General features: G+C 42.2%; 53 protein-coding genes, 4 riboswitches and 1 other annotated feature (1 of these 58 cut by a window edge). Of the genes, 40 read left to right on the top strand and 13 right to left on the bottom strand.

The window, feature by feature from the left end; all coding sequences use genetic code 11:
• The first annotated feature begins 672 nt into the window (after window positions 1-672).
• The 5 genes from atpE to mnmA all read left to right on the top strand — a co-directional run bounded on the left by atpE (window position 673) and on the right by mnmA (window position 6,226).
• Window positions 673-945 carry an ATP synthase F0 subunit C gene (gene atpE, locus GT589_RS04985; protein ID WP_293396912.1) on the top strand — a complete coding sequence of 91 codons (273 nt, stop codon included), beginning with the start codon at window positions 673-675 and terminating at the stop codon, window positions 943-945.
• 104 nt (window positions 946-1,049) lie between these two features.
• Window positions 1,050-1,147, top strand: a riboswitch (NiCo riboswitch).
• A gap of 41 nt (window positions 1,148-1,188) precedes the next feature.
• Entirely contained in the window at window positions 1,189-3,681 is a 2,493-nt protein-coding gene (locus GT589_RS04980; RefSeq protein ID WP_293396900.1) for a cation-translocating P-type ATPase, read from the top strand.
• Window positions 3,682-4,020: 339 nt separating this feature from the next.
• The gene (locus GT589_RS04975) at window positions 4,021-4,572 is read left to right on the top strand and encodes a rhodanese-like domain-containing protein (RefSeq protein WP_293396897.1); all 552 of its coding nucleotides are present in this window, start codon (window positions 4,021-4,023) and stop codon (window positions 4,570-4,572) included.
• Entirely contained in the window at window positions 4,556-5,056 is a 501-nt protein-coding gene (locus GT589_RS04970) for a hypothetical protein (RefSeq protein WP_293396894.1), read from the top strand. Before GT589_RS04975 ends, GT589_RS04970 begins: the two co-directional genes overlap by 17 nt.
• A 102-nt stretch (window positions 5,057-5,158) precedes the next feature.
• A complete protein-coding gene (gene mnmA, locus GT589_RS04965) occupies window positions 5,159-6,226 on the top strand; it encodes a tRNA 2-thiouridine(34) synthase MnmA (RefSeq protein WP_293396891.1) in 1,068 nt (355 codons plus the stop codon).
• Between the two features lie 60 nt (window positions 6,227-6,286).
• Here mnmA and GT589_RS04960 read toward each other — a convergent pair whose 3' ends face one another.
• On the bottom strand, window positions 6,287-6,919 hold the full coding sequence (locus tag GT589_RS04960) for a TetR/AcrR family transcriptional regulator (RefSeq protein ID WP_293396888.1): 633 nt from the start codon (window positions 6,917-6,919) through the stop codon (window positions 6,287-6,289).
• A 262-nt stretch (window positions 6,920-7,181) separates the two neighbouring features.
• On the opposite strand from GT589_RS04960, the gene GT589_RS04955 reads away from it, so the two are divergent.
• Together GT589_RS04955 and GT589_RS04950 are read left to right on the top strand one after the other, a co-directional pair.
• Window positions 7,182-11,468 carry a 2-hydroxyacyl-CoA dehydratase gene (locus GT589_RS04955; protein WP_293396886.1) on the top strand — a complete coding sequence of 1,429 codons (4,287 nt, stop codon included), beginning with the start codon at window positions 7,182-7,184 and terminating at the stop codon, window positions 11,466-11,468.
• Between the two features lie 130 nt (window positions 11,469-11,598).
• Window positions 11,599-12,981, top strand: coding sequence for an MATE family efflux transporter (locus tag GT589_RS04950; protein WP_293396883.1), 1,383 nt, complete (start codon window positions 11,599-11,601; stop codon window positions 12,979-12,981).
• A gap of 16 nt (window positions 12,982-12,997) precedes the next feature.
• On the opposite strand, the gene GT589_RS04945 is transcribed toward GT589_RS04950, so the two are convergent.
• The 5 genes from GT589_RS04945 to GT589_RS04925 form a co-directional block, all read right to left on the bottom strand.
• Window positions 12,998-13,135: a hypothetical protein gene (locus tag GT589_RS04945; protein WP_293396880.1), complete on the bottom strand. Its 138-nt coding sequence runs from the start codon at window positions 13,133-13,135 to the stop codon at window positions 12,998-13,000.
• Between the two features lie 24 nt (window positions 13,136-13,159).
• Entirely contained in the window at window positions 13,160-13,291 is a 132-nt protein-coding gene (locus GT589_RS04940; protein ID WP_293396877.1) for a hypothetical protein, read from the bottom strand.
• 265 nt (window positions 13,292-13,556) lie between these two features.
• Window positions 13,557-13,694, bottom strand: coding sequence for a hypothetical protein (locus GT589_RS04935; protein WP_293396874.1), 138 nt, complete (start codon window positions 13,692-13,694; stop codon window positions 13,557-13,559).
• A 115-nt stretch (window positions 13,695-13,809) separates the two neighbouring features.
• Window positions 13,810-13,897: riboswitch (glycine riboswitch) on the bottom strand.
• Between the two features lie 283 nt (window positions 13,898-14,180).
• Window positions 14,181-14,738, bottom strand: a complete 558-nt coding sequence (locus GT589_RS04930) for a CD3073 family putative ECF transporter S component (protein WP_293396871.1) — start codon at window positions 14,736-14,738, stop codon at window positions 14,181-14,183.
• 117 nt (window positions 14,739-14,855) lie between these two features.
• Window positions 14,856-15,779, bottom strand: a complete 924-nt coding sequence (locus tag GT589_RS04925) for a TIGR01212 family radical SAM protein (protein ID WP_293396868.1) — start codon at window positions 15,777-15,779, stop codon at window positions 14,856-14,858.
• A 277-nt stretch (window positions 15,780-16,056) separates the two neighbouring features.
• Between GT589_RS04925 and GT589_RS04920 the strand changes: the two genes are divergently transcribed.
• Genes GT589_RS04920 through GT589_RS04910 form a run of 3 tightly spaced genes read left to right on the top strand, consistent with a single transcriptional unit; the run spans window position 16,057 to window position 20,171 of the window.
• Window positions 16,057-16,566 (top strand): NADH-quinone oxidoreductase subunit NuoE family protein, encoded by a 510-nt coding sequence (locus GT589_RS04920; protein ID WP_293396865.1) that lies wholly within the window; start codon window positions 16,057-16,059, stop codon window positions 16,564-16,566.
• Window positions 16,567-16,614: 48 nt separating this feature from the next.
• Window positions 16,615-18,411, top strand: coding sequence for an NADH-quinone oxidoreductase subunit NuoF (gene nuoF, locus GT589_RS04915; RefSeq protein WP_293396862.1), 1,797 nt, complete (start codon window positions 16,615-16,617; stop codon window positions 18,409-18,411).
• A gap of 11 nt (window positions 18,412-18,422) precedes the next feature.
• On the top strand, window positions 18,423-20,171 hold the full coding sequence (locus GT589_RS04910; protein WP_293396859.1) for an NADH-dependent [FeFe] hydrogenase, group A6: 1,749 nt from the start codon (window positions 18,423-18,425) through the stop codon (window positions 20,169-20,171).
• A gap of 98 nt (window positions 20,172-20,269) precedes the next feature.
• On the opposite strand, the gene GT589_RS04905 is transcribed toward GT589_RS04910, so the two are convergent.
• Window positions 20,270-20,962: an LrgB family protein gene (locus tag GT589_RS04905; RefSeq protein WP_293396856.1), complete on the bottom strand. Its 693-nt coding sequence runs from the start codon at window positions 20,960-20,962 to the stop codon at window positions 20,270-20,272.
• Entirely contained in the window at window positions 20,950-21,309 is a 360-nt protein-coding gene (locus GT589_RS04900; protein WP_293396853.1) for a CidA/LrgA family protein, read from the bottom strand. The genes GT589_RS04905 and GT589_RS04900 overlap by 13 nt, the downstream gene beginning before the upstream one ends.
• A gap of 181 nt (window positions 21,310-21,490) precedes the next feature.
• On the opposite strand from GT589_RS04900, the gene GT589_RS04895 reads away from it, so the two are divergent.
• On the top strand, window positions 21,491-22,240 hold the full coding sequence (locus tag GT589_RS04895) for a PrsW family intramembrane metalloprotease (protein WP_293396851.1): 750 nt from the start codon (window positions 21,491-21,493) through the stop codon (window positions 22,238-22,240).
• A 522-nt stretch (window positions 22,241-22,762) separates the two neighbouring features.
• Here GT589_RS04895 and GT589_RS04890 read toward each other — a convergent pair.
• The 3 genes from GT589_RS04890 to GT589_RS04880 are packed head-to-tail and all read right to left on the bottom strand — an operon-like array spanning window position 22,763 to window position 25,457.
• Window positions 22,763-23,578: a lipoate--protein ligase family protein gene (locus GT589_RS04890; RefSeq protein ID WP_293396848.1), complete on the bottom strand. Its 816-nt coding sequence runs from the start codon at window positions 23,576-23,578 to the stop codon at window positions 22,763-22,765.
• Window positions 23,579-23,628: 50 nt separating this feature from the next.
• A complete protein-coding gene (locus GT589_RS04885) occupies window positions 23,629-24,582 on the bottom strand; it encodes a radical SAM protein (RefSeq protein WP_293396845.1) in 954 nt (317 codons plus the stop codon).
• Window positions 24,579-25,457, bottom strand: coding sequence for a radical SAM protein (locus GT589_RS04880; RefSeq protein WP_293396842.1), 879 nt, complete (start codon window positions 25,455-25,457; stop codon window positions 24,579-24,581). The genes GT589_RS04885 and GT589_RS04880 overlap by 4 nt, the downstream gene beginning before the upstream one ends.
• A 125-nt stretch (window positions 25,458-25,582) precedes the next feature.
• Window positions 25,583-25,685, bottom strand: a riboswitch (glycine riboswitch).
• Between the two features lie 275 nt (window positions 25,686-25,960).
• Here GT589_RS04880 and bcp point away from each other — a divergent pair.
• The gene (gene bcp, locus GT589_RS04875) at window positions 25,961-26,440 is read left to right on the top strand and encodes a thioredoxin-dependent thiol peroxidase (protein WP_293396839.1); all 480 of its coding nucleotides are present in this window, start codon (window positions 25,961-25,963) and stop codon (window positions 26,438-26,440) included.
• An 8-nt stretch (window positions 26,441-26,448) separates the two neighbouring features.
• Complete coding sequence (locus GT589_RS04870; protein ID WP_293396836.1) at window positions 26,449-27,660, top strand: 6-phosphofructokinase; 1,212 nt, start codon at window positions 26,449-26,451, stop codon at window positions 27,658-27,660.
• Between the two features lie 70 nt (window positions 27,661-27,730).
• On the opposite strand, the gene GT589_RS04865 is transcribed toward GT589_RS04870, so the two are convergent.
• Window positions 27,731-28,195 (bottom strand): hypothetical protein, encoded by a 465-nt coding sequence (locus tag GT589_RS04865; RefSeq protein WP_293396833.1) that lies wholly within the window; start codon window positions 28,193-28,195, stop codon window positions 27,731-27,733.
• 174 nt (window positions 28,196-28,369) lie between these two features.
• Here GT589_RS04865 and GT589_RS04860 point away from each other — a divergent pair, with 174 nt between their 5' ends.
• The 26 genes from GT589_RS04860 to GT589_RS04735 all read left to right on the top strand — a co-directional run bounded on the left by GT589_RS04860 (window position 28,370) and on the right by GT589_RS04735 (window position 54,454).
• Window positions 28,370-29,200, top strand: coding sequence for a hypothetical protein (locus GT589_RS04860; RefSeq protein WP_293396830.1), 831 nt, complete (start codon window positions 28,370-28,372; stop codon window positions 29,198-29,200).
• Window positions 29,193-29,720 (top strand): signal peptidase I, encoded by a 528-nt coding sequence (gene lepB / locus GT589_RS04855; protein ID WP_293396827.1) that lies wholly within the window; start codon window positions 29,193-29,195, stop codon window positions 29,718-29,720. The genes GT589_RS04860 and lepB overlap by 8 nt, the downstream gene beginning before the upstream one ends.
• Window positions 29,721-29,728: 8 nt before the next feature.
• On the top strand, window positions 29,729-30,508 hold the full coding sequence (locus GT589_RS04850) for a sugar phosphate isomerase/epimerase family protein (protein WP_293396824.1): 780 nt from the start codon (window positions 29,729-29,731) through the stop codon (window positions 30,506-30,508).
• Between the two features lie 48 nt (window positions 30,509-30,556).
• On the top strand, window positions 30,557-32,218 hold the full coding sequence (locus tag GT589_RS04845) for a nucleoside kinase (protein ID WP_293396821.1): 1,662 nt from the start codon (window positions 30,557-30,559) through the stop codon (window positions 32,216-32,218).
• Between the two features lie 191 nt (window positions 32,219-32,409).
• Window positions 32,410-33,003 carry an ArsR/SmtB family transcription factor gene (locus GT589_RS04840; protein WP_293396816.1) on the top strand — a complete coding sequence of 198 codons (594 nt, stop codon included), beginning with the start codon at window positions 32,410-32,412 and terminating at the stop codon, window positions 33,001-33,003.
• 65 nt (window positions 33,004-33,068) lie between these two features.
• Window positions 33,069-33,902 carry a deoxyribonuclease IV gene (locus GT589_RS04835; RefSeq protein ID WP_293396814.1) on the top strand — a complete coding sequence of 278 codons (834 nt, stop codon included), beginning with the start codon at window positions 33,069-33,071 and terminating at the stop codon, window positions 33,900-33,902.
• Between the two features lie 82 nt (window positions 33,903-33,984).
• A riboswitch (TPP riboswitch) is annotated at window positions 33,985-34,091 on the top strand.
• 56 nt (window positions 34,092-34,147) lie between these two features.
• Window positions 34,148-34,438: a thiamine-binding protein gene (locus GT589_RS04830; RefSeq protein ID WP_293396812.1), complete on the top strand. Its 291-nt coding sequence runs from the start codon at window positions 34,148-34,150 to the stop codon at window positions 34,436-34,438.
• Window positions 34,410-35,165 carry an ABC transporter permease gene (locus GT589_RS04825; protein WP_293396809.1) on the top strand — a complete coding sequence of 252 codons (756 nt, stop codon included), beginning with the start codon at window positions 34,410-34,412 and terminating at the stop codon, window positions 35,163-35,165. The genes GT589_RS04830 and GT589_RS04825 overlap by 29 nt, the downstream gene beginning before the upstream one ends.
• A gap of 41 nt (window positions 35,166-35,206) precedes the next feature.
• The gene (locus tag GT589_RS04820) at window positions 35,207-36,202 is read left to right on the top strand and encodes an ABC transporter substrate-binding protein (RefSeq protein WP_293396806.1); all 996 of its coding nucleotides are present in this window, start codon (window positions 35,207-35,209) and stop codon (window positions 36,200-36,202) included.
• Entirely contained in the window at window positions 36,202-36,954 is a 753-nt protein-coding gene (locus GT589_RS04815) for an ABC transporter ATP-binding protein (RefSeq protein ID WP_293396803.1), read from the top strand. Before GT589_RS04820 ends, GT589_RS04815 begins: the two co-directional genes overlap by 1 nt.
• Before the next feature lie 69 nt (window positions 36,955-37,023).
• Window positions 37,024-37,776, top strand: coding sequence for a TatD family hydrolase (locus tag GT589_RS04810; RefSeq protein WP_293396800.1), 753 nt, complete (start codon window positions 37,024-37,026; stop codon window positions 37,774-37,776).
• Between the two features lie 72 nt (window positions 37,777-37,848).
• The gene (locus GT589_RS04805; protein ID WP_293396797.1) at window positions 37,849-38,442 is read left to right on the top strand and encodes a TetR/AcrR family transcriptional regulator; all 594 of its coding nucleotides are present in this window, start codon (window positions 37,849-37,851) and stop codon (window positions 38,440-38,442) included.
• Window positions 38,443-38,444: 2 nt separating this feature from the next.
• The gene (locus GT589_RS04800; protein ID WP_293396909.1) at window positions 38,445-38,714 is read left to right on the top strand and encodes a DUF503 domain-containing protein; all 270 of its coding nucleotides are present in this window, start codon (window positions 38,445-38,447) and stop codon (window positions 38,712-38,714) included.
• Window positions 38,711-39,355, top strand: a complete 645-nt coding sequence (nth, locus tag GT589_RS04795) for an endonuclease III (RefSeq protein WP_293396794.1) — start codon at window positions 38,711-38,713, stop codon at window positions 39,353-39,355. Before GT589_RS04800 ends, nth begins: the two co-directional genes overlap by 4 nt.
• Window positions 39,348-40,712 carry a VanW family protein gene (locus tag GT589_RS04790; RefSeq protein ID WP_293396791.1) on the top strand — a complete coding sequence of 455 codons (1,365 nt, stop codon included), beginning with the start codon at window positions 39,348-39,350 and terminating at the stop codon, window positions 40,710-40,712. Before nth ends, GT589_RS04790 begins: the two co-directional genes overlap by 8 nt.
• Before the next feature lie 32 nt (window positions 40,713-40,744).
• Window positions 40,745-41,431, top strand: a complete 687-nt coding sequence (locus GT589_RS04785) for a DUF2225 domain-containing protein (RefSeq protein ID WP_293396788.1) — start codon at window positions 40,745-40,747, stop codon at window positions 41,429-41,431.
• A gap of 25 nt (window positions 41,432-41,456) precedes the next feature.
• Window positions 41,457-41,927: a tRNA (uridine(34)/cytosine(34)/5-carboxymethylaminomethyluridine(34)-2'-O)-methyltransferase TrmL gene (gene trmL, locus GT589_RS04780; RefSeq protein WP_293396785.1), complete on the top strand. Its 471-nt coding sequence runs from the start codon at window positions 41,457-41,459 to the stop codon at window positions 41,925-41,927.
• Window positions 41,928-41,955: 28 nt separating this feature from the next.
• Window positions 41,956-42,798 carry a DegV family protein gene (locus GT589_RS04775; RefSeq protein WP_293396782.1) on the top strand — a complete coding sequence of 281 codons (843 nt, stop codon included), beginning with the start codon at window positions 41,956-41,958 and terminating at the stop codon, window positions 42,796-42,798.
• Between the two features lie 480 nt (window positions 42,799-43,278).
• Entirely contained in the window at window positions 43,279-44,565 is a 1,287-nt protein-coding gene (locus GT589_RS04770; RefSeq protein WP_293396779.1) for a glycine/sarcosine/betaine reductase component B subunit, read from the top strand.
• Between the two features lie 49 nt (window positions 44,566-44,614).
• The gene (gene grdA / locus GT589_RS04765; protein ID WP_293396776.1) at window positions 44,615-45,091 is read left to right on the top strand and encodes a glycine/sarcosine/betaine reductase complex selenoprotein A; all 477 of its coding nucleotides are present in this window, start codon (window positions 44,615-44,617) and stop codon (window positions 45,089-45,091) included.
• 22 nt (window positions 45,092-45,113) lie between these two features.
• Window positions 45,114-46,430: a glycine reductase complex selenoprotein B gene (gene grdB, locus GT589_RS04760; RefSeq protein ID WP_293396773.1), complete on the top strand. Its 1,317-nt coding sequence runs from the start codon at window positions 45,114-45,116 to the stop codon at window positions 46,428-46,430.
• 82 nt (window positions 46,431-46,512) lie between these two features.
• Window positions 46,513-47,277, top strand: coding sequence for a DUF6873 family GME fold protein (locus tag GT589_RS04755; protein ID WP_293396770.1), 765 nt, complete (start codon window positions 46,513-46,515; stop codon window positions 47,275-47,277).
• Between the two features lie 192 nt (window positions 47,278-47,469).
• Complete coding sequence (locus GT589_RS04750; RefSeq protein WP_293396767.1) at window positions 47,470-49,191, top strand: [Fe-Fe] hydrogenase large subunit C-terminal domain-containing protein; 1,722 nt, start codon at window positions 47,470-47,472, stop codon at window positions 49,189-49,191.
• A 17-nt stretch (window positions 49,192-49,208) separates the two neighbouring features.
• Window positions 49,209-50,405 carry a SpoIIE family protein phosphatase gene (locus GT589_RS04745; RefSeq protein WP_293396764.1) on the top strand — a complete coding sequence of 399 codons (1,197 nt, stop codon included), beginning with the start codon at window positions 49,209-49,211 and terminating at the stop codon, window positions 50,403-50,405.
• Between the two features lie 51 nt (window positions 50,406-50,456).
• Window positions 50,457-53,303, top strand: a complete 2,847-nt coding sequence (locus GT589_RS04740; RefSeq protein ID WP_293396761.1) for a type I restriction endonuclease — start codon at window positions 50,457-50,459, stop codon at window positions 53,301-53,303.
• Between the two features lie 551 nt (window positions 53,304-53,854).
• Window positions 53,855-54,454 (top strand): DUF445 domain-containing protein, encoded by a 600-nt coding sequence (locus GT589_RS04735; RefSeq protein ID WP_293396758.1) that lies wholly within the window; start codon window positions 53,855-53,857, stop codon window positions 54,452-54,454.
• Window positions 54,455-54,501: 47 nt separating this feature from the next.
• Here the strand turns inward: GT589_RS04735 and GT589_RS04730 are convergent, their stop codons facing one another.
• On the bottom strand, window positions 54,502-55,233 hold the full coding sequence (locus tag GT589_RS04730; RefSeq protein ID WP_293396755.1) for a RelA/SpoT domain-containing protein: 732 nt from the start codon (window positions 55,231-55,233) through the stop codon (window positions 54,502-54,504).
• A gap of 126 nt (window positions 55,234-55,359) precedes the next feature.
• Window positions 55,360-55,581 (top strand) — a binding site (T-box leader).
• A 67-nt stretch (window positions 55,582-55,648) separates the two neighbouring features.
• On the opposite strand from GT589_RS04730, the gene thrS reads away from it, so the two are divergent.
• Window positions 55,649-56,067: the start of a threonine--tRNA ligase gene (gene thrS / locus GT589_RS04725; protein ID WP_293396752.1), read on the top strand. Its footprint extends 1,498 nt past the window's final position; only the first 419 of its 1,917 coding nucleotides appear in the window; the start codon lies at window positions 55,649-55,651; its stop codon lies beyond the right edge, outside the window.

Genomic DNA, 56,067 nt, shown 5'->3' with positions numbered 1-56,067 from the left:
GGGTAGGAACTATCCGAATTAACGCCTGTGGAGAATGCGATGCAGTAAGGTCGGTCTGAGAAGCAGGAAAATGATGTCGAGAGACAGAAGCCCGTGACTTTAGTCATGGGAGGTTCACAATAAGATGGGAAGGCACTTTGAATGTTAAAAGCATGTTAATTTCTAATAAGAGGACATTTCATGAGATAATACGTCTAAAATGGACTTTAGATAAGATAAAATACTATAAATCTATTTAAATATGAAATACTGCTTAATACATTGAAATACAGGTAAAATTAAAGCTTACATTTTATTAGGAAAAGAGTTATACTATCTTTCATGATAAAGATTATTAACTAAATGAGTTGACACACTTTGCAAACATACATCTATAAACAAGGCCCCTTTCTGCTTTTTTTGAAAAAATTCCTGTCGTTAAAGAAGCCCTTCAATATCAGTATCTTTTCAGTTTGTCAAAGTTCGGGGTTAACGAGTTTAATATTAATTTTATCGGGTATATTTCAAATCACGGGGTTAGAATACGAACTGCATGTGATAAGTCACCTGGGATGGGCAGGTCGATGCTTGTTTAAACAGCGTTAAATTATTTCCCCTATTAAAAATATTATAAAATGGATTACTACATATTGCAGCATGCAGTAAGCAGTAACAAGGAGGAAACATAAGATGATGTTCGATATAACAGATAGAGATTTAGTAATAGCCCTTTCAGCTATAGGAGCAGGTTTTGCAATGATCGCTGGTATTGGACCTGGTATTGGACAAGGTTACGCGGCTGGAAAAGGTGCTGAAGCTGTTGGAAAGAGACCTGAAAATCAGGGTCAGATAGTCAGTACAATGCTTCTTGGCGCTGCGGTAGCAGAATCCACTGGTATATTTGGTCTCGTTGTTGCGCTTATAATGCTTTTTGCAAATCCTCTTATAGGAGCTATAACAAAATAATATTTTGAATCAATGAGATTGAGCTGATAAAGTCAGCGATTGATAAAAAGCTGTTTTTGTTTTTTTAATATATAATATAAATGGGTATTATTATCTCAAATAACAAATATGTTTTGGAGCAGGCTATGTGCTTGGATTCCAAGTGCGTATAGCTCGGCTGGCAATTTGCTGGCAGCAGGTAAATATTACCTGTGGGACCGTTTTTTCATGGTTCCACAGGTTTTTTTGTTAGGGGGGATATTTATGCCAAAGTTCAATGGATTCAAGGGGGATTACTTCGGGCTCACATCCGAAGAGGTTGCCAAGCTGCAAGAAAAGCATGGTTACAACGAAATAGTGCCAGAGAAGAAAGAAAACATACTGCACAAGATTTTGCATGTATTCGAAGAACCCATGTTTATTCTTCTATTTGTAGCTGCGGCAGTATATTTTTTTCTGGGTGAACCAAGAGACGGTACCACGATGCTGGTTTTTGTAGTTGTCATAGCCGCTATTGAAATGTTCCAGGAATGGCGGACTGACAAGACGCTAAAGGCTCTCAAGGATTTGTCGGCACAAAGAGTGAGGGTTATAAGAAACGGCGAGCTGGAAGATGTAGACAGCCGGCTGCTTTGTGTGGGAGATATTTTCATTGTGGAGGAAGGCGAAAAGATACCTGCTGACGGTGAAATTGTTGAGATGTTTGACCTTGGAATTGATGAGTCAATTCTCACGGGTGAGTCAGAGGTTGTATGGAAAAAGCTTGAAGTTGTGCAAGAGGAACAGGAAGCTCACTGGAGAAGGGACAGATGCTATGCCAGCACAATGGTTACTCAGGGCACGGCTATAATAAAAGTAACAAGCATAGGGCTTGAAACTGAGTACGGCAAGATTGGACTTGATGTGGCGTCGGTGGAGAGCGAGCCCACGCCGCTTGAAAAGCAGACAAGGTGGCTTGTGAAGGTCTGTGCAGTTATAGGATTTGTACTTTTTGTGATGGTTTTCCTGGTGACATATTTGCACAGCGGCAGCGTGGTATCCGGAATTCTTTCGGGAGTAACCCTGGCTATGGCCATGATTCCCGAAGAGTTTCCGGTGGTGCTTACAATATTTCTTTCAATGGGGGCCTGGAGGCTTGCAAACAAGAACTCCCTGATAAGGCGCATGCCTTCGGTTGAAACGTTGGGTTCAGTTACAGTACTATGCGTGGACAAAACAGGTACTCTTACAATGAACCAGATGGCAGTAAGGGATACATGGACAAAACCAGACACAGGTCACGGAGTATTGCTTGAGGTTGCAGGGCTTGCATGTGAAACGGAGCCGTTTGATCCTATGGAAAAGGCGATACTGGAATATGTTCAGGTACATCATATAAACAAGGAGGAGCTTTTTGACAAGGAGCTGCTGTTTGAGTACCCGTTCAGTTCTGAAACCAAGATGATGGGTCATGTTTGGGAGGTGGGAGGAAAGCCGTATCTGACAGCGAAAGGTTCTCCTGAAAGCATACTGCCCCTTTGCATGCTGGATGACACTCAAAAGAATATTATAGATGATTTCCAAAACAGTATGTCTGAAAAAGGCCTAAGAGTAATAGCCGTTGCACACAGAAACGGTTTTGATACTATACCTGAAGAACTTTCAGAAAATAGACTTGATTTTGTAGGGCTCATAGGTCTTGCGGATCCACCACGGGAATCAGTCCCTGATTCAATAAGGCTCTGCAAGGGGGCTGGAATAAGAGTTGTAATGATAACCGGAGACAATGGGGTTACGGCACGTTCCATAGCATGCCAGATAGGGCTTGATAATTGCGATGATGTGGTAACAGGCAAACAAATAGACAATATGGGCGATGAACAGCTTAGAGATGCTGTAAGGCATGCGAACATTTTTGCCAGGGTGATTCCAAGACACAAGCTGAGAATTGTCAAGGCGCTCAAGCAAAATGGCGAGATAGCAGCAATGACGGGAGACGGAGTAAATGATGCTCCAGCGCTCAAATACTCTGATATAGGCGTGGCAATGGGCATGAGGGGTACTGGCGTTGCTCGCGAAGCCTCCGACATGATTTTGCTGGATGATAACTTCACAACCATTGTCGATACGGTAAGAGACGGCAGGCGGATATATGACAACATAAGAAAAGCCATAGGGTACATTTTTGTTATCCACATTCCAATAGCCCTCATGGCGCTGGTAGTTCCGCTTATGCACATGCCGCTGATGCTACTGCCTATACACATAGTGCTTTTGGAGCTGGTGATTGACTCCACGTGCTCGATAGTGTTCGAAAGACAGCCAGCAGAGAAAAATATTATGGAAAGGCCTCCGAGGAATCCTAAGGAGCCGCTAGTGACAAAAAATCTCATGGCAAAATCCATACTCCAGGGACTTGCCATATTCGCGGCTGCATTCGGATCATACTACTATCTGCTGCAGGGCGGAAGTTCTGAAAATGAAGCTAGAACCTTTGCCCTTGCTGTTATGATAATATCCAATATAATTTTGGTCTATGTGAATCAGTCAAGTACGGAATATGCAGTAGCAGGTATTGTTAATTTCATAAAGGACAAGGTCATATGGACAATAAATATAGCAGTTGCAGCAATGCTTCTTACAATAATATACTTCCCACCGGCAAATGAAATAGCCAGAACGGTGCCGCTTGAGCCACTAAAGCTAATGTATGCAGTTGCCGTGGCAGGCGTTGCAACACTTTGGTGGGAAATTGCAAAGGCACTGACCCGAGAATAAAGAAATGGAGTATAACCTAAATATAAAAAGCCGTCTGAAAAAGGACGGCTTTTCATATGCTGATAATAGCATGGATTTTAGTGCAGAGAGATTATAAAAAAAATGTGGGACTTTTGAATAGGCATACCGTGTACGGGTTGGAGCTCCTGTGAGCTTGGAAGTGGCATGAAAGGCCAAACCTAAAGGCGAACAATCAAATGCGAATCATTATAAAAATTATCTATAAATACATAGTTTGGCATTAAATTAAATAATTGGATTTTATCGATTCCCTATCATAGAATTAATTAAAATGGGTAGAAAATACCTGATAACTATAATTTAAAGGGAGGATGTAAAATGAAAAAAAGAATTATTGCATTAGTGGCAGTACTTGCGCTTTCAGTTTCTGTTCTAGCAGGCTGCGCACCAAAAACTGAGGCTCCAGCAGCTCCGGCAACACCAGCAGCAACAGGGGTGGGAACAGCTCCAGATGGCAGCGAGGTGGCTATAGAAAAGGCTACAATGAAGTTCATAAATGACTATCAGGCGGGCGGCTACAAGCTTGTTTCAACTGAAGAGCTTAACAAATGGATTGGCGAAAAGAAAGATATGATAATAATAGACACAATGCCTGCGGATTTCTATTCAAAGAACCGCATACCAGGAGCGCTGAATGCAGAGCTTCCAAAGACAGGAATGGCTGATGCAACTGAAGAGCAAAAGGCAGCTTTCATAAAACTGCTTGGCGAAGACAAGAGCAAGACTGTAGTTGTTTACTGCGGATTCGTTGGATGTGCAAGAAGTGACGTTGGTGCGGTTATAGCTAAAGAGCAAGGCTTTACTGACGTATACAGAGTGCCAGGCGGATTCATAGCATGGCAGGAAGCTGGATATGAAGTTGAAAAATAAGACGTCAAGGCTGTCGCTACTGGCGGCGCTTGTGCTAATGCTTACAGCAGTCTTTGCAGGATGTGCAGGCTCATCTGATTCCCTCATAGAAAATGAAGTCAATCCCCAGATAGATGTATACGGGGTTAAGATCTATATGGATGAGCAGAAGGTCCATGAGAGCGTAGGCTCGCAGGGCGAGAGGGCTATGTGCGTATACGGCTATGAGTACGAATATGCTGACAAGGACATAAACATAGGGTTCAATGCTGAAACAAAGCAGGTAAGAAGGGTGGGGACCAAGAATCCCGAGACTTCGATATATGGCATAAAGCCGGGTGCAGACCTTGAAACGGCCTACAAAGCGCTAGAAACAAACGGCTTTGCAAAGGACGAGGACTCCAAGTACGTTTTCCGCAAGGAGAATGTTATATTTACAATAACATCAATGAAAGGCACAAATGCTGACGGTCTTACGATAGAACTAGATCCGAACCAGAAATAATGGCAGTCTCCCGATTTTCGGGAGGCTGTTTTTTCGTTTCACAAGGAGCCTGTTTCGTGCTAAAATCAATGTGCAGTACATTAATAAAGAAGGTGATTTGACATGGATGGCTTTGGCAAAACTGTTGCCGTGGGTATGAGTGGCGGAGTTGACAGCTCTGTGGCGGCTTATATACTCAAAAGCAGGGGATATAATGTAATAGGATTGACAATGCTTCTTGGAAAGGGAAGCGAGTCCGAGCGCTCTATAAAAGACGCCAGACGTGTTGCTGAAAAGCTTTCGATTCCGCATAATGTTGTGGATTTCAGTCATATATTCGAGGAGAAAATAAAAGGTGAATTTATAAGCGAATACCTCAGGGGAAGGACTCCCAATCCGTGCGTTACATGCAACAGGATAATAAAGTATGGCAAATTCATGGAAGCGGCGATGGAATTCGGTGCGGACTACCTGGCGACTGGACACTATGCTCGGATTAAATATGATTCGGAGAAGTCAATATACAAAATACTCAGAGGCAAGGCAAATAGGAAGGATCAGTCCTATGTGCTATACTCACTGGGTCAGGAGCAACTGAGCAGGATTATTCTTCCTCTTGGAGAATATGAATCCAAGGATGAAATAAGAAGTATAGCCAACATGTTTGATCTTGATATATCTGAGAAAAAAGACAGTAATGGCATATGCTTTATACCAGATGGAAATCATAAAAGGTATATTGCTGAAATCCTTAGAGGGACGGCTGAAAGAGGAGCAATAAGAGACACAGATGGAAAGCTTCTCGGCAGCCACAGCGGCATATTCAAATATACAATAGGCCAAAAGCGTGGACTTGAGGTGGAGCTGGAGAGGCCTTTGACTGTAATTTCTATAGATTCCGAAAAAAACGAGATAATACTTGGCGACGATTCTCAGGTTTACTCAAAGGGTTTGATTGCAAGCAATTGGAGCCTTACATCAGGCCAAATGAACTTCGATGAGCTGGATGTACATGCAAAAATATGCCAATGGGGTTATTTTATAGAATCCAAGGTGACCCAAACAGATGACGGTAAGCTGTGCGTAACATTTGAAAAGAGCGAAAGGGCTGTCACTCCGGGACAATCAGTAGTTTTCTACAAAGAAGACGAGGTAATAGGCGGAGGCATAATAGAGCATGATATAAGATAAATAACAAAAAAGAGTGTACACCTTTTGATGGTATACACTCTTTTTTGTTATTTATGCTCCTTATGCGCCTTTTATATAAACCATAAGACTATCGAATAGCAGTTCTAGATAATCAGCCCTTTGGAAAGGGTCGAAGTAGTCTACATCTATCATGGAATGCATTTTACCGGCAATCAGAACCGGAGCAGAAATAGCTGCCATGGCCTGGAATAAAAGTTTTTTAGCACGTGGTTTGTCTATCGATGGATTAATTTCTGAAAGCGAGTCCATGAGAAGCCTAAGGCCTGAATGCTTGAAATATTCTTCATAGTGTATGAAAATGGATGATTTCTTGACTGTCTGGAATACGAAATTTTTAATTATGGAAGGGTGCTCTATTATTATCGAAGTGTATTCATCGAAAAATCTCTTAAGTCTTTCTTCGGCAGCTGAGTCTTTGCACTCCAGATGATTGAATGCTGTTTCAAGCTTGAGTGTGATCTGTTTCATTGCCTCGTTCAACAAATTGTCCTTAGAACCATAATGATAGTTTACAAGAGCTATATTGACGTTGGCATATTGGGCTACCTTTCGTACTGTTACATTTTCATAGCCGTATTGGGATATTATATGAAGGGTGGCTTTGAGTATCCGCTCCTTTGTTTCAAGATTCTGAAAATCATGGTATTTGATATCAGGATATTTTATATTCATAAATTAGACAACTCCCGGATTTTTTTAAACAAAAAATCTTGTTCTAAATTAATTTTAAAATATTACTGTTTGTCGTGTCAATAAAAATTAACAATTCAAAACGCTTGAATACATTGACAAAAAAATGGTTTGGGCATATCATATATAGTATTAAACATTAGTTTAAACACAGTTTAAATGGAAAAATATGAAAAATAATACACAATGCAAATAAATTATTCGTAGCCTGGAGGTGAAATTCAGCCGCAAGGCTGAAGTCTCTATGAGAAGAATACTTAATGTCGGAGTAGATATAGGATCAACAACAGTCAAGATGGTTATGCTGGACCAGATGGGAACAGTTGTCTTTAGCAGTTACAAAAGGCACTTGGCTGACATAAGGAATACGTTGACAGGAATGTTAAATGAAGCATATCAATTGTTGGGCAATAAAACAATAACAATAGCAATGACAGGCTCGGGAGGGATGCGCGCTGCGCAAGCCGTGAATGTCGCATTTGTACAAGAGGTGATAGCTTCGACAAAATCGGTTGAGGCTATCATTCCTTATGCAGATGTTTCCATAGAGCTTGGTGGGGAAGATGCGAAGATTACATATTTTGAAAATCAGGTAGAGCAGCGAATGAATGGGGTATGCGCAGGAGGAACAGGAGCGTTTATAGATCAGATGGCAGCCCTGCTGAAAACAGACGCGCTTGGTCTTAATGAATTATCATCCAGAAGCTCAAATTCATACAGCATAGCAGCAAGATGCGGCGTATTTGCAAAAACAGACATACAGGCTCTTATGAATGACGGAGCAAGGAAGGAAGATGTAGCGGCATCAGTTTTCAATGCTGTAGCTGAACAAACTATAACGAGTCTTTCTTGTGGAAAACGAATAAAAGGCAATATAGTCCTCCTAGGGGGGCCTTTTCATTTTCTGCCGGAACTTTCAAGAGCTTTTGAAAAGACACTGGGAGATTGTGTGAGCAGTATTACTGTACCTGATAATTCTAACCTGTTTGTGGCTATGGGAGCCGCACTGCTTTCAAAGAATGAAAAACCAGTTAGTTTTATAGAAATAAAGCATGCGCTGCAAAAGGCATGGAGCTTTGAATCTGAAGAACTTAGGTCTTTGCCGGCTCTTTTTGCGGGGGAGAAGGAGCGTAGGGATTTCAAAAGCAGACATTATACACAAGCAGCATCTGAGACGATTTCCAAGGATATTAGGGGAGACTGCTATCTGGGAATTGACTCCGGATCAACGACAACAAAGGTAGTTCTAATTGACAGGAATTCAAGGATTGTATATTCATATTACGGGAACAATCAGGGAACGCCTCTGGATACGGTGAAAAAAGTGATGTCCAGAATATATGAATGTTTCGGAACAGAAATAAATATAATAGGCTCAGCAGTCACAGGCTACGGCGAAAAACTAATACAAAGCGCCTTCAAACTGGATATTGGAGAGGTTGAAACTGTTGCCCACTTCAAAGCTGCATCACATTTTGAGCCTGATGTCGACACAATAATAGACATCGGTGGCCAAGACATGAAATGTATTAGAATAAAAAACAAGGCTGTAGACAGCATAATGCTAAATGAGGCCTGTTCCTCAGGTTGTGGATCTTTCTTGGAGACATTTGCGAAATCGCTTGATATGACCATGGAAGAGTTTGTGAATGCGGCCCTTATGTCCAAGTCTCCGGTAGATCTTGGTTCAAGGTGCACTGTATTCATGAATTCGAGGGTGAAACAGGCACAAAAGGAAGGCGCAAGCGTTGGCGATATTTGTGCGGGGCTTTGTTATGCTGTCGTCAAAAATGCGCTCTACAAGGTTATAAAACTTAAAGATGCTGACTGTTTGGGCAAAAATGTAGTGGTACAGGGAGGCACATTCTACAATGACGCTGTGGTAAGGTGTTTTGAGATACTGACAGGGAAAAAAGTGATCCGGCCTTCAATTTCAGGAATGATGGGAGCGTTCGGTGCAGCACTGATTGCAAGGGAGAAATGCTTTGCTAAATCGGAATCCAAAATGATAAAGCTTGAAAAAATTCAGGATTTTACTGTAGACATAAAGGCAAAAAAATGTCGCGGATGCACAAATAGCTGCATGTTGACGATAAACAGATTTTCTGATAGCAAGATATACATATCTGGCAACAGATGCGAAAAGGGATTGGGCGAAGAAGCAAATTCGGAAACATGCCTAAATGTGTTCAGGTCAAAGTATGAACGAATTTTTGCATATGCCCCAAAGCGGGAAGAAGACGCCAAATACGGTGTAATAGGCATTCCCCGGGTTTTGAACATGTATGAAAATTATCCGTTCTGGTTCACATTCTTCAGCGAACTTGGTTTCAGCGTCAGGCTTTCGAAGGACTCTTCAAGGGAAACCTACAAGCTTGGAATGGATACAATAGCGTCAGAAACGGCATGCTATCCCGCAAAACTGGTTCATGGACACATCGAGCAGCTGCTAAATGACGGTGTGAAGCGCATTTTCTATCCCTGTATAATGCACGAGGTGAGAGAACGCTCCTCTGCTGAAAACACTTACAACTGTCCGATGGTGACGTCCTATCCTGAGCTTGTAAAAATCAACATAGACGGACTCTCGGACGAAGGAGTGGTTTTCATGAATCCTTTCGTTCCGTATGATGATAAGAAAAGGCTGGCAAATGTCATGCACGAAGAGCTTCGCCATATGGGAATCAAGTATCGAGAGGTTAAAAGGGCAATATTGAAAGCGGAAGCTGAGGACAATCTGGTGAAAGACGACATAAGGGAAATGGGCAAAAGGGTCCTTGCATATATGGAAAGGACAGGAAAGAAAGGGCTTGTCCTTGCCGGCAGGCCATATCACATTGATCCTGAAATAAACCGCGGAATAGACAAGATAATAACGTCGCTCGGCATGGCAGTGCTTACTGAGGACTCGGTTGCACATCTTGCAGATGACAATATACAACTGACTGTAGTTGACCAGTGGATGTATCACTCAAGACTCTACAGGGCTGCATCATATGTCGCATCAAGAGATGATCTTGAACTAGTGCAGCTAAACTCCTTTGGCTGCGGAATTGATGCTATAACCTCCGACCAGGTGGAGCAAATACTGAAAAGTTCGGGGAAGCTATTCACTCTCCTTAAAATCGACGAAGTTATAAATACTGGAGCTGTCAGGATAAGACTCAGGTCACTTAGTGCGGCTATGAGTGAGCGAGACGGCCTGTCCAGATGCATAAAAGGGGAAGATGCCCGCATTATCAAAACTCCTGAATTTACTAAAGAAATGAAATTGTCGCATACTATACTTTGCCCTCAAATGTCACCTGTGCATTTTAGTTTCGTAGAGGCCGCATTCAAAAGTGAAGGCTACAGGCTCGAGGTCCTCAAGAATATGGAATACAAAATTGTTGAGAAGGGCTTAAAGTATGTCAATAACGACGCATGTTATCCGTCTTTGATAGTTATAGGGCAGCTTATTGATGCCCTGGATTCGGGGAAATACGATATTGATACGACCGCGGTCGTTATATCTCAAACAGGCGGAGGCTGCAGGGCAACCAACTATATTGCACTTTTGAAAAAAGCCCTCTCAGATGCTGGCTATCCTGATACGCCGGTAATATCCTTGAATGCAATTGGCATGGAAAAACAGTCTGGATTCAAGATAACTCCGTCGCTTGTAGAGAGGCTTGCATATGGATTAATGTATGCCGATTTGCTTTCAAGTCTTGTTCTCAGAACAAGGCCCTATGAAAAAATCGCAGGGACTTCAAATTCACTATATGAAAAATGGCTATGTGCATGTACTAAGGCTGGAGCCATGTCGAAGTTCAAGGAATTTAAAAACAACATAAGGTCGATGGTGCGAGATTTTGAAACCGTTGAAATATATGACAAGAAAATTCCTCGTGTTGGCGTAGTAGGCGAGATACTAGTGAATTATCATCCGTTGGCAAACAATAATCTGGTGGAGCTGCTGGAAAAGGAGGGAGCCGAGGCTGTTCTCCCGAATCTGACGGACTTTGTGCTCTACAGTCTGTATAATGGCATTTACAGGAGCCGCAGACTGTCGGGGAACATAATGACTGGAATCAAGGCAAGTGCCGCCATAAGCGTTATAGAAGCTGCTAGAGACCACATTAGAATATGCCTTAAAGGCAGCAAAAGATTTGACATGCCATTGGACATACACAGCATAGCCAGAAAGGCATCTGGAATTATATCGCTGGGCAACCAGACAGGTGAAGGCTGGCTGCTTACAGGTGAAATAGTGAAGTTTGTCGAGTCGGGCGTGAAAAACATACTGTGCCTCCAGCCATTCGGCTGCCTGCCTAACCATATTGTGGGAAAAGGTGTCATGAAAGAACTTAAAAAACGATATTCGACCCTTAACATATGCGCAGTTGATTATGATCCTGGAGCAAGTGAGGTGAATCAGCTCAACCGAATAAAGCTAATGCTTTCTAATGCAATTAGCACAAACGCCGTTAAAGAGTGCAGCGTAATGCCAAGGAGAAAAGGTCCTCGCTGCATGCGAATAAGTCTGTAGCAAAAATGCCGCCTGCCAAAAATTATATTTGGTAGGCGGCATTTTTGTATTTGGCATGCCAGATAATTTCCAATGGTGTATAATAGCATAGTACACTAGCTTATACATGCCAGAGAAGGGAGAATTTGATTTGATAGCCAGTTTTGCCGAAAAAATGCAAATACTTATGATAGACAAAGAATTCTATAAAACTATGCTTAAAATATCAATACCAATAATAATACAAAGCTTTGTAGCTTCTTCGCTCAATATGATAGATACGATAATGATAGGACGTCTTGGTGAGACTCCTCTGGCTGCTGTAGGGATTGCCAATCAGTATTTTTTTCTGTTTAACCTTACCGTGATAGGCATATGCAGCGGCTGCGGAGTGTTCATATCACAGTTTTGGGGCAAAAAAGACATTAGAAACATAAGAAGGACTCACGGACTGAGCCTTTTATTTGTAACCATGGCGGCTGTATTATTTACGCTGCCGGCACTCATAATTCCTGACAAGATTATCACGGTGTTCAACATAGACAGCTCAGTAATCGAACTTGGTGCGAAATATCTGTTGATTGTGGTAGTCAGCTACATTTTTACCGGGATAACATTTGCATACAGTTTCTCGCTAAGAAGCACAGAAAACGCTATTCCGCCGATGATTGTAAGCACTGTGGCTCTTTTGCTTAATACAGTGCTTAACTATGGACTTATTTTCGGAAATCTGGGATTGCCGCAATTGGGAGTTGCAGGAGCTGCCATAGCAACGGTTATAGCCAGGCTTGCAGAGAGCATTTTCATTGTGGCATATGTATACGCCAAAAATGGTCCGCTCGCCGGCAGATTAGGAGAGCTTGTGGATATAGATTCCAAATTCATGGGCAAGGTAATACACATTATAATGAATGTAGTTCTCAATGAAGCGTGCTGGGGGTTTGGATTCGTAGCCTATTCGGTTGTGTATGGCAGGATTGGCACACAGGCTATTGCTGCGGTTCAAATATGCAACACCATCCAGAACATATTCATGGTGGTGATATTTGGCATGGCGAGCGCTTCTGCTGTGATGATAGGAAACTGCATAGGCGCAGGTGAGGAAGAAAAGGCCAGGAACAATGCTTACAGATTCACTGCACTCGGAACGGCTGTAGGACTCATAATAGCTGTCCTGCTTGCGCTGGCTGCCCCTTTTATAGTTTCTTTTTTCAATGTTTCCGGCAGCGTTGCAAGGGATTCTTTATGGATGCTCTATATAACAGCGGGTTCCCTGATTGTAAGAGTATTCAACATAATAATGATAGTGGGGGTTCTAAGAGGAGGAGGAGACACGAAGTTCTCTCTTCTGACCGAGGCGTTTACTATGTGGTTTATAGGGGTGACAACTGCAGTTATAGGGGCTTTTCTCCTGCGACTTCCTGTTTATTGGGTGTATGCACTTGTAATATTAGAAGAAATAGTTAAATTTGCCATAGTGCTCTACAGGTTGATTTCAAACAGATGGGTAAAAAACATTGTGCATAACATATAAGCAAAAAAGCGGCATATTATGCCGCTTTTTTGCTAGCTGATTTAATGCTGCTTGTTTCCATACTAAGGTGTGGCAACATTGCAGGAGATATTACCGATGAAAAAAGTCCTACGAGAATTGTTGCAAGAGCCATTGTGAGTGTTATTTCAATCATTTTATTTCCTCCTTAAATTTAATATTACGCTGATTTTTTGTCGCTTACAGCGCTTGTTTTTTGGGGTTTGCTGGAGATTGCAAGAGCGATTAAAACAGATGAAAAACCTCCGACGAGAAAAAATGATAAAAGCATTGCAGTGCTTGTTTCTCCCATGTTTTAGCCTCCTTTTTGATTTGATGAAAATTTTAAATTTAGGCTGAATTTATGAATGTGAATTAGATTGGATTATAGTGCCAATAATTGAGTGTTTTGTAGTATGATAAGTATTCTGTAAATTCAGTATATTAATGGGTTTCAAAAAGAATCAAAAAGGAGTAGTTTCTACAATAAAAAAATTAAAAATATTTATGATTTCAATGACATGAGTGATGATAATAAGTGTTTTTAATATTTGCTGTGGTTAATAATTAGAATATGTTTAAGCAGCCTTATTGATGCTTGATAGAACTGCACCTTGCTCCATTCTTACATTAGGTACTACCATAGGTGCGATTATGTCCGAGAAAACTCCTACAAGAAATGTTGAAAAAACTAATGAAAATACTATACTAATCATTGACAATTCCTCCTTTGGAAATTTAGGTTTTTTATATTTGTTTGGTTAGTCAAGTTTGGTTTTGAACAACATAAAAAGACAGAGGGTAAACAAGCATATAATAAGTCTCAGTGCTTGCTTTCCCCCTGTCTTTTTATCTGAAAGATTCCCGATAACGGTTGCTTCTTCGATGCCTTATAAAAGGTCTCTCCAGGGATGTGTCTGGTTATTGTACTGTACCTGAAAGATTCACATCAAATAGCAGCATATTTGATGTTTGCTCCTGCGGTTATCCTCGAGGGATATCTTCAATAACCTTCATTCACCTATATTTAATTGTAAACACCAATTTGTTGCTCACAAAATCTAAACTTGATTTAATTAAATATTAATATATTGAAAAGATAAAATCAATGAAAATTCATTCATAAATCAACCGATTTCATAAAAAATATTTTAAAAAATTCCTATAATCATGAGATTATAGGAATTTGGTCACTTCTTATATTATCTTATGCCAAGCTTTTTTTTCATATCATACGGAATCCTTGTAATTAGGAAAGCCACAAGTATGCAACTGCCTATCTTGTCTATGAAGTTGCTCGAAATCCTAGGTATGAATGCGGCAGTGAATATGCTTTGGCCAGATTTCAGAAGCCATGCGAAGATTATATCCTGGCCGCCTCCAGTTAGTCCGCCATATATCCATACTGCTATAGGTGTGCCAATTAGAGGGGCTACTACAGATAAAATAATTCCGACAAATATTGATTTTTTGAAGCCAAACTCCCCTTTTTTTGCGGCTATACCTACTATTAAACCTATTGCTATGTTTACAAGCGCAAACGGAATATCCTTCGGATTTGTAAGGAGTCCTTGTATGACGTTTGTAAGACCGCCAGTGAACATTCCGTATACAGGACCCAGCGTAGCGGCAACAAAGATAGTGCCTATGGTGTCAAGAAACAGAAATGGTATTTTTGCCATAGACACCATTGTTCCAAGCACAAGGTTGAGAACTATACCCATTGCTGCAAAAATCATTGAGAAGCTTTTGTTGTGCATAAATATATACCTCCTGATAATATTATTGGGCAAATAAATTCTATTACATATCAGGAGTAAAAGCCAATTGCATTTATTTATCAATATTTGGGCATGAATAGAAGCTTCTTATGCAAATTATCCGGTGTAACATTTTCCCTGCCAGGAATCCCTTCTTTTAAGCTCGATGTCTATCCCGTTGAGCACACTGCGCTTATTGAGGCTCCACAGTGGGGAGAACAGGGTATCCTTGCTGCCATCACCTGTGACTCTGTGAACTACTATATTGGGATTTAAAATCTCAAGCGAGTCTGTGACAAGGCTGATGTATTCCTCTTTTGAAAGCACATTAAAAGGATGTGCATTGTAGTAATCAAAAAGATCGCTATTTTTCAGTATGTGCAGCAGATGCAGTTTTATGCCGTAGGGGTTGAGCCCGGATACGTATCGTACTGATTCTAGCATTTTTGAGCGGTCTTCGCCCGGGAGGCCGAGTATGATATGTACAACGATCTTTATACCGGATGCCTTGAGCTTTGCAAAGACTTTTTCGAACTGTTCAAGTGCGTAGCCTCTTCTTATGAGTCCGGCCGTATCTTCATGTACAGTCTGAAGACCCAGCTCAAGCCAGAGGAATGTTTTTTTGTTTATCCTTGAGAGAAGCTCAAGGACATCTTCGCCTAGGCAATCAGGTCTTGTTGCGATGGCTAGGCCGACAACTTCCGGGAATGAAAGTGCCGTTTCATATTTTTCTTCCAGGTCGTCTATGCTTGAGTAGGTGTTTGTGAAATTTTGAAAGTATGCAATGTACTTGCCGCTAGGCCATTTTGGATGCAGCAACTCAATCTGTTGAGCAAGCTGATTTTTTATCGGCATTGCCCGGTCGCCTGCGAATTCCCCCGAACCTGAATCGCTGCAAAAAAGGCAGCCGTTGTTTCCAAGAGTTCCGTCCCTGTTGGGGCATGTGAAGCCGCCGTCTACAGACAGCTTCATTATCTTGCAGCCAAAATGGCTTCTAAGGTCGAAGTTCAGGGTATGATATCGCTTGTCATTCCAGAGCATAAAGTCCTCCTGCTTAATTGAATACCATCATTATAACATAAGCGGCAAAGGATGATGTATCCAAGTGTCGGCCCTCCAGTGTGAGAGTGAAACAGATAATAAAAACCTAACAAAAAAATAAACTTTGCGCATATTTATTTAAATTAAAATTGATTTATTATTCACAGCACAGGGTATATCATCAAAAGAGTAACAATAAGCGGGTTGAATTAATAACAATTTGCTCGACTTGTTGAGAAACAAAAATAACCTGTGAGGATTTAGAAGGGAGATGTCTATGGAAAAGTCTAATATCCATGAACAAACTACTAGTGTTAAGGATTTGCCTCAGGATCTGTTTCTAGAATTACGCAAATATATAGACGGGCTTGAGGACAAGAAAGGTTCTCTTATCAACATACTTCACAAGGCTCAGGAGATTTTTGGATTCCTTCCAAGGGAAGTTCAACTTTTCATAGCTAAAGAGCTTGGAATACCAGGAGCTCAGGTTTTTGGGGTGGTAAGTTTCTACTCGTATTTTACAACAAAACCGACAGGAAAAAATACTATAAGCCTTTGCATGGGTACGGCATGCTTTGTCAAAGGAGCAGACAAGGTAAAATTCAAAATAGAAGAGAAGCTAGGTGTTAAATTCGGAGAGACTACACCAGACGGGCTTTTTACGCTTAGGGATGTAAGGTGCGTAGGTGCATGCGGACTTGCGCCTGTAGTGCTTGTGAATGAAAAGGTGTATGGCAATGTAACTGAAGCCGACGTTGAAAGAATACTAAGCGATTATCAGGAATAGCTTTTACCTTCAATATGTGAATCAACTTATATTTTGGGGAGGGATCCAATGAGTACTAATGCGAGAAAGATATTGGTTTGTGCAGGAACAGGCTGTATCTCATCAGACAGTGAAAAAATAATAAAAAACCTTGAGGTTTTAATTAAACATCATGGACAGGATGAGAATGTAAAGGTTGTAAAGACAGGCTGCTTTGGATTTTGCGGACAGGGCCCGGTAGTAAAGGTTGAGCCTGACAATGTATTCTATGTAAAGGTAAGTCCCAAGGACGCCAAGGATATAGTCGAGCAGCATATAATAGGTGGGGAGCTTGTTGAAAGAATTCTTTTCGTGGATCCACTAACCAACGAAAAGATACACGAGTATGAGAACATGGCGTTCTATGCAAAGCAGCACCGTGTAGCCCTTAGAAACTGCGGTGAGATAGGGCCGGAGCACATCGAAGACTATCTTGAGAAAAGAGGCTATGAAGCTCTCAGGAAATGTCTCACAGAGTATTCAAGGGATGAAGTCATAAATATTATAAAAGAGAGCGGACTCAGAGGCAGAGGAGGCGGAGGATTCCCGACAGGCATAAAATGGGAGCTTACCAAGAAGTCAAGAGACGGCGAAACGAAGTATATAATATGTAATGCTGACGAAGGCGACCCGGGAGCATTCATGGACAGGTCGATACTTGAGGGCGATGCCCACAGCGTTATAGAGGCTATGGCAATAGGTGCCTACGCAATAGGTGCACAGCACGGAGTCGTCTATATAAGGGCTGAATATCCGCTTGCTATAAACAGGCTCAAGATTGCCATGAAGCAGGCTGAGGAGAAAGGCTTCCTGGGCAAGAATATTTTTGGAACAGGCTTTAATTTTGACATTGAGATAAGATACGGTGCTGGAGCTTTCGTATGCGGCGAGGAGACTGCTCTTATTCACTCTGTTGAAGGACACAGAGGAGAGCCGACAGTTAAGCCTCCGTTCCCGTCAGAGTCGGGGCTAAAAGGTCAGCCTACCTGCGTTAATAACGTTGAAACCCTTGCAAACGTGCCGGCAATAATACTAAATGGTGCAAAGTGGTTTGCAGCTATGGGAACTGAAAAGAGCAAGGGTACAAAGGTATTTGCACTTGCTGGAAAGATTAACAACATAGGCCTTGTTGAGGTTCCAATGGGCACCACCCTAAGAGAGATAGTGTATGACATAGGGGGAGGAATACTGGGCGGCCATAAGTTCAAGGCGGTGCAGACAGGAGGACCATCAGGAGGAGTAATAACCGAAGCAGACCTGGATACACCTATAGACTATGAAAGCTTAAAGAGCATAGGATCAATGATGGGCTCCGGCGGTATGATAGTCATGGACGAGACCGACTGCATGGTCAATATAGCAAAGTTCTATCTTGAATTCACGCAGGACGAGTCATGCGGAAAATGTACACCATGCAGAGTTGGCACGAAGAGAATGTATGAAATTCTAGACAGAATAACTAAGGGTCAGGGCAAGCCTGAAGATATAGACAATCTTCTGGAGCTGGGCGAGATGATAAAGAGCTCTGCACTTTGCGGACTAGGCCAGACTGCTCCTAATCCAGTGCTTAGCACAATCAAATATTTCAGAGATGAATATGAAGACCATATAAATAAACAGTACTGCAAGACAGGCAAGTGCAAGGATCTTGTGAAATATGCCATAGATCCCGAGAAATGCATAGGCTGTACAGCCTGTGCCAGAGTTTGTCCTGTGGGATGTATTGCAGGCGAGGTTAAAAAGGTGCATGTAATTGACCAGGAAAAATGCATTAAGTGTGGAGCATGTTTTGATGCCTGCAAGTTCGATGCTGTAGTGAAACCATAGGGAGGGATTATATGTCAGCAAATAAGGTCAGCTTAACTATAAATGGACAGGATGTGGTTGTGGACAAGGGAACTACAATACTGGATGCCGCTAAACAGGTGAATGTCCACATACCGACTCTTTGCTTTATGGATCTTGGAGAACTAAAATTCATAAATAAATCTGCTTCCTGCCGTGTATGCGTTGTAGAGGTGCAGGGAAGACCAAACCTGGTTCCCTCATGTTCTGCAGCGGTAGAGGAAGGAATGGTTGTGAGGACGGACACTATAAGAGCTATAAAGGCGAGAAGAACGGCCGTAGAGCTGCTTTTGTCAAACCACCCTAACGAATGCTTTACGTGTCCTAAAAATATGGAGTGCGATCTTCAGGCACTTGCCCATGAGCTAGGAGTAAGGGAAATCAAGTGGGAAGGCGAGAAGATGAACTACGAAAAGGATACGTCTTCAGGAGCAATAGTCAAGGATCCAAACAAGTGCATAATGTGCAGAAGATGCGAGACAATGTGCAACGATATACAAACATGCGGTATATTGTCGGGAATAAGCAGGGGATTCGATTCATTCGTTGGTCCAGCCTTCAACATACCGATGAACGAATCTTCATGCACATACTGCGGACAGTGCGTGGCTGTATGTCCTACGGCTTCGCTTACTGAAGTCAACCATACGCCAAAGGTTTGGGATGCTCTTAATGACCCGAACAAACACGTAATAGTACAGGTTGCGCCTGCTATACGTGTTGCCATAGGCGAAATGTTCGGAATGGATCCGGGAACTATAGCGACAGGCAAGCTTGCTGCAGCGCTTAGGAGAATGGGCTTTGATGCAGTATATGATACTGACTTTGCAGCAGACCTTACTATAATGGAAGAGGCTTCAGAGTTCGTGCACAGGATAAAGCACGGCGGAACGCTTCCGCTGCTTACAAGCTGCTGTCCTGCATGGGTTCAGTTCATAGAGCATCAATTCCCTGACATGCTCGATATACCTTCTTCATGCAAGTCTCCTCACATAATGTTTGGCGCTATAGCAAAGACATACTATGCTGAAAAGATGGGAATAGATCCGGAAAAGATAGTAGTAGTATCTGTAATGCCTTGTATAGCCAAGAAGGCCGAGTCCAAGAGGCCGGAGCTTTCTCATGATGAGTATGCAAACGTAGATATAGTTGTTACAACTCGTGAGATAGCAGCTATGATGAAAGAATGCGGTATCGACTTCCCAAGTCTTGAGGATGAAGATTTTGACAGGGTCATGGGAGAAAGCACCGGAGCTTCTGTAATATTCGGAACGACCGGAGGCGTTATAGAAGCTGCGGTAAGAACAGCTTACGAATGGCTCACAGGCGAAGAGCTCAAGGAGGTCGAATTCACGCAGCTTAGAGGTCTTGAAGGAATAAGACAGGGAACTGTTAAGATAGGCGATATGGATGTAAACATTGGAATAGCCCATGGACTTGGAAATGCAAGAAAGCTGCTAGAATGCATAAGAGACGGCCATTGCAACTTCCAGGCAATAGAAATAATGGCCTGCCCTGGCGGATGTGTCGGCGGAGGCGGACAGCCGTACCACCACGGTCACATGGAGATAATTAAAAAGCGTCAGGATGCAATATACCAGGAAGACAGAAACAAGACAAAGAGAAAGTCGCATGAGAATGAAGAAATTTTAAAGCTCTATGAAGAATATCTTGGCGAGCCTTACAGCGAAAAAGCTCATCACCTGCTCCACACTCACTATTCACCAAAGGAAAGAATATAATAGCGTTAAAGCAAGACACAAAATCAAAAAGATGCCAATTGGCATCTTTTTGATTTTGTTCGCAACACACATGATAATTCTTGCTGAAAGCTTATTGCCTATAGCAAAAATTTGAGAAGCAAGGGGGTTATTAGCACAGTCACTATCCCCGCTATTCCTATTGCAAGTCCACCCATGGCTCCCTCAACTTCGCCCATTTCTATGGCTTTAGTAGTCCCAAGAGCGTGTGCGGAAGTGCCTATGGCTATTCCCTTAGCAACAGGATTTTTTATTCGAAACAGACTACATATGTAGGGGGCTGCTATATAGCCTGTGTTGCCGGCTATCACTATTGAAATCACTGTAAGAGAAGGCAATCCGCCGATTTGTTTCGACAACTCTATGCCTATTGGAGTTGTAATTGATTTTGGAATTAGCGAAAGCAGCAGCAGCTCGTCTATACCAAGCAGCCTGGAGAATAATACAACGCTTATTATCGATGCCACACTCCCAACTAATATTCCAGTAATTATGGCAACAGAATTTGATTTAAGCAGCTTCATCTGATTGTATAGAGGAACTGCCAGGACTACTGTGGCAGGCCCGAGAAAGAAGGAAATAAAGCCAGCTCCCTTGTTGTAGTTTTCTATATCAATATTGAAATAGAGGAGAATGAAAATTACAAGTGAAGTTCCAACAAGCAAAGGGTTGAAAAAAGGCGATTTTGTTTTTTTAAAAACGATACTTCCGGCTTCAAATGCAAGCAGAGACAATGTAATCCCGAAAAGAGGACTTGCTATTAGCGATTCCATATTTTGTCCCTCCTTTGAACAAGCTGAACTGTAATTCCCGTAAGAATCATAACCAGCAATGTTGAAACTATTGTGATGCCTATAACCTGAATCCATGTTTCACTTAATATCTCAAAGCAGGAAATTATGCCCACGCTGGCAGGTATGAAGAAAAATGAAAGATGCGACAAAAGAAAGTTGGACACATCCCTTATCATAGAAACTTCAATTATTTTGAAGTAAAGTGCGCCAAAAAGCAAGAGCATCCCCAGAACGTTGCCTGGAATTGGTATTGGGGTTAGCCTGTTAATGAGTTCTCCTGCAAACAAAAATGAAAGTATTATTCCAGACTGTCTTAAAAGCTTCAAATTATTCACTTCCTTTCAATGAATTAAAAATCGGCGCAACACCATAATATTATACTATCAATGCAAATAAATTTCAAAGAAGTGGTAGGTTGCATCTTGCTGGAATTGTTTGTAAATATATTAGATGAGCTGAAAAATGGGTAAAGATTCTATGAATATCAAATTTTGAAGGGGGGTGCCCATGGATATCAGGATTTGGATTATAGCTGTAATTCCAGGTGTTGTACTTGCGGTGGCTGTATATATGTTGGACAAGTATGAGCGCGAGCCGGTTTCCATGCTTTTGAAGATTTTTATGTTGGGCGCTCTGTCGGTGATTCCAGTAATTGCAGTGGAAAATTTTCTTCTCGGTATGAATATATTTTCCGGTGCCATGGCTGCATTCTATACATCATTCATAGTGGCAGGATTCACGGAGGAGTTTTTCAAAAGAGAGGTTGTGCTCAGATGGGCATTCGATGATGTACATTTTCATGAAAAACTCGACGGAATAGTCTTTTGTGTATTTGCAGCTCTTGGATTTGCAACTGTCGAGAACATAAGCTATGTGGTGTTCAGATTCGATGCCAATGTATATGTTGGGATTATGAGGGGCATACTGTCTGTGCCGGCACACATGCTTTTTGCAATAACCATGGGATATTATCTTTCGCTTGCAAAATGCTGTAAAAGTTGCAGCTATGAGGAGCGACTGGGCTACCTTAGAAAATCGCTTTTTGTTCCCATGATACTGCACGGAACATTTAATTTCATACTCATGCTGGGAGTGGAAAAGTATCTGCTTGTATTCATGCTTTATGTGGGATACCTGTGGAAGGTCAACATCAAGAGAATCAGGGAGTATACACTTGATTCGAAGCTCAACCATACGCACCCTGTGGCATCAGAATCACATGAATCTGTTAGAATGGGGGATGAAGACGACGAATAAGCTGATAAAAACAGTTCGAGTGCTGAAATGCTGTTAAAGAAAAAATCAAAAATAATTTTAAAATAATTATAAAAAAATGTTTGAAAGATTGAGATGAAGGTATATATAAAATAAGAAGAATTAAAATATTCTTCTTGATTAAAGGAATGGTGAGACAGTAGTTGCAAGAAAGACTCTTTACAATTAAATGCAAAGAGCAAAGGTTCAAAATCAGAAGCATTGCAACAACCATCATCCAAACATCTCAAGCTTAAAGAACTTGAGATGAAGCAACAAGATTCAAGATTCAAAAAGATATACAGCTTCAAAGTAATACCGAGATATCTTAAAAAAGAAATATGAGTTTTAAGATATTCTCAGAATATCTAAAGGCAAGGTGTTAAATGAACAAAAGAGATTCAATAAGCTGTCAGATCCATTCCTAAGAGCCGGATAATCAATTAAAGAATTGGTTGTTCGGCTCTAATACTTTTTGAATATTTATAGCATGACAAAAAAAGACACCTTTACGGTGTCTAATGTCTATCTTCTGAATGTCCACTCATCTCTTGAATATTTTGTTTCAGCCAGAATTTTTGCAAGCTCAAGCTCTTCTGATGTGAGTTCCACGGTTTCGATGTCTAAACCGAGTGCATCTGAGAAGCCTTCGTAAAAAGCCTTAAAAAGAGTTTCATCTGGAAGAGTCGAGCCGGTAATATGCCTGATGCTTGTGGCTTTATCTGTGAATGATGACTTTATTCTATCCTTGAGCCTTTCATTGTCCATCTTTATAGTGCAGAATAGTTTTTCGGTATCCAAGTCGTTGAGTATGGAGCCATGCTGAAGAAGCACGCCTTGCTGTCGCACCTGAGAGCTTCCGACAATTTTTTTGCCGTCAACTGTAAGCTCGTATGTCGAAGGGGCATCAAAGCATGCTGATGAAGTGTAGTCTCCGCTTCGCATTTTTACGACTGGCGAAAGCTGCGCATCTATGCCCAGGTTAGAAAACCCTAGAAGCAGCCCCTGCGAAAGAAGCTTGTAGGATTCAGTTACAGTTTTTGGTATCATAGATAAGCTTTCATCAACTATTATGCTGTATGTCAGCTCGTCGTCATGAAGCACAGCTCTGCCGCCACTTAGTCTTCTGACTACTCCAATGCCTGCTTTCTGGCATTGCTCGAAGTCCACTTCCTTGCTGGATTTTTGAAAATATCCAAGCGATACTGTTGCAGGATCCCATTTGTAGAACCTGAGTGTTGGAGGGACCATGCCCTTTGAATGGTATGTCAGTATGGCTTCATCTATTGCCATGTTCATAGCACCGCAGCTGTAGCCGGTATTTATGAATCTCCACTTCATAAAATTACATCTCCTTTGTCGAGTCTGTATCAGAAATGTCAATGTTTATATTATATGTCCAGCCCTGATTCTGCAATGGCTCTTGCGAGCTCGTCAGAATTAAGAGCCCGAGGGTAGTTGTATATGGTTCCGCCTGGCCTTTCATTATAATATGGCCTGTTGCAGCCGTCACATCCGGCTGTTTCGAAAGCCTTTCCGCTTGACAGTGCGCTGGCGATTTCGCTCTTTGGCAGATTTATGCCAGTTAGCCGTCCATCTTCGAAATTGAGGTTGTCGACTGCTATTATTGAATGCTTGAGCAGATAGTTTGCAATCTGGACTCTCCTGTAGCAGCCGATGTCTGGGGGGGATTGCTTTTCAAGCTTTGTGCCTCTTACTGGGGTGAATGCGAAAAGACCTACAGAAACATCCAAGTTGTACATCTCGCTGATAAGCTTAAGAGCCTGCTCCTCTGTCTCACCCAGGCCTATTATTATGTGAGTAGAAATCTGTCCTGGGAACAAAGTTATACATTGTCTTATCAGCTTTAACTTTTCATCAAAGCTGGAGCCTTTTATTTGAGTGTGCAAGTCGGCATTTGCCGCATCAAGAGCGATGCTGACTCTAGAAGCACCGGCTTCAATCAGTTCTCTCGCATTATCCACGCTTGGCACATTAAGCGAAACGCTAAGCGGCATGCCGACTTCATTTTTTATCCTGGCGGCAAGTGATTTTGCCCTGTCGAATGAGCCGTTGCAGAGAGTGAATTGAATGCACGCCCGTTTCATGGCTCCAGAAGCCTTGGCACTTTTGAGCCTGTTTACCACGTCGTCTTCGTCATATTCAGGCCATACAATTCTTGAAAGGTGAGACCCGTCATCCTTGCTGTCCCTTGCCTGTGGGCAGAAGCCGCAGTTGTTTGAACATTTTTCTCCGTTTAGCAAATATGCCGTCGTCGGATCGGCATCAGCCTTTATTTCTCGTAGCCCAAGTACATGAGCTGTTCCTGCAGATACTCTTATCATAGCACACAGCACTCCCTTCCATATTTAACTTCAAGTCCGCATTTTTGAGCTTCTTCAACTGCCGGTCTTGTAGGATTTACAAGCTTGTTTACTCCACAAAGCACAGCAAGCTGGTCTATTTGAGCTCTTATCTTGCCTTTGGGTCTCATGCAGCCCAAGTGTATCGGTATGTCTGGAAACTCAATTCTTGCAGTGGCAAGTACCTTTGCAACATCCTCAGGAGAGGGTGCCGGTTTGTCGGCGTATCTTGTGCCTGGAGTCGGTATGAAGACAATAAAGACTAGGGAGTCTGCACCAAGCTCCTTGAGCTTTTTGATAGCATCTATCTCGCCCTGCAGTTTGCCGCCGTATAGGCCTATGCAGATATGAGGAACGACCCTGACATGCTTTTTGAGGTTCAAATAGGTGTCTATATAGTCCTCAGGCTTTAATCCGAGCCCATAAACCTGCTGTATGGTTTCTTTGTCTGTTAGGAAGTCAAAAGAAACACAGTCGGCAAAGCTTGCCACCTTTCGTATTTGCTCTTCGCTGATAAGTCCAACGTGGGCATTTATTTTGATGGAATTCTCTTTAAGTTCATCTATTAGGGGCTTGTGAGCGGCTATGTCCACCTTGCCCATTTCGTCGCATCCGCCACTGATTAACAGGCTTGAATAGTCGGAAATTCTGTTTACATCCGATATAGGAGTCATGTTTTTGAGATAGTGGCCTCCGCAATGCGCACAGTTGAGTATGCACTTGTTGCCTGTAACACTTACAGTCCTGGTCTGGTCGGGTACGTCAAACTCGATTGTGTCCGGAAAATTGCTCTTTCTTATGTTCCAGGCGGTTTGAACTAGTGAGGCTACGGTTTTGTCGTTTATATTTACGCTCATATTAAAACCTCATTTCAAAAGAATATTTTTAAGAATAAAAAAAGAAACATAGTGGCATGATAATAGTAAGAAGCCATTATATTTCTCTGTAGATTCAAAGGATTGTCTTTGAATTTTCAGAGCTCCATCAAAAAACGGTTCTTATGCCTGAAAGTTTCTATAAAAGGCTGGCACCATTTATATTGCATCTTCGGCTATTCCGTATGGAATATCTCCCGCTTTTGTCATATGGAACTGTGCATGTTGAATTTGTCTGCCATATAGCAATATGGCTTTAATAAAATAATATAATGATATTTTTTCATAATCAAGCATAAATAAAAGTTTAACTAAATCGCAGAGATTAACACCCGCAAAGGCAATACTCCTCAGTATTGTTAAGAGTAGGACTTGCATACAATTTTTTAATGATTAGTGATACGCAAGTGTTGGTAAAAATTAAAATAAGGCTCCGCTTATGTTATAAATATCGGTGACCGATTAAAAAGCGAAAGGGGGACAATATGAAAAAAAAGACATTTGAAATAAAGAAAGCTCCGGAATTTGAATTGCCCGATTCGGCTGGGAACATAATCAGGCTCGAAGACTTCAAGGGAAGATATGTGGTGCTTTATTTCTACCCAAAGGACAATACGCCGGGCTGCACTCTTGAGGCCATAGGTTTTAGGGACTTGAAGGATGAATTTGAAAAGTTGGGGGCGGTTGTAATAGGAGTGAGCAAGGACAGCTCGAAGTCACATGAGAAGTTTATTCAAAAGCATGAGCTCAACTTTATACTCCTCAGTGACGAGGAGGGGGAATTGCTCAAGCTGTATGATGTGCTCAAACCCAAAAAGATGTTTGGGAAAGAATATCTGGGAATAGAAAGATCGACCTTCGTCATAGACAAGAATGGAGATATAGTGAAGGAATACAGAAAAGTCAAGGCTCCGGGGCATGCAGAGGCTGTGCTTGAATATGTAGGGGAAATAAGCAAAGGTTAGGTGATTATATGTCATTGAATGGCAATGTTGTGGTCGCACAGGGCGGAGGCCCTACAGCTGTTATAAACGAGTCTTTGGTGGGCGTGGTGCTCGAATCTAGAAAATTTGCGCAGGTGAACCGTGTATATGGAGCATTAGGGGGCGTGAGGGGAATAGTAAATGAGGATTTTCTGGACCTTACGCAGGAGACTACACATAATCTTGAGGAGGTCGCAAAAACCCCGTCGTCTGCGCTTCTTTCAACGAGGGACAAGCCTGATGAGAAGTACTGCAGGGAGATATTTGAGGTTTTCAAGGCCCACAATGTCAGGTATTTTTTCTACATAGGAGGGAACGATTCTGTAGGTACTGTGGACATAGTCAACAGGCATGCAAAGACTTCAGGGTATGATTTCCGGGCCATACACATACCCAAGACAATAGACAATGACATAGTGCTCACAGACCATACACCTGGTTTCGGGTCGGCCGCGAAATTTGTAGCCCAGTCATTCATAGGTCTTAATCTGGACAACAGGGCCCTTCCGGGCATACACATAGGAGTGGTGATGGGAAGAAACTCCGGATTCCTGACGGCTTCCTCGGTTCTGGCAAAAAAGTATCCTGACGACGGGCCTCATCTAATATACATGCCCGAGAGGAATTTTTGCATTGACGGTTTTATACGTGACGTTAGGCAGGCGTATGAAAGGTATGGCAGATGCCTGGTTGCTGTCTCTGAAGGGATAGCAGATGAAAATGGTGTGCCAATAGCCCAAAAGCTTGGGAGCACCGAAAGGGATGCGCACGGCAATCTCCTTCTTTCACAGGCAGACCTCGGAGAACTTCTTGTGGGACACATTAAAAGAACGATCAAAACGGAAAGAGTAAGATCAGATACATTTGGGTATCTGCAAAGGTCGTTTGGACTTTGCATATCGGAGGTGGATCAGTATGAGGCCAGGGAAGCAGGGGAAAAGGCGGCTCAGTTTTCCATATGGCATGACAGGGACGGCTCCATTTCGCTAAGCAGAATAGGTGACTACGCCATAGACTACAAGCTCCAGAGGCTCGAGGATGTTGCCAACAGGACAAAGGTTATGAGTGACAATTTCATAAGCGGCACAGGAAACCACGTTACAGAGGAGTTTAAAAACTATATTAGGCCGCTTGTCGGCTCAGGTCTTAGGGATGGACAAAGGCTCATAGCTCCTCCTGTAGAAAAGCTACTAAGACTATAATATAAAATAAAATGCAGCTTCCGCTGTTTTGGAAGCTGCATTTTATTTTATATTATAGTCTTGATTAAATTTATTTTGTAAGAACAGCAATTATGCCGTCGAGTGACTCACCCTTTTTAAGCGTGTATGTCCCAGTTTTAAGCTTGTTTTCAAGCTGTTTTGAAATGATTTGTTCGAGGAAATCCTCTTTTGAATCTATAAGCCCTGTTTGCTCCAATGCTATGGCTATTTGCTCACAGGAAGAGCCCTGCTTAATTTGGAACGTGACTTCTTCGGAAACATGTTTTTCTTCATTATCTGATGTGTCTTCAGAGGAGGTTTCTTTTGAAGTTGCATCTTCAGATGAATCTTCCTTTTGTGAATCATCAGCGCTTGAGGTGGCCACTGCAGTCTTGTCTGATGCAGATTTGAAGCCTTCCGAAGGCTCGAACCAGTTATAAAGCTGCCAGCCTATCACCGCAACCATTACAAAAACTATTATAAGGCCAAGAACTGTGTCGCTGTACTCGTATATTATATCTTTGATTTTATCCATATTGCCAGACCTCCTTATTCCTAACTAAAGAATATCAAGATAGCATTAAAAATTCAACTTAATTTTTGCATGCATTGCGGCATAAAAACTTTGAACAATGTTTGGCTTCATGTTATCATCTATAATGTAATATAACCTACATAATTAGGCTTATTCGAAGCAGGGGGAAATGCAGTGGGAAGCGTTGATTTAAAAAGCGAATTTGTAATAGAAAAATTTCTGGACAGATATGACTACGACGGCATAGAGGAAATACTAAGGGACAATGGAATCGAAGATGGGGATCTGGTGACGCTAGTTAGTGCCTGCAAGTATCTTGTGTGTTTTGACTTTAAGACCTCCGCAAAAAGACTTGAATCCATAAAGTCCATCGAAATAAAAAACAGGCCTGAAATAAAGGATATGAAGGAGCATTTGCTCAATCTGCTTGAAGGAGAACCTGTGGCTATATTTTCCGAGCTCATAGGGAGTCTCCAGATACAGTGCTCAAAAGAAGAGTACATAGATTATCTTGGCAGGGTATACAGGCTCAAGGAGGCGCTTATGAAATATCTTTTCATAAGCAAAAATAATGGCAATAGCAAAAGGCAGATATCCATGACTGTTCATGTGCCTACAAAATATGACATCATGAGCACACTCAGAAAGAAATATAAAATATATACAGGAAGCCTCAGCGGAGGAATAAGCGAATACCTCAATATGACACGGGGTAAAAGCAGGAGTATAAGAGAGGCGCTTTCCATACTTAACGCCAAAAATATGGAGGGACTTATAAAGCTCAGACATGAGTGTCCTGTCGGACACGGATTCAGGGGCGTAAGCAGGGAGGACATAGAAGCTATATATGGAGACCCTTCAGAGGTTGTGGAGGATTTTGTAAAGGCATGCAGGATTTTGGATTTGAATGTCAATGTAGACAGGCATGATAATATAAACAGGCTTATATTGGAGATGCTGGCCAAGTATGTACAAAAAAAGGGAGATGTAGACAAGCATGAGTGATTTGAAAAAGGAAATAATAGACTGGATTAAGACGATAGCCATTTCATTAATTATTGCATTTGTAATAACATCGTTTGTGAGGCCTACGCTCGTAAAGGGCTTTTCAATGTTTCCGACGCTGGAAGAAAATGACTATTTAATTATAAACAGGGTTGCATACAGCGGAGAATATCCAAGTAGAGGAGACATAGTCGTTTTCAAATCAGATCTTCTTCAGGAAAACGGCAAGAAAAAAGATCTTGTAAAAAGGATAATTGCAGTTCCTGGAGATAGGATAGCAGTATCCGAGGGACAGGTGTACCTCAACGGAAAACTGCTCAAAGAAGATTACATCAACGGCGATTATACTGATGGCAGTGTCGACATAGAGGTTCCTGAAGGTTATGTGTTTGCGATGGGAGACAACAGGCCAAACAGTATGGACAGCAGAGATTCGAGAGTCGGAGTCGTACCTGTAGACCACATAATAGGAAAAGTGATAATAAGACTATTCCCATTTGATAAAATCAAAACTTTTTAGGACAGGCCATGAGACTTGGAATAAGCGCATTAGCTGGTGAAATTGAAAATGCCGTTCGCACATGTGTGGAAAAGGGCTTGAACCACATTGAAATCGGAATTGACAATATTGAAGACTGGGAACATGTAAGCAATGAAGTTGACAACATAGTAAATGCCGGTATATCGCTTGGGGTTCATCTTCCAATGGAGTTGAACCCCTGCGAGCGGGTTAATGAAATTAGAGCGTGCTGGGAGCGATTCGTACTTTCGAATGTGCAAATCGGGCGCCAGTTCGGTGTAAGATACTACAATATGCACTTGGGATATGCGCTCGAGAGGACAGCCTTTTGTAAGCGGGAAGTCCTTCTTGAAAATGCGCGCAGTTTTCTATCCGGAATTTGCAATAAGCTTGACAGCGAAACGATTACGCTTGAAAACTCATATTCAAATGGCGGGGATCTGGTCAATCTTGGCACCAGGACGTCCGATTTTGATAAGGCGCTGGAGTCAATCAAGTCGGAAAAAATCGGGTTCTGTTTTGATACGGGACATAATCTTATATGTGAAGACGAATACCTGCAGTATTTGGGTAGCATAACAAGAGTTGTGCATCTTAGCGGGAATGACGGAGTAAGGGATTTGCATCTTGGAATTTCAAGAGAGAATGGAATTGGCGACGAGTTGCTCGCAGAATTGCTGGGACTGCAGAGAGCCGAGTATTACGTTCTTGAAATGGACGCCTCGTATTATAAATCAAGCATTTCCAAGATAAATGAATTAGTTGGAAGGCAATTCAAGGTGGAGTGATATTCTGCCTTGTTTTTATTACTAAAATTTGCAAAAGGGGGCATTGCTTTGTCCAAGATAAAAGTGGAAATATTGCTTGAGGAAAAGGAATACAAAAGCGGCATAACCCTGCTTGAATTGCTGGAGAATGCTGAGGTGCCCATCAAAAAACCTGTTTTGCTTGCGGTTGTCGACAATGAATTAAAAGAACTGACACACTGCCTGGACAAAAGCTGCAGGATACAGTTTCTAGGGCTCGATGATGCCGACGGCATGAGGACATACATGAGGAGCATGTCGTTCATATTTATAATGGCATGCAGGGAGATAATTCCTTCTTGCAAGGTGTCGATTGACCATACTATAAACAAGGGACTCTACTGCAGGATTGCAGGCTGCGACCATGTCAATCCGGAGATGGTATTAAAAATCCAAGAGCGCATGAGGCAGATAGTCGAGCAGGACATTCCGTTTGAAAAGTTAAAAACAACCACCCAAGAGGCCATACAAATATTTGAAAGGGATGGCTACAAGGACAAAATCGAGCTTTTCAAATACAGGGAGAATCATGATGTAAACATATATAAATGCGCGGATTTCAGCAGCTACTTCTACGGATATATGGTGCCATCGACAGGGTATCTAAAGACATTCATGCTGAAAAATTGCAACGGAGGTATAGTAATAATAGGTCCCGACAAAGACATGCCTGAAAATGTAGACAAATTCGAATATAAGCCGAAGCTTGCAGAGGTTTTCAAGGAGACCCAGGAATGGGCGAGAATAATGAATGTAGACAGCGTAGGTGAGCTAAACGGCATAGTTGCGAAGAAGGAATATCCCGAGCTCATTCGAACAGTTGAGGCGCTCCACGAGAAAAAAATAGCCAAGATAGCAGACATGATTGTGTGCAGCCCCGAAAAAACAAGGCTTGTCCTAATATCCGGTCCTTCGTCGTCTGGAAAGACGAGTTTCGCACGAAGGTTGCTCACGCAGCTGAGGGTCAACAACATAAATCCAGTTTCGATATCGCTGGACAACTATTTTGTAGACAGAGAGGACACTCCTCTTGACGATGAAGGTAACCTCGATTTCGAATCGATACACTCTATAGATTTGGATCTTTTCAACGAGCATCTGAAGCAGCTACTTTCCGGAGCCGAGGTCGAAGTGCCGCATTTCAATTTCAAAACAGGCAAGAGGGAGTACGTAGGTGACAGGTTAAAGATTGATAGTGGCCAGCCGATAATAATCGAGGGCATACACGCTCTCAACAGGAAGCTGACAAGCTCAATATCGGATGCCAGCAAATTCAAGGTGTATGTAAGCGCTCTTACCCAGCTGAATCTTGACGAGCACAACAGAATACCCACGACGGATCTCAGGCTCATAAGGCGAATCGTAAGGGACAACCATTTCAGAGGAAATGACGCGCTAGGCACGCTCAGAATCTGGAAGTCTGTAAGAAGCGGAGAGGAAAATAACATATTCCCGTTCCAGGAGGAAGCGGATATCATGTTCAATTCAGCACTTGTGTATGAGCTTGCCGTTTTGAAAAAATATGCGCAGCCGCTGCTTGGACAAATCACGAGAGAGCACGATGTGTACAGGGAGGCCAAGAGGCTTCTGAGCTTTTTGCAATATTTCGTGCCTCTAGAGGACGAACGTGATATCCCGCCTACATCAATACTAAGAGAGTTCATCGGCGGAAGCAGAATCGTGGGCTTATAATGCTTTTTTAGTCTTGTTTTGCCCATGTGCTTTTCTTTGACAATGCAAATTTGCAATAGTATAATATATAAAAAAACTAAAATATAGAAAAAAATTTTATTGTTTGACGCAGCTGCTTTAGCAGTGTATAGTAATAAAGAAAAAATAACATTTTATTTTGCGTTTGAATTTGAGAGGGATGGTGAGTTGAGGTGAAGGACATACTTGTTCTTAGAGACATAGAAGAGATAAAAGCGGTATCCCACCCATACAGGCTTGAAATTATGGAAGCGTTCGATAACGAACCGCTGTCGGCCAAACAGCTTTCGGAAATATTAGGAGAGCCTCATGCTAAAGTAAATTATCATATCAAAACATTGCTGGCTGCGGGAATACTCGAGCTTGTAGAAGAGCGAGTTAAGTCGGGCATTATAGAGAAATATTACTTGCCAAAGGCAAAGATGGTTGTAATAGACAAGAGCATACTCAATAAGAGTATGGAAAACAATGACAGCGAGGTTACACAGACGCTGAATCAGGCATCCATATCTCTATTTGAAAAAGTCAGCGGAGATTTCTTCAGAGCTGCTGAAAACATGGAGATTCATTCAAAGCACATTATAATGCATAATGAATACTACCTTGCCGAAGATGAGGCAAAGGAACTCATGGAGACTTTCAGCATGAAGCTAAAGGAAATAATGGCAGCAAGACAAAAGACTGAAGATAAGAAGCTGAGGCCATACAATATAGTGTTCATGGCTATTCCGGACCTTAGAAGAGAAAAGAAAATATCTAAAGAATAAGTATCAAGGCGCTTGATACTTTTTTCTTTATAATCACAATATTCGCATAAAGAAAGGGGGAAAACATGCTGGTAATAGGACCTCACATTTCAATAGCAAAAGGTTTTTCAAAAGCCGCAGAAACTGCGATATCAATAGGTGCAAATACATTCCAGTTTTTCACACGAAATCCCAGGGGAGCTTCAGTAAAGGCGATCGATCAGAAGGACGTCGACAAATTCCAGCAGCTAAGGGCCGAGCATGACATGGGACCGCTATTGGCCCACTGCCCCTACACTATGAATCTTGCAAGCAGCAAGGCAGATATAGTGGAGCTTGGGAAGAGAATGCTAAGAGAGGACATCGAGAGGATGGACCTTTTGGGCATAGAATACATGTGCTTTCACCCCGGCAGCCACACTGGCGATGGAGAGGACATAGGGATACAAAAGATAATAGATGCCCTGAACAGCGTGCTAAGAGGAGATGAAAAAATATGGGTGCTCCTTGAAACAATGTCAGGCAAGGGCAGCGAAATCGGCTACACCTTCGAGCAGCTCAGGAGAATAATAGACGGCGTGGAGAAAAGCGACAGACTGGGTATATGCTTTGACACATGCCACACCTTCTCGGCCGGATACGACATTATTGGCGATCTTGACGGGGTGCTAGAAAAATTCGACAGCATAATAGGGCTTGAGAGGCTTAAGGCAGTGCATTTCAATGACAGCCTCAAAGAATTTGAATCTAGAAACGACAGGCATGCCAACATAGGGGAGGGCCTCATAGGCGTGGATGGGCTTGTGAGCTTTATGAACCATCCAAAGATAAAAAACCTGCCGCTTTTCCTTGAAACGCCAGGCGAGCCGGATGTGCACAAAACTGAGATAGAGCTGCTCAGGAGCCTCTACAGAATTTAGTAAGACGCTTGAAGCATACAAAGCACTTTTGTCGTGAGATGACGATGAAAATGTGATATAATTATTTTGCGATATAAATTAATATGGTTATGCAGGGAGCCGAAAGTATTGGCTGAGAGGGAATTTTATATTCCGACCTTTTGACCTGATCTGGGTAATGCCAGCGTAGGGAACTAGCTTAAACAACTGTTACTCGGCGAGGGTAGCAGTTTTTTTGTCAAAAAAATAAAAAAGAGGTGGTAGAAGTGGCAGTAGTAAATGTGAGCCTGCAGGTGCTTCCGGTTGTGATTGAAGAGGACATATATCCGGTGGTAGACAGAGTGATAGAATACATAGCCAAGGCTGGTGTTAAGTATGAGGTGGGGCCTATGGAAACTACAATGGAGGGCGAGCTGGACGAGCTTCTTGACATTGTGAAGGCGGCCCAGCATATTTGCGTTGAAAACGGGGCCAGCAGAGTGGTGTCCATAGTTAAAATAGACTATAAACCAGAAGGTGTGACAATGAATGAAAAAATTGGCAAGTACAGGAAGTAATCTGCTGCCGGGAGCATTCATAGCGCTGCTTGTTGTTATATGGGAGATTTTCATAAGGGTGTCGGGGATACCAAAGTATCTTCTGCCGGCTCCCTCCGGAATTATAAGAGCGCTTGTCGATTCCAGAGAAGTCCTGCTGCTGCACACAAAGACAACAGTAATTGAGGCTTCAATAGGATACATAATATCTATAATAATAGCAGTCACCGTATCTGCTTCCATGAACAGATGGCATACGGTCAAGAAGACTGTATACCCTGTGCTTGTAATATCACAGACCGTCCCAATAATTGTGCTTGCGCCGCTCATAATGATATGGATGGGGTTTGGCATTCTGCCCAAGATTGCGATAGTAGTGTTGACCTGCTTTTTCCCAATAGCTGTTAGCGTGACGGAAGGCCTTGAAACTGTGGATGAAGACATAGTAAGCATGATGAAAGTTATGGGCGCAAACAACTGGCAGATATTTGCCAAGGTCAAGCTGCCGGCCATAATGCCTTCGTTTTTCTCTGGGCTCAAGATAGCGGGCACATACAGTATAATGGGCGCAGTGATTGCTGAGTGGATAGGGGCTCAAAGCGGCCTAGGTGTATACATGACAAGGGCAATGCATTCCTTCCATACGGAAGCGCTGTTTGCCGATATACTTATAATAGTAGTACTCAGCATAGGCGTCTTCGAATTTATAAACTTCATGGGCAGAAAAATAATGCCCTGGAACAAGTAGGAAAAAGAAACATACAAATCGAAATGACAGGAGGAGTAATTATGAAAAAGTTTATTTCTATTATGCTTTCAGCAGTACTGTCGCTGTCAATGCTAGCGGGCTGCGCTAAGGAGGAGCCAAAGGAGGACAAACTGCAAAAGGTTGTAGTGACCCTTGATTGGACGCCAAATACAAACCATACGGGCCTTTATGTGGCAAAAGACAAAGGCTACTATGAGGAAGCAGGTCTGGATGTTCAGATAATACAGCCTGGAGAGGGAACGGCAGATCAGCTTGTGGCTGCCAACAAGGCACAGTTCGGCGTAAGCTACCAGGAATCAGTTACGCTTGCAAGGCTTGAAAATGTTCCTGTGGTATCAATAGCCGCAGTTATTCAGCACAACACATCAGGCTTTGCATCGGTAAAGGACAAGGGCATTCTGACACCAAAGGATTTTGAAGGCAAAAGATACGGCGGATGGGGCTCTCCTATAGAAAAGGCTACGCTCAAGGCCCTTATGGATAAATACGGCGGAGACGTTGAGAAGGTCAACATTCTGACAACAGGAGCGACAGACTTTTTTGCTGCAAGCGAAAAAGATGTCGATTTTGCATGGATATTCGAGGGCTGGACAGGCATAGAAGCCAAGCTAAAGGGCATAGAGCTAAACTATGTCGACCTTGGAAAAGAGAACGAAGCGCTTGACTACTACACCCCAGTGCTCATAACAAATGAAGACAATATCAAAAATAATCCGGAGCTTGTAGAAAAGTTCATGGAAGCTACTTCAAAGGGATATGAAAGCGCAATAGAAAACCCGGCAGAGGCTGCCCAGATACTGCTTGACAACGCACCTGAGCTGAATCCTGAGCTTGTCAAGGCGAGCCAGGAGTTCCTGAGTGCAAAATACAGGGACGATGCGGACGTTTGGGGATATCAGAAAGAAGAAGTATGGCAAAGATACACAGACTGGCTTTATGACAATAAGCTTATAGAGAGCAAGATAGATGTTAAGAAGGCATTTACTAACGACTTCCTTCCCGAAAAGGCCAAGTAATGGGCAATAGCAAAATCTCTATGAGGAATGTTCACAAGGATTTTTCCATGGAGGAAGAATACCTGAAGGTGCTTGACGACATTAACATCGAAGTGTCCGAAGGGGAGTTCGTATCCATAATAGGCCCAAGCGGCTGCGGAAAGTCCACAATATTCCACATATTGACAAAACTTGTGGGCGATTATGAGGGAACGGTTGAAATAGATGGCATGCCTCTTTCGGACTATGACAAGAGGATAGGTTATATGCATCAAAAGGATCTGCTGATGCCATGGAGGACAGTTATAGACAATGTAATAATACCGCTTGAAATACAGGGCGAGAAAAAAAGCAGTGCAAGGGAGAAGGTCAAGGAGTTGCTGCCGGTTTTCGGGCTTGAAGGTTTTGAGAATGCCTATCCGAATGAGCTTTCTGGCGGAATGCGGCAAAGAGCTGCGCTTCTTAGGACGGTGCTGGTAGACAGCGACATAATGCTGCTTGACGAGCCTTTTGGGGCTTTGGACGCTATAAACAGGACGGCAATGCAAAACTGGCTGCTAGACATATGGAGCAGGTTTGAAAGGAGTGTCGTGTTCATAACCCACGACATAGAAGAGGCAATATTTCTATCCGACAGGGTGTACGTCCTCACTCAAAGGCCCGCCAGAGTTCTGCAGGAGATAAAAATCGAATTTGAAAGGCCAAGAACAAAGGAGATTTTGGTTAGCCAGAAGTTTATCGAATACAAGAAAATACTCATGAATTCGTTGTAATCAAATGCCGCAAGCCGCAGTCAAACGCAGCTATGCGGCATTTTGTTTAATCATATGGGAGGGTTTAGAATGTTTATAGATGTCCATTGCCACATAGACCAATACGACAGTATAGAAGGATTGCTCAATGAGAATGTCAAGGCTGTAATAGGGGCGGCAACTGACTATGTTTCGGGAGAGAAAATACTAGGAATATGTAGAAAAAATGAAGGTTTTTATGCTGCGCTTGGCATACATCCCGAATACAGCGGAAACTTTGAACAGCTTGAAGCAGTCAAAAAACAGATAGAGGATAACAAGGATGAAATAGTGGCAATAGGCGAGATAGGGCTGCCATACTACTCGCTCGAAGGTATGGACACACTGGAGGCGGAAACAATATACAAAAAATCACTCCATGTGTTTGAGGAGTTCCTGAGCCTGGCGTCAAGGCTTCAAAAGCCAGTTGTGCTCCATGCAATAGAAGCCACTGCATATGATGCACTAAGGCTCTTGGAAAAGCACAACATAGAATCAGCACTTTTCCACTGGTTTGAGGGTGATGACAGGGCACTTTCAAAGCTGATTGAAAGAGGCTACTATGTGTCTGTAGGACCTGAGGTGCTTTGCAACAAAGCATACGATGATTTTGTGGACAAGGTGCCGCTTGAAAATATGGTATTTGAAAGCGATGGGCCATGGGAGTATGAGGGTGAAATGGGTGTGCCCGCCATGATTCAGTCAGTGGCCAGACATATTTCAAAGAAAAGAGGAATAAACCCAATTTGCGTGGAGTCGCTTGTATATGAGAACGCCTGCAGACTATTCAGACGCTTTTTCTAATAATGGATATGAAAAGGCATATGTTTTATGATATATTATCTTGGAGGCCTAAGATATTCAAGGGAGGAATTTATGCAATTTGCCGATACGAAATGGAAAATAATTCAGGCAAGCCGCAAGGTGTTTTCGGAAAAAGGGTTCCATAATACAAAAATGGAAGACATAGCAGATGAAGCGGGAGTCGGCAAAGGGACCATATATGATTATTTTTCAAGCAAAAAAGAGCTTTTTGAAACAATGATAAAGGAAATGGCTATGGGCTTTAAAGCGCTCATTCAGGAAAATATATCAGAGGATATGGATTTTGACGAAAAACTAAAGGCATTGGCGCGAGTCAAATTCGAAATCATAAAGAATCACAAGGATATCGAAAATCTCGTGTTCAAGAATTTTTCGAATTTTGATGAGAGTCTGGTAGGATGGCTGGAAAAAATACGAAACGAAATGTTGGAATATTTTGAGGGAGTCATGCAGGAAGGCATTGACAGCGGCCGAATTAAAGACATAAATCCCAAGTATGCGACGCTTATGTATATTGGAGGCCTGCATTTCTTGAGCCACTATATATGCCATGTGGAAGATGCCGACTACGAGAAGGAAAAAGACAGCGCGCTCGATACTTTTTTAAGTATAATGTTTAAGGGGTTGGAAAAAAGATGTTTGTAGGTGTGTGTACATTGGAACTTTATATTTTCCATGCATATTCGCTAAAAGACAAAAGGCAGGTCATAAAGAGCATAATAGACAGGCTGAAATCCAGGTATAACATATCTATAGCAGAAGTTGGACATAATGACATCTGGAACAAGTCCGAAATCGGAATTTCGTGTGTATCAAATTCCAAAAGCCAGATTAATGAGGTGTTCAATAAAATAGTCGATTTCATAGACAATGATGAGAGAGTAGACATTACAAACATAGAAATGGAGATTTGGTGATTAAAGTGGATTCGGAACATATACTTGAAATGCTAGCAAACGAATATCCTGATGCAAAGTGCGAGCTAAGCTACAAAACGCCATTTGAGCTGCTTGTAGCCACAATATTATCGGCCCAATGCACGGATGTAAGGGTGAATATTATAACAGGAGACCTTTTCAAGGAGTACAACGAGCCGGATGATTTTGCATACATGAAGCAAGAGAAACTTGAAGAACTAATAAGGAGCTGCGGATTTTACAAAAACAAGGCAAAAAGCATAATAGGGGCTTCGCAGATGATAATTGAAAGCTTCGCCGGTAATGTACCTGACAAGATGGAAGAGCTTTTGAAGTTGCCTGGCGTAGGCAGAAAAACAGCAAATGTAATATTAAGCAACGCTTTTTCAAGACCGGCGATAGCCGTTGATACACATGTTTTCAGGGTTTCAAGGCGAATAGGCCTGGCATCCGGCAATACTCCTGACGAAGTTGAAAGGGAGCTTATGGATGCAATACCCATAAGCATGTGGTCACTTGCGCACCACCTGCTTATATTCCATGGCAGAAGAAGATGCACGGCCAGAAAGCCGCAGTGCGAAGGGTGCTGCATAAGTCGATACTGTAAATACTATACAAAGGGAGGAAACAGAGTTGAATAAAAAGCTGCTTATTGCACTAATAGGCATAGTGCTTGCCCTGCCCATAATAACAATTTCTACACTCTATCATTCTTTTGGCAATTCAGGACTTATAGCAAAGGGTGTATACATAGACGAAGTTTATGTGGGCGGAATGGACAAAAATGCGGCTGTAAATGCCGTAGACGACAAGTATTCAATAGGACAGATAGAGCTCACCCATGGCGACAGGGCATACAAGCTAACGCCTTCGCAGCTCGGCTTCAAAATCGACACTGAAAAATCGGTGGACAAGGCGTATTTGTATGGCAGAGAGAGCGTTATGGATTATGTTTCATCAATCACCGGCAAGAACATGCACATAAAGCTGAATTCCGAGTATTCACCGGAGCTTGTTGCTGGCGTTGTGGAAGGCATATCAAAGGACATAGACTATTCTCCAAAGGATGCGACAATAAGGATTTCAGGTGGAAAGCCCAGCTTTACCAAGGATTCAGACGGACTTGAGGTAGAAAAGGAAAAGCTTGCTGGAATTATAGAATCGATCCTGAGATACGAATCTGATGAAAAAGCAATCCAAATACCTACAAAAGTGCTCGGTGCAAGTGTAAAGTATGATCAGATAAAAGGAATAAGCACTGTGCTTGCAGGCTATTCCACAAAGTACAACGCCTCTAATGCGGAAAGATCCGAGAATCTGAGGGTGGCTTCAAGGAGTGTCAGTGGACATGTTGTAATGCCTGGCGAGGTTTTTTCCCTTAACGCAGTAACAGGCAAAAGAAGCGTCCAGAACGGATACAAAATGGCGCCTATAATAGTGAAGGGCAAGCTGGAAGACGGGCTTGGCGGAGGCGTGTGCCAAGTGTCAACGACACTATATAACGCAGTCATAAGGACAGGCCTGGAAGTTGTAGAAAGAAGAAACCATTCGATACCATCATCATATGCAGACCTGGGTCTTGATGCGACAGTTTCATACGGGAGCATAGATTTCAAGTTCAAAAACACTCTTGAAAATCCTGTATATATAAGTATAGCACCTGCAGGAGGCACAATTTCAGCTCAGATATACGGGTACCCTCAAGACAAGAGGAGCGTTAAGATCGAAACGCAGTTGGTTGAAAAGATAGAAAGGGGAGTTGAAACGAAATATGACTCCCAGCTTGACGAAGGCAAGCAGCGAATAGAGGACAGCGGAAGAGACGGCTTCAAGGTCAAGGCTTACAGGACCTTTATGGATGGCAGTGGAAAAAAACAGCAGCTCTCAAGTGATTACTACCCACCGGCTAAAAAGGTGATAGTCATAGGAACTAAAAAGGCGGGAACCACAGAAAGTCAGAATCAAACTGAAACAGCGGAGGAACAAGCGAATCTGTAGCATGGGGGGAAGCTTTTAAGTTGAATGGTAATATGGAAGAACTATATGACAAGGATGTGCATTGTCCTGTATGCAGTGAAAAATTCAGTACAAAGAAACTAAGAAGATCGGTTGTAAGAGTGCAGAGCACTGATGCTGATTTTTGTGTTCACTACAAGTCTGAAAATCCATATTTCTACTCTCTGTGGGTGTGCAAGAAATGTGGATACACGGAATTCGAAAACAGGTTTGAAAACATAACTAAAAAAAATGCAGAAATAATCAAAAAAGAGATAATGCCAAAGTGGGTTTCCAGAGACTACGGGGGCCGAAGGGATGTGGCGCAGGCTATGCAAATATACAAGCTTGCGCTATATCAAGCGGAGCTTCTTGAAAAAGAATTTTCGCACAAGGCGGTACTCTGCCTTATGATAGCCTGGCTTTACAGATATGAAAGTGATAATGCAAGTGAAATAAAATTCATGAAAAGCGCACTCGAGCTTTATTCAAAGGCTTATTCCGCTGAAGAATTTCCAATAGGCGGCATGGATTCTGCCAAGCTGTCCTACCTTATAGGCGAATTGAACAGAAGATGCGGAAATTTGAAGGAGTCAATCAAATGGTTTGGCAAAGCTATTGATGATCCCAATATGAAAAAATCAATACACATTAAAAAGAAGGCTAGAGAGCAGTGGCACCTGGCAGCAGAGGAGTACAAGGCGATCAGACCTTCTGAATAGTAAATTTGGGAGTTGATATTCCGTTATGTCATTAAATATCGTGCTTGTTGAACCGGAAATTCCACAAAATACCGGGAACATTATTAGAACATGCGCTGTCACCAATGCGAAGCTTCATCTTGTAAGGCCTCTTGGATTTGTTATGGATGACAAGCAGCTCAAAAGAGCAGGCCTGGACTACTGGGATATGGTGGATATAAGCTACTATGACAGCTTTGAAGATCTTAGAATGAAATTTCCTGATGCCGCATATCACTTTGCCACCACAAAATGCAAAAATAGTCACAGTGACGTTAAATATGAGGACGGATGTTTTATAGTTTTTGGCAAGGAGACTAAAGGCCTTCCGAAGGAACTCCTGGAACAACATAAGGATGACTGCATAAGGATTCCCATGCTTAGAAATTCGAAAGCCAGATCGCTGAACTTGTCAAACAGCGTGGCCATAGTCGTTTATGAAGCTTTAAGACAGCTGGGGTATCCTGGATTGGAGTAATTAAGAAAACTCGGGGGTATGATGAATAATGAACATTAAGATTATTTCAGACAGCCTGGCAGATATACCGCAGGAGGTGGCCAGGGAACTTGATATTGAAGTAATGCCGCTGACTATAATATTTGATGATGCTCAGTACAAGGATGGCATTGAAATCACTCCGGAAGAAATGTACGGGAAAATTGAAAAATCAGGAAAGCTGCCCACTACATCCCAAGTGACACCAAAGAAGTTTGAGGAAATATTCACATCCTATTTAAATGGCGGGCATACTATAATATACATTGGATCATCGTCAAGGGCTTCAGGCACTTTCCAGTCTGCTCTAGTTGCAAAAAATGCTATAGGAAGTGAGTCCATACACGTATTTGACACATATCTTTTAAGCTATGCCAGTGGCATGATTGCAGTTGAAGCCGCCAAAATGGCAAGAGAAGGCAAAACACCGGAACAGATAATTGAGAGGGCTAAGTGCATGAAGGAGCGAATAGGGTGTGTGTTTACAGTTGACACGCTTGACTATCTTAAACGAGGAGGCAGACTTTCGGCTACTCAGGCTGCAATAGGAACAATACTGAATGTCAAACCGCTGCTTACGCTCGAAGATGGCATAGTAAAGCACCTCAAGAATGTGCGCGGAACGAAAAAGGCTCTCGAAGAAATGCTCGATATAATTGTAAAAGAAGCTGGAGAATCCCCTGAGCAGATAATGATTTCCCACGGGCTTGATATGGAGCTTTTTCAAAAATTCCTAGACATGTCTGCGGAACGTATGGACATGGATAAAATTCAAACATCAAATATTGGATCGGTAATCGGGATACATACAGGACCGAGCTTAGTTGCAGCCTTTTATCTTAAAAAAATATGATTTAATTTAGGCCTTGTTTGCATAAAAAAGCAAACGGGGCTTTTTGTTTATATTATTAATGAAATCTATCACGAAAATTGAATTTATAGAGTACTTTTCGAGAAGTTGTTTATGAGTTGCTTATAATGGTATTCATATATATAGAGAAATTTTATATTCTTGACAGCCTCTGGAATCAAGCGGAGAGGGATGGGATAGTCTTCTCTGTTTTTTTGATTGTATTTCAGAGTTATAAAGTGACAGATAGACGATTAAAATATATTCTATAATTAAAATGAAACGCCTGCATTTAAAAAATACAACATAGGGGTATAATGATGTTAATGACAGATTGGGATTTTTCCATTATCAATAAAATGGATGAAATAGCATGAAATTCATTTAAAGGGAGGTGGGTGCGAAAAAGTACAGTTTGCACAGTCCAAGCTTCATACTTTTAAGTGCACCAAATTTTTAATAACTATGAGGAGGTATTCGTAAATGCGTTTAGAAATTGGAAATATCTTTATTAAGGACATCCAGTTCGGAGATCAGACTAAGGTTGAAAATGGGGTTCTTTATGTAAACAAGGATGAAATGATCAAGAAATTAAGCGTGATTGAACACGTCAAATCAGTAGATCTTGACATCGCGCGTCCTGGAGAGAGCGTGAGAATAACTCCTGTTAAGGATGTCATAGAGCCAAGGGTCAAGGTCGAAGGACCCGGCGGAATATTCCCAGGAGTAATAGGCAAGGTTGACACAGTAGGTTCGGGAAGAACTCACGTGCTTAAGGGCGCTGCTGTTGTAACTACTGGAAAGGTAGTTGGCTTCCAGGAAGGTATAATAGATATGACTGGTCCTGGAGCAGAGTACACTCCTTTCTCTAAGACTGTAAACCTTATAGTAATAGCCGAGCCTGATGATGGAATAGACCAGCACAGACACGAAGAAGCGCTAAGAATGGTTGGACTTAACGCGGGTGTATACCTTGGAGAAGCTGGAAGAAACGCAACTCCTGACGAAGTAAAGGCTTATGAGACTGATACGATATTTGAAGGAGCAGCCAAGTATCCAAACCTTCCAAAGGTAGGTTATGTATACATGCTTCAAACTCAAGGCCTTCTTCATGACACATATGTATACGGCGTAGATGCGAAGAAAATAGTTCCAACAATACTATACCCAACAGAAGTAATGGATGGAGCGGTACTAAGCGGAAACTGCGTTTCATCTTGCGACAAGAACCCAACATACGTACACTGCAACAACCCAATGATTGAAGAGCTTTACGCAATGCACGGAAAAGAAATCAACTTTGTTGGTGTTATAATAACTAACGAGAACGTATACCTTGCTGACAAGGAAAGATCTTCTAACTGGACAGCAAAGCTTTGCAAATACCTAGGACTTGACGGTGCTATAGTATCTCAGGAAGGCTTTGGAAACCCAGATACAGACCTTATAATGAACTGCAAGAAGATAGAAATGGAAGATGTTAAGACTGTAATATCTACAGACGAGTACGCAGGAAGAGACGGAGCTTCTCAGTCGCTTGCTGACGCCGACATAAGAGCTAACGCTGTTGTAAGCAACGGTAACGCTAACATGGTAATAGTACTTCCTCCAATGGATAAGACTATAGGACATATTCAATATGTCGATACTATAGCAGGCGGATTCGACGGTTCTCTTAGAGCTGACGGAAGCATAGAAGTTGAAATCCAGGCTATAACAGGAGCTACAAACGAGCTTGGTTTTGGATACCTGTCTGCTAAAGGATATTAATAATAAATTTCGGATATGAAAATATAATTATGGCTAAGGAGGTATTTGTATGTCTGTATTTGATGGCAAGAAAGTTGTCATAATAGGCGACAGAGACGGAATACCAGGGCCAGCGATAGCAGAATGCCTAAAAGGCACTGGAGCAGATGTGGTTTATTCTGCTACAGAATGCTTTGTCTGAACTGCTGCTGGTGCAATGGACCTGGAGAATCAGAATAGGGTTAAAGGTTTTGCTGAGCAATTCGGTGCAGAGAATGTTGTAGTTCTAGTTGGTGCAGCAGAAGCTGAATCAGCAGGACTAGCTGCAGAGACTGTTACAGCAGGAGACCCTACATTCGCAGGACCACTTGCAGGAGTCCAGTTGGGACTAAGAGTATTCCACGCGGTTGAGCCGGAATTCAAGGACGCGGTAGACCCGGCGGTTTACGATGAGCAAATAGGCATGATGGAAATGGTTCTTGATGTTGACTCTATAATAGCTGAAATGAAGTCAATAAGAGAGCAGTTTGGCAAGTATAACGATTAATCTGAGGAGGTAAATAAATACCATGAGCAAACTGAGAGTAGTTCATTATATAAACCAATTCTTCGCTGGAATTGGCGGAGAAGAAAAAGCTGACATCGAGCCATTTATTGCCGAGGCACTTCCGCCGGTAAGCCAGAGCCTTGCGAATCTTGTGAAGGATGACGCCGAGGTTGTAGGTACTGTGGTTTGCGGAGACTCGTACTTCGGAGAAAACCTGGTAGAGGCAAAAAACAGAATACTTGAAATGGTTAAATCATTTAACCCAGACGTATTCATAGCAGGACCTGCTTTCAACGCAGGAAGATACGGTGTTGCTTCAGGAACAATAACCAAGGCTGTTCAAGAAGAGCTTGGGATACCTGCGGTAACAGCTATGTATATAGAAAACCCAGGAGCTGATATGTTTAAGAAGTATGTATACATCATGTCTACAGCGGATTCGGCTGCAGGTATGAGAACAGCTCTTCCGGCGCTGGCAAAATTCGCGATGAAGCTAGCCAGGGGCGAAGAAATAGGCGGGCCGGCTGCAGAAGGATACATCGAAAGAGGCATTAGGGTTAACATGTTCAAGGAAGACAGAGGAGCTAAGAGAGCTGTCGCCATGCTTGTTAAGAAGCTAAAGGGCGAAGAATATGAGACTGAGTATCCAATGCCTACATTTGACAAGGTTGCGCCAGGCAAGGCTATAGTAGATATGTCTAAAGCTACAATAGCCATTGTAACTTCAGGTGGTATAGTTCCAAAGGGCAACCCAGACAGAATAGAGTCTTCATCAGCTTCTAAGTACGGCAAGTACGACATAGAAGGGGTAGACGATCTTACTGCGGAAGGCTGGGAGACTGCTCACGGCGGACACGATCCAGTTTACGCCAACGAAGATGCAGACAGAGTTATACCAGTAGACGTGCTAAGAGACATGGAGAAGGAAGGCAAGATAGGCAAGCTTCACAGATACTTCTACTCTACAGTAGGTAACGGTACTGCTGTTGCAAGCTCTAAGAAATTCGCTGAAGAATTCACTAAGGAGCTAGTAGCAGACGGCGTTGACGCTGTTGTCCTAACTTCAACCTGAGGCACTTGTACTAGATGCGGTGCATCTATGGTTAAAGAAATAGAAAGAGCAGGAATACCTGTAGTTCATATATGTACAGTTACTCCAATATCGCTAACGGTTGGAGCCAACAGAATAGTTCCAGCTATAGCAATACCTCACCCACTTGGAAATCCAGCTCTTTCTCATGCAGAGGAAAAAGCTCTTAGAAGAAAGATAGTTGAAAAAGCTCTTGAAGCACTTCAAACTGAAATTGAAGAGCAAACAGTATTCGAAAGAAACTATTAATATAAAACATCTTAAATTTTATATTATAATTAATTGCAGAGCCACATATGGCTCTGCAATTTTTATTTTAGGGGTGAAAATTTTGAAATTCATAGATTGTCCATCTATTCCCGAAGATAATGCCAGAATGTTCATAATAGACAGCAGGACTCCCATCGAGGCTAAAAATATGCTTGCCCGAAGAGGCATGCTCATAGAAACCAGTCTTTCAAAGAATACTTATCCTGCGATATCGGGACATCCGGACATTTCAGTTTGTCATGTGGGTGGAAAGTATGTTGTGACTGCTCCGGATTCATTTGAATACTATAAAGCCTTGCTTTCAAAATATGGCTTTGATGTTGTGTGCGGCAGAAGCGAACTCCTATATAGCTACCCTCACAATATTCAGTATAACGTAGCTTTCGTAGGGAAGCATGCAATACACAACTTCAGGCATACTGACAGTCTGCTGCTCGAGCATATACAAAAGCAAGGATATGTTATGATAGACGTAAAGCAAGGCTACAGCAAGTGCTCTACATGCGTAATTGACGAGACGGCGATTATAACTTCTGATGTAGGTATACACAGGGCTGCGATGGGTTTTGGAATTGAGAGCCTTCTTATAGAAAAAGGGGGAATAAGCCTTGATGGATTTGAATACGGATTTATTGGGGGATGTTCAGGTCTTATATCCAGGGATGAAATTGCCTTTATAGGAGATGTCACAAAGCATTCATACCACTTCGAAATAAGGGAATTCATAGAAAAAAGAGGAAAAGCAATAGTGAATCTGGGAGATTTCAAGCTTGCTGACTACGGCTCGATTATGCCACTGCTCGAGGGCTGCTGCTGGTATAATTAATAATCGCGATGCATAAATACATGGAATTGAAAAATGGCGCCATGCTCAGACGTGTTGAAAATAACCAAAATGCCATGAAGTATGATATAATTAAATGCAACGGAATGATAAAAAATACAATATGATAAAAATTTGACAAAAAAATATATTAGCTATAAAATATATTTAAATACAGGCATGGAGATGGTTTTTATGGATAATTTCCTCGAAGTTGTAAAATCTAATTGCAGGGGATGCTATAGATGTGTAATGACATGCCCTGTGAAGGCAGTGAAAATAGAAGCCGATAAGGCTACCATAGTGGATGAGCTTTGCATTTCGTGCGGCAATTGCTACAGAGAATGTCCTCATGATGCCATAAGGATAATGTCGGATATAGGCCAGGTGAGAGAATATATAAGGCTTAACTACAAGGTTATAGCATCGGTTGATCCTCATATCGTATCTGACTTCAATGGCCTTAGTCAAGGCAAGTTTATAGCGGCTCTTAAGGCGCTGGGATTTTATAGAATAGAAGACACCAGTGTTGCGGCCTATACCGTTATGGAGTTTTCAAAAAACTATATCAAAAAAAATCAGGTCAAAGGGAATACGGGTGTTTTCATATCATCCTACTGCAACTGTTCCACGCAGCTAATAAGAAAATACAATGAAGAACTGCTGGAACATATAATACCTGTAGACTCACCAATGGTGCTCCATGCCAAGTTCCTGAAGGAAAAATATGGAAGGGACGCGAAGATTGTTCACATAGGGCCGTGCATATCCAGAAAGGTTGAGTCCATGGAGCCCCAAAACCGCGACTATATAGATAAAGTGCTCACTTTCAGCCAGGTGATTGGCTGGATTCACTCCTCAGGCATTGAGTTGCGAAATCTTGAAGACAAGGATTTTGACAGCAAGACAGCCAGGGAAGGGTGCGTGCTCTACAAGCCATTCGATGTAGAGACTGCTGAAGGTGGGGTTATTGGCATAGACATAAGAGGTATAAGAGAATGCAAGGATTTCATTAGCTCCATGAAAAGGGATGAGCCGCAGGGAATATGTGTTAGCATGGGTACTTGTACAGGGGCGTGTGCAGGAGGCCCTGACTATAAGCATAAGCGGGGAGTGTTGTTTAGAAAGCAAAGGTTAAATGAGTTTGAGTCCAAGGGTGATAAAATTGCAAGCCTGGGTGAATTGGAGAGCGCATACAGAAATATTGACATTAACAGGCAATTTTTGCCTGTAAGGCTGAATATAATAAAACCGTCGGAATATGATATAAAGCAGGCTCTTTGCAGCATGGGAAAAGACAGTGAGTATGAAGAGCTCGATTGCGGGGCTTGCGGATACAAAACCTGCAGGGAAAAGGCGATTGCAATATGCAAAGGAATGTCAGAGCCGAAAAACTGCAGAATATACATGCACGACAGGCTCAACAGGCTGAGCAACAAGGTTTTTGAGCTTAGCCCCAACTACATTGTCATAGTGGGCGAGGATTTTAGAATAATAGACATAAATGAGGCCATGACAAAAGTGATAGGGGAGAGCAAGGAGCGTCTCATAGGTTCATACATAGGAGATTATATGGATATTAGGGATTTTGTTGAGGTGCTCTACAGCAAACAGGACATACTCTCAAAAAAAACCAGATGGGAGAATTTCGAAAAAGATACAATCGAAAACATGATATATCTAAGCGAGCGCAAAGCCATATTCGCCATACTCAATGACAACACCAAGGAAGAAAGTCAAAAGCGCATGGTTCAGGAGATGAAAATCAGGACCATAGATATAAGCCAAAATTTGATAGAAAAGCAAATGAGAGTTGCGCAGGAAATAGCTTCGCTGCTTGGCGAGAGCACTGCAGAAACAAAAATAATCCTTTCAAGCCTTAAGGAGCTTGCTCTGAAAGAAAAGGAATACTATTAAAGTAGAGGCTGGTGTAGATGAAGAGAATATATGACAAAAGCGAGCCAAGGTTCATAGATGTGGCATACCTTAATTTGAGCAAGCTGGGAGAAGAACTCTGCGGAGACAGCATAGAGATGGTTAGATACGAGGATGGTGTAATGGCTGTGCTTTCAGACGGTCTGGGTTCAGGAGTCAAGGCTAACATACTCTCGACATTGACTTCGAAAATAGCAATAACCATGCTAAAGAGCGGTTCGGCAATAGAGGAAGTTGTAAATACAATAATTAATACTCTTCCGGTTTGCAGAGTGAGGAATCTTGCTTATTCGACATTTACCATAATACACATGCTCAATTCAGGCAAGGTATATATCGCAAATTTCGATAATCCTGAGGTTATACTTAGAAGGGGCAAGGAGTCTACGCTTATAAAGGGGGAAGAGGTCATAATTGCCAACAGAAGGGTCAGGGAGAGCGAGTTTGAGCTCGGGGACGGGGACACTATAGTGGCAATAAGCGACGGAGTAGCTCACGCGGGGATAGGAGCAATGCTAAACTATGCTTGGGGAACGGAGAACATCTCTAATTATGTGGCTAAAATACCAAATAGCATTAGTGCGATAAATACAGCAAAAAGAATTATCTCAACATGTAACCACCTATACGAGGAGAAGCCGTATGACGATGCCACGGTTATAGTCATGAAATATGTCAGGCCAAAGCATGTAACTTTGTTTACAGGCCCTCCGCTGAGTATAGAGGATGACAAGATAATAGTCAAAAAACTCACCTCCACTTATGGGAAAAAAGTAGTCTGCGGCGGAACTGCGGCCCAGATTGTCGCACGAGAAATCGGACATGAAATAGAGGTAGACACAGAAAACATAAATGCGGATATTCCGCCTATAGCCTACATTAAAGGCATAGACCTGGTGACGGAAGGTGTGCTTACGCTGAAAAAGGCACTGGATATACTCAAGGAGTATAACAATGACATTAGGCATATAGACGAGTATTTCAAAAATGACAAGCATAAGAATGGCGTTTATTTGCTTCTAAAGGTTTTGCTTGATGAAGCAACCCATATAAATTTCATAATAGGCAGAAGAATAAATCCTGCGCATCAAAATTTTGATTTTCCTGAGGAATTGATATCCAAATTGGATATAATAAAAGAAATAAAGCAGGAGCTCAAGAAGCTCGGTAAAGTAGTGACTGCTGAATACTACTAAACCCAAAAAAGCCACCTGTCAGGTGGCTTTTTTTAAAAGGTGGTGCTTGTCATGAATGAAAGTAATTATGTTCGATTTGATGTATGCAAAAAGCTCGAAGAGCTGCACGGATATTTACATATTCCAGGAGAACAGCTGACCCCTGAAAATGGAGAAAGAAAGTCATACGAAAGTTTCATGCTCGAAATGCGCCTTGAAAAATCTCTGAAAAGGCTTAATCCGTGGATGGAAAGCGGGAACATAGAGGCGGCAATAAGGCGGATTGAATCGCCCCGTGAGGACAAGAATATCTCGCTTGACGCACTGAATGAATCAATGTACGACATAATAGTGAATCAGATAATAAAAATAGAAGTCAGGGATGAATCAGATAAGCTCATTCAAAGAAAAGTAGAATTCATAGATTTCGAGAATATGGAGAATAATGAGTTCGTAGCCACTGATGGTTTCAAAATAACATTAGAGGGCAAAATAACTGAATATGACACTGTTATATTTATTAACGGATTACCGATGGTTATGGTGGAAAAAAGGAAAAGTTCAAATAATATAGTAACGGATGAATGGATATACAAGATGGACGTTTACAAGAGGCTCTTTGCAGAGCTCTATTCGTCGAGAGGAATTTCATCGTGCAGCATGCTGTGTATAATAATGACAAGAGACAATGCTTATGTAGGAACCGTTACTGACCGGTGTGTGAATTTCAAGAGGTTCTGCGCATTGGCAGATGAGGATGAATTTTTCGAACCTTTAGAGAAAGGGATGCTGGTCAATATTATAAAAAACCACATATGGTACGAGTATGATCTCAAAAGCGGAAACAGAAGGAAACGGGTTTGCAGCTTCAGGCATATAAAGACTGTGGACAGACTATTTGAGAATGCAGCTTCCTCGAAAAATACTCTCGCGCACAGCTTCTGCGGAACAGACAACGGCATAATTGCAACGCATACCCTGCTTCGTATGACTAACAGCAGCACCTTCAGAAAGTGGAGAATATGCGTGCTGACAAAAAGAAGTGACATCAAAAAGCGCGTAGAAAGAAGCATACCTCTTTCAAAAGAAAACATACGCCTCATTAGAAAGTTTGGAGAATTTGTCAGAACATGCACGGACTCTGCGGATGAGCATACCTGTATCGCCGTGAGCGACGGCACGGATGTTGATGTGGAAACTTTTGTAAAGCCCTACGTTGATGAAATATCCGAAGTCGGAAACGTGATTTTTATTTTTGACAGCCTTGATGAATTTGCAGATAAAGCAAAGCAGCTTAGGCGATATTTTCCAAAGGGGATTTTCCTGTCGGTTTCCGACGTGCCAAGGGAGCTTTTGGATGGGGAGTTGTCAGGAATATTTGAGGAAAATACATGTTCATATGATGCGGCCAGCGCGCTTGAATACGGCGCAATAGTAAAAACTCTGGTGAGGGATTCTGGCGACTACAAGATTTTGCCTGTTGAAGACAAGATACAGAAGGTATTTGGTCATTATATGAGTGTGATTTATCCCCAGGAATCTAAGGCTTGCATACTTTGCGAGAATGAACAGGAAGCACACAAGTATTTCAAGACCATAAGAAGAATGATATCTGAGCTGCCTGGCTGCGATGTGACAGTAAAAGAGCTGGGCTCGTCAATGAGCGATACAGAAAAGGCAAATATACTCAAGGATTTCAAAGAGCCGCTCAAGATTGACAAGACAGGCATACTCGTTACAGACCAGGTTATACCGGGCTATATTGAGCAGCCGCACCTTGCGATAGTATACTGTGATAAGGTGCTGTATGATCCGAAGGATATATTGAGGGCAGTTACAATGGGAAGCTCGGAATATGCATATAAGGAATTTTTCATGTTTTTCGATATTTCGAGAGAAGCCAGCATCAGATGGATTTTGAATGTTGTTGGTAAATATGGGGATTTTGCGGTTCCGTACGATGTCGTATACAAGGAGCTTAAGGCTGCTAGAGAGGAAATCCAAGCTGTGCTGGAAGGCGCCGACGTTAGAGAAGTTGATAAAATTATTAAGATCATGGATTCGGAAATGAAAAGGGCTGATTTCGAGAAGGCGTACAGAAGCTATGCAGCCTTGGTAGAACAGATAACAGGGGAATATGACTCGTCAGAATATGAAGAGTACTTGAAGAAACTTTCATTTCTAAGGGCGCAGATTAAGGCGGCATTTTCGCCGAAAGGCAGCCTTGACATGGATTTTCTCGGTCGTTCAACGCGCAGGCTTTTGAGCGATTACGCAACCCAGTCGCAGATGTATGAGATAATGACGCCTATTAGCATATATGACGGCAATTTTGCGCGCAAGATGTCGATGCTTGGGAACGCTGCCAGGGCATATTCCATGGAAAATGCCATAAGAGCAGCTATAGAGTTGAACATAGGCAAGAACATGGAGCTGTACGACAGACTGCTGAGAAAGCTGGAAACGATACTTGTTGACACGCACGACAACTGGATAAAAAGAGTTCAGCAGCTGGAAGGCTTCTTGAAAGAAGATTTTGAGGATGAGATGCTGAGAGCTAGAAAACTTGGCGTACCATTGCAGGCTCTTCAGGTGCTTGATATTATTTCGCACTGGATTGATTATACAGAGGAAGAGATGCTTGACATGGCTGTTAACATAAATATCGGCATATCAATCCTGGTGGAAAAGAATTTTGTGCCCAAATGGACTATACAGGAAGAATTGATAGGTGTAATCAAGGAAGGCATAAAGAATATAGTTGTTTCAAGATATGGCAATAGATTCAAAAAAGAATCTATACCTATACTGACAAATCAACTTTATGAATTTACAGTAAGAAATTACAGCACCCTTGAGAACATAGTAGAGGTGAAGGAAATAAGCATAGAGGAGTTCATAAAGGGCGACAAAAAATAAATTCTGACGGCGGGTTATAAAAACGGCTAATACAAATTGTCTTTGTAATAAAAAATTGACATAATAAACAGCTGATGATATAGTGAAATTAAGCAAATCTATTTTTTGACAAGGCGGTGATTAGTTTGAAAATAACTATAGATGACGCAGCTGTAAACACCATACTTGAGGTCATAGGACAAAATCCTGACCAGCCGGGCAATGTAAGGATATATGTTGCTGGAATGGGTTGAGGCGGCCCAGTATTTGGACTTGCTCTGGATGAGCAAAAGGAAAATGACGAGGTCAACAGCGACAATAAGGTTACTTTTGTTGTTGAAAGTGACGTTGTAAAGCAGTTTGGAGGATTCACAGTAGAATCAATGGGTTCTGGTTTTAAAGTAGTACCGGAAATACAGCCGGAAGCTGGATGCAGTTCTTGCGGCGGAAGCTGCGGCTAAAAAATAATTGTTAAAGATAAATACCCGGATGAATTCCGGGTATTTTTATTGTATGATTATAATGATGACCGCAAAGCATCATGGAACCAGATTTACTTTGGAGGTGGAAAGATGCAGAAAATAATTTTTCTGGGAGCAGTGGGCGCTATAATAGGCTGGATTACAAATGTGCTTGCAATAAAGCTCATATTCAGGCCAATAAGGCCTATCAGAATCCCGATGACGGGATTTGCAATATGGGGGCTGATTCCCAAAAGGCGCGAGGAGATAGCACATTCGATAGGCCTCGTAGTTGAAAGAGAATTGCTTTCCATAGAGGAGATAGTTGACAAGGTCATAAAGGAAGAGGATAAGGCAAACATAATAAAAGCCATAAAGCTCAGGATAGGGCTGATAATAGACGAAAAGCTCCCTTCGATCATACCTTCTACGCTCAAATCTATGATAAGGGAGTATGTAGACAACACTGTTGAGAAGGAGGCCGGCGGCCTCATTGAGGATCTGAGCCAGAATCTTGTGCACAGGGCCACTTCAAGGATAAAGCTCGGCAACATGGTTGAGGAAAAGATAAACGCTTTCGACCTTGCAAAGCTGGAAGAAATAATAATAAGCATATCAAAGAAGGAACTAAAGCACATAGAGGTGCTCGGTGGTGTTCTAGGTCTCTTGATAGGCTTGATTCAAGGGGTTATAGTTGTATATTTCATGTAGAGTAGGAAGCATATATTAAAATAAAAAACAGGTCTGCCGGATTAGATTTATTCGGCGGACTTATTTTTGAGCGTGTAGCTGTATCTTAAAAGGAATGAGCCCATGTCGTCTGCTGCGCATGAGAGCTGGCTCAGTATACGAAGGTAATCCTGTATTGCAGGGCTGTCCGTATGAGTAGAATATCTCATCTGGTGGTCTATTTCACTCCAGGCCTCCTCAAATATGGTTCTGACCTGGATTTCAGCAAGAATTCCGCCGCCTGGCTTGCCTTGGTCCAGCCTTACGACATAATGGACTGATCTGTAGCCGAGCTCGTGGGAGATGACCTCACAACCTCTGTTTTCAAACGCATCGATATTTGCCTTGAGTTCGCCTGTCCTTACGTTGGCATGGGGCTTTTCGGCAAGGCTCCATTTAGACTTGATGAAGTCGTCTATGACATCCCAATCCTCCTTGAATAGATGGATTACACGGACGCCGATAAGGTCTGTTACCTTCTGGCTGTAGTTGAGCTTATCCACATAGAGTTCGGGCTTGTGCAGTTTTTTTCGTATTATCTTTTCCATAAGATGCTCGGGTTCTTTTATTCTGAATTTTACAGAATGAGCCCTTGGGGCCTTCATCAGCGCAGAGGACAGGTATTCGGCGGCATATTCAAGCTCGCTTAAGGTGCCGACATAGCTTTCATATATGGACATGAGGTCTTCCCAGTATATCCCTGCTTTATCGAGCGTTGCGTCACTCATGCGATATTTTTCTAAGAATTCGCTTTTATTCATTACCTTCACCCCAAACATGCATTTTATATGATAACTATACCCAAAACTTTAAATTAAACCAAAAAAAGATGGCTTGACAAAATCTGCATTTGATTATATATTTACTTTAATATAGAAATCCAAAAAGCTACTGCTTTGAAGAGGAAGAGTAGAACGTTCCCAGTCAAAAGAGAGAAGGTGTCACCGGCTGAAAGCACCTTTAGTTATGGACGCTTGAAAACTACCTTGGAGCAGGGACACCAGTACCAATGAGAAAGTGTCTTCGCAAGCCAGCGTTAAAGGGCAAAGAGATGGCCGCAATTGGCGGTCAAATTAGGTGGAACCGCGAGTAGAACCCTCGTCCTATGCATTTTTAGGACAAGGGTTTTTTTGTTTTCGGAAAATTGTCAATAAATATATATTGGGAGGTAATAGCATGGGCATAAATGTCATTTTAAAAGATGGGTCTGTTAAGGAGTTTGAAAAAGGCACATCACTATATGAAATTGCAGTATCCATAAGCGAAGGCTTTGCAAGGAATGTAATAGCAGGCGAGGTCAACGGAAAAGAAGTCGGCATAGACTTCAAGCTTGAAGAGGACGCAAAAGTCAATTTCCTTATGTTTGACGATGAAGAAGGCAAGGAGATATTTAGGCACACAAGTTCGCACATTCTTGCGCAGGCGGTTAAAAGGCTGTATCCGAATGCAAAGCTTGCCATAGGGCCAGCAATAGAAAGTGGTTTCTACTACGACATAGACCTTGAGGAGAGAGTGACTCCTGAGATACTTGAAAAAATAGAAGCCGAGATGAAAAAGATTACAAAGGAAGACCTTAAGATAGAAAGCTATTCGCT

It is taken from the genome of Peptoclostridium sp. (assembly GCF_009881055.1).
Lineage (GTDB): Bacteria > Bacillota > Clostridia > Peptostreptococcales > Peptostreptococcaceae > Peptoclostridium_A.
The sequence above is the reverse complement of the archived record's forward strand: the minus strand, read 5'-3'. Positions and strand labels throughout refer to the sequence as shown.

Coding starts and splice junctions, on each gene's coding strand:
- atpE (WP_293396912.1), top strand. CDS start 673: ATGTTCGATATAACAGATAGAGATTTAGTAATAGCCCTTTCAGCTATA.
- GT589_RS04980 (WP_293396900.1), top strand. CDS start 1,189: ATGCCAAAGTTCAATGGATTCAAGGGGGATTACTTCGGGCTCACATCC.
- GT589_RS04975 (WP_293396897.1), top strand. CDS start 4,021: ATGAAAAAAAGAATTATTGCATTAGTGGCAGTACTTGCGCTTTCAGTT.
- GT589_RS04970 (WP_293396894.1), top strand. CDS start 4,556: ATGAAGTTGAAAAATAAGACGTCAAGGCTGTCGCTACTGGCGGCGCTT.
- mnmA (WP_293396891.1), top strand. CDS start 5,159: ATGGATGGCTTTGGCAAAACTGTTGCCGTGGGTATGAGTGGCGGAGTT.
- GT589_RS04960 (WP_293396888.1), bottom strand. CDS start 6,919: ATGAATATAAAATATCCTGATATCAAATACCATGATTTTCAGAATCTT.
- GT589_RS04955 (WP_293396886.1), top strand. CDS start 7,182: ATGAGAAGAATACTTAATGTCGGAGTAGATATAGGATCAACAACAGTC.
- GT589_RS04945 (WP_293396880.1), bottom strand. CDS start 13,135: ATGATTGAAATAACACTCACAATGGCTCTTGCAACAATTCTCGTAGGA.
- GT589_RS04940 (WP_293396877.1), bottom strand. CDS start 13,291: ATGGGAGAAACAAGCACTGCAATGCTTTTATCATTTTTTCTCGTCGGA.
- GT589_RS04935 (WP_293396874.1), bottom strand. CDS start 13,694: ATGATTAGTATAGTATTTTCATTAGTTTTTTCAACATTTCTTGTAGGA.
- GT589_RS04930 (WP_293396871.1), bottom strand. CDS start 14,738: ATGCACAACAAAAGCTTCTCAATGATTTTTGCAGCAATGGGTATAGTT.
- GT589_RS04925 (WP_293396868.1), bottom strand. CDS start 15,779: ATGCTCTGGAATGACAAGCGATATCATACCCTGAACTTCGACCTTAGA.
- GT589_RS04920 (WP_293396865.1), top strand. CDS start 16,057: ATGGAAAAGTCTAATATCCATGAACAAACTACTAGTGTTAAGGATTTG.
- nuoF (WP_293396862.1), top strand. CDS start 16,615: ATGAGTACTAATGCGAGAAAGATATTGGTTTGTGCAGGAACAGGCTGT.
- GT589_RS04910 (WP_293396859.1), top strand. CDS start 18,423: ATGTCAGCAAATAAGGTCAGCTTAACTATAAATGGACAGGATGTGGTT.
- GT589_RS04905 (WP_293396856.1), bottom strand. CDS start 20,962: ATGGAATCGCTAATAGCAAGTCCTCTTTTCGGGATTACATTGTCTCTG.
- GT589_RS04895 (WP_293396851.1), top strand. CDS start 21,491: ATGGATATCAGGATTTGGATTATAGCTGTAATTCCAGGTGTTGTACTT.
- GT589_RS04890 (WP_293396848.1), bottom strand. CDS start 23,578: ATGAAGTGGAGATTCATAAATACCGGCTACAGCTGCGGTGCTATGAAC.
- GT589_RS04885 (WP_293396845.1), bottom strand. CDS start 24,582: ATGATAAGAGTATCTGCAGGAACAGCTCATGTACTTGGGCTACGAGAA.
- GT589_RS04880 (WP_293396842.1), bottom strand. CDS start 25,457: ATGAGCGTAAATATAAACGACAAAACCGTAGCCTCACTAGTTCAAACC.
- bcp (WP_293396839.1), top strand. CDS start 25,961: ATGAAAAAAAAGACATTTGAAATAAAGAAAGCTCCGGAATTTGAATTG.
- GT589_RS04870 (WP_293396836.1), top strand. CDS start 26,449: ATGTCATTGAATGGCAATGTTGTGGTCGCACAGGGCGGAGGCCCTACA.
- GT589_RS04865 (WP_293396833.1), bottom strand. CDS start 28,195: ATGGATAAAATCAAAGATATAATATACGAGTACAGCGACACAGTTCTT.
- lepB (WP_293396827.1), top strand. CDS start 29,193: ATGAGTGATTTGAAAAAGGAAATAATAGACTGGATTAAGACGATAGCC.
- GT589_RS04850 (WP_293396824.1), top strand. CDS start 29,729: ATGAGACTTGGAATAAGCGCATTAGCTGGTGAAATTGAAAATGCCGTT.
- GT589_RS04835 (WP_293396814.1), top strand. CDS start 33,069: ATGCTGGTAATAGGACCTCACATTTCAATAGCAAAAGGTTTTTCAAAA.
- GT589_RS04825 (WP_293396809.1), top strand. CDS start 34,410: ATGAAAAAATTGGCAAGTACAGGAAGTAATCTGCTGCCGGGAGCATTC.
- GT589_RS04820 (WP_293396806.1), top strand. CDS start 35,207: ATGAAAAAGTTTATTTCTATTATGCTTTCAGCAGTACTGTCGCTGTCA.
- GT589_RS04815 (WP_293396803.1), top strand. CDS start 36,202: ATGGGCAATAGCAAAATCTCTATGAGGAATGTTCACAAGGATTTTTCC.
- GT589_RS04810 (WP_293396800.1), top strand. CDS start 37,024: ATGTTTATAGATGTCCATTGCCACATAGACCAATACGACAGTATAGAA.
- GT589_RS04805 (WP_293396797.1), top strand. CDS start 37,849: ATGCAATTTGCCGATACGAAATGGAAAATAATTCAGGCAAGCCGCAAG.
- GT589_RS04785 (WP_293396788.1), top strand. CDS start 40,745: ATGGAAGAACTATATGACAAGGATGTGCATTGTCCTGTATGCAGTGAA.
- trmL (WP_293396785.1), top strand. CDS start 41,457: ATGTCATTAAATATCGTGCTTGTTGAACCGGAAATTCCACAAAATACC.
- GT589_RS04775 (WP_293396782.1), top strand. CDS start 41,956: ATGAACATTAAGATTATTTCAGACAGCCTGGCAGATATACCGCAGGAG.
- GT589_RS04770 (WP_293396779.1), top strand. CDS start 43,279: ATGCGTTTAGAAATTGGAAATATCTTTATTAAGGACATCCAGTTCGGA.
- GT589_RS04750 (WP_293396767.1), top strand. CDS start 47,470: ATGGATAATTTCCTCGAAGTTGTAAAATCTAATTGCAGGGGATGCTAT.
- GT589_RS04745 (WP_293396764.1), top strand. CDS start 49,209: ATGAAGAGAATATATGACAAAAGCGAGCCAAGGTTCATAGATGTGGCA.
- GT589_RS04740 (WP_293396761.1), top strand. CDS start 50,457: ATGAATGAAAGTAATTATGTTCGATTTGATGTATGCAAAAAGCTCGAA.
- GT589_RS04735 (WP_293396758.1), top strand. CDS start 53,855: ATGCAGAAAATAATTTTTCTGGGAGCAGTGGGCGCTATAATAGGCTGG.
- GT589_RS04730 (WP_293396755.1), bottom strand. CDS start 55,233: ATGAATAAAAGCGAATTCTTAGAAAAATATCGCATGAGTGACGCAACG.